The sequence below is a fragment of the Aeromonas sp. 55A genome (assembly GCF_051919665.1).
Classification (GTDB): Bacteria; Pseudomonadota; Gammaproteobacteria; order Enterobacterales; family Aeromonadaceae; genus Aeromonas; species Aeromonas veronii.
Map to the genome: position 1 here is coordinate 230686 of NZ_JBQBEH010000008.1, position 56226 is coordinate 286911.

Genomic DNA, 56226 nt, shown 5'->3' on the forward strand with positions numbered 1-56226 from the left:
ACATAGATGACCGAAGGGCCGTAGACCAGCGTCTCGGGGTCGAGGGTCGCGCCGTAACGGTGGGCAAACCAGTGGCTCACCGCCCCCTTGAAGTCGTCGTGATTCCAGCGGCTGTAGCCAAATACCCCGTGCTCAAGGCGGGCTGCCAGGGCTGCGCGAATGCAGGGGGCAGTCTCGAAATCCATGTCGGATATGGTAAAGGGGAGCAGATCGGCATGGCCAAAACGGTCGGCCACATAGTCCCACTGGGTGCAGTAGGTGCCGTGGCGGTCGACCACGCGGTCGAAGTCATAAATATCGTGCATGAAGTTTCTCCCTCCATAAACAGGAGACATATTGGGAGAGGCAAACAAGGGGGGCTTGCGCCCCCCGTTCGGATCTTATTGGCCGGTTCAGGCCCCCATCAGGCTCTGCAGCTGGTTTTTCACCAGATGCACCTGCGGGCCGATCACCACCTGCAGGTTGTGCTCGTCGAGCTTGATCACCCCGATGGCGCCGTTTGCTTTCAATACCTTGTCATCAACCCGGCTCATGTCCTGCACCGACATCCGCAGGCGGGTGATGCAGTTATCGAGCGCCAGAATGTTATCGGCCCCGCCCAGGGCGTTAAGGATGATTTCACCGTTGTAACCGCTGTTGCCGGCCTTCTTGCCTGCGGGCTGGGCAGTCTCGCTGGTCTCGATTTCACGGCCGGGGGTCTTCAAGTTAAAGCGCACGATGGCGAAACGGAACACGCTGTAGTAGATGGCAAACCAGATCGCGGCCGCGACCGGCACCAGATACCACTTGGTGGCGGTGCCTTGCAGCACGCCGAACACCAGAAAATCGATGAGGTTGCCGTCCGTGTTGCCGATGGTGACGCCGAGCAGCCCCATGGTCATAAAGCCCAGACCGGTCAGGATGGCGTGAATGACGTAGAGCATCGGTGCCACGAACAGGAACAGGAACTCGAGCGGCTCGGTGATGCCACCGATGACGCAGGCCACCACGCCGGAGACCAGCAGCGCCTTGATCTTGCCGCGATTTTCCGGGCGAGCGCAGTGATACATGGCGAGCGCCGCACCCGGCAGGCCGCCGAGGAAGGCAGGCATCTTGCCCTGAGAGAGGAAGGAGGTAGCAGAGACCGAGAAGCCGGAAGTGTCGGCGCAGGAGAGCTCGGCGTAGAAGATATTGAGGGCGCCGCTCACCTCGTGACCGCACACCAGCTGAGTGCCGCCCGCTTCGGTAAAGCGGATCAGCGCCACCAGAATGTGGTGCAGGCCGAGCGGCAGCAGCAGACGCTCACCGGTACCGAACAGGAAGGGGCCGAAGGGGCCAGCGTGGGAGATGAGCGCCCCGATGCCGTTGATGCCGGCGGCAAACCAGGGCCAGACGAACGGCACGACCAGACCGACCACACCCAGCACCAGCGCGGTGATGATGGGCACGAAGCGGGCACCGCCAAAGAAGGCGAGCGCATCGGGCATCTTGTAGGTGTAGAAACGGGCGTGCAACTTGGCGACAATCACCCCGACGATGATGGCCCCCAGAATCCCGGTGTCGATGGAGCTGATACCGAGGATCGATTTCACCCCGTAGGCCTTCTCCGCCGCCGCGTCACCGATGACGTTGGCCACGGTGAGGTAGAAGTTGATGGAGAGGTTGAGCGCCGCATAGCCGACGAAACCGGCAAAGGCCGCGACCCCCTTCTCTTCCCGCGCCAGCCCGAGCGGAATGGCCACCGCAAACATCACCGGCAGGTAGATAAAGGCCACCAGCCCTACCTTGGTCATCCAGAGGAACAGCAGTTGCAGCACGGTATTGTCGAGGAAGGGCATGCTCTGCTTGACCGCGTCGCTGGTGAGCGAGCTGCCGACACCGAGCAAAATGCCCGAGAAGGCCAGCAGGGCGACCGGCAACATAAAGGTCTTGCCGAGGCTCTGCAGGAACTCCCAGATGGTGGATTTGGCTTGAGGCTTGGCCATGAAACGGCTCCTTGTGAATAGACAGCAATATCTGCGGCTTTCCCCGTGGCTGCTCGTAGCAATCTCGACGCAGAGGCGCGGGTCAGCATCAGGTTTTGCTGGATGATAAAACGTTTTATCAATTTGCAAGTGCCGACAGGATCACAGAATAGGGGGGCTGGCTGGCAGCAGGATCCAAATTTGTGAGCCGGATCGGCCAGATGGTGATGTAACGTTTCACTTGGCAACCCAAGCAGGTATGCTGGGGCCTCGCTTTCAACTGTCCGTCGTCCATTCGCCCTATGTCGCCCAAATCCCTCTCTGCCAAAGCCACCAAGATCACTGATGTCGCCCAGCGGGCGGGAGTGTCGGTCACCACCGTCTCCATGGTGCTCAACGGCAAGGGGCGCATCTCGCCGGCCACCGCCGAGCGGGTGCAACAGGCGATAAAAGAGCTCGACTATGTGCCCAACAGCGCCGCCGCCAACCTGCGCAGCCAGCAGTCCAATCTGGTGGGGCTGATCCTGCGCGACATCACCGACCCCTTCTATACCGAGGTGACCGCCGGGGTGAGCGAGGTGCTGGAGCAGCAGGGTTATCTGCTGTTTCTGACCCAGTGCGGCCACAGCCCGGAGCGACTGCAGCAGAGCATCCACTCCCTGTCACGCCAAGGGGTGGCGGGCATCATCTTCAATCCGGTGCGCGGCGCGGCGGCCAAAACCCTGGAGACCCTGCTCGATTCCGAACTGCCGGTGGTGTGCGCCGCCCGCTCCTACTATCGCGATGACGTGGACTTTATCGGCCCCGACAACACCCACGCCGCCAAGCAGGCCACCACCTATCTTATCGAGCAGGGGCACCGCCATATCGCCTACGTCGGCGGTCGGGCCGACTCCCTCACCCGCGCCGAGCGCATCGGCGGTTACTGCGCCAGCCTGCTGCAATATGGCCTGCCCTTCAAACCGGAGTGGGTACTGGAGTGCGAGCGCACCCAGCGCAGCGCCGCCGATACCATCGCCCAGCTGCTGCACCAGCACCCCAAGGTGACCGCAGTGCTCTGCCACTACCCCGAGGTGGCGCTCGGCGCCATCTATGGCGTCGAGGCGAGCGGCCGCACCGTGGGCAAGGACAACTACATCGGCCAGCAGGTGGCCCTGCTCGGTTTTGACGATGTGGCGGAGGCAGAACTCACCTCCCCCGCCCTCACCTTTGTCAGCTCACCGGCCCGCGAAATCGGCCGTCAGGCGGCGAGACGACTGCTGACCCGGATGCAGCAACCCGAGCTCGCTCCCAACCGCCATATCATCACCCCCAATCTGCAGAAACGGGAGTCGGCCTGAGCTGGCTGGACAAGCCCGAGCTCGCCCCACCCGCCATATCATCACCGCTCACCAGCACACCGCAGAAGCGGGCATCGGCCTAAGCTGGCTGGACAAGCCCGAGCTCACCCCACCCGCCATATCATCACCGCTCACCAGCAAACCGCAGAAGCGGGCATCAGCCTGAACTGGCTGGGCAAGCCTACAGCAGCGCAAAATGTGAGGTTGCTCACTGCGCCGGCAAGGAGAGATTGAGAGCCAAGTGGAGAGGAATATGATGGGCGTCCACTCTCTTCACGAGCCCATTTATGAGCAACCCGCACGACCAGAATCCGCCAACTGAAATCCATCGCTGTGACAAATGCAGGGAGCGTACCCGCCATATCGTGGTGCTGGTCGCCCGCGATCACAGCCAGGACATCATGCCCAAGGATCCGCGTAAAGCCTTCTGGCAAGCCTTTACTTCCAGCAGCATCACCAACTGGGCGTTTGGTGAAACACTGGCCTACCAGACCCCCCATGTAAAACATCTAATTTGCGAACGCTGCGGGGAGAAGTTTCTGGAGTATTGATGGCTCCAGTCTGTCATCTGTCATCCGTCACACAACCAACCGAATCAAGTCCCGCCATCCAGCAAGTAGTTTGTTGATCCTTGGCAGGTTTTTACCTGCTGCCGGTTTTGCATCGCCCCCACCTTGATTACCATGGCTCACTTGGCAACCTGGATTGGGAAGGGCATTGCCGAGATCGCTCTGGCCACCATAGCGCCATCACCTCCCGCCACATCATCGGTTAACAGCAGCAGAGTGGAGGCTGTCGTCCAAAGGCGGTAGCGTGCCAGCAAGAAATGGGATGGAGCGATAATTTCCTCGTGACCGTCCAATTACGCTTCGACAATCCGACCGACAAAACTGAACAATCAAAGCGGTAAAAAACATGATCGATCACAAGCGATTCCAGAGATTGGTACAACAGCTCTACTCGACAGTAGAGGAACTTGAAGAAATGTTTCCGGGAAGACACTTTACGCCCGATGGCCATATGGTCGGCAGTATTGGCGAATGTCTGGTTGCAGATGCTTACGGGTTAGAATTGATGAATGCATCAAACAAGGGATATGACGCTTTATCTCCATCCGGGCTGCAAGTTGAAATCAAAGCCACGCAGGCAAAATCAGTCGCCTTCCGCAGCCAGCCAGAACACACCATCGCCATCAAAATTCTTCCCAACGGCACATTCGAAGAGATTTTTAATGGCCCGGGAAACTTGGTATGGCAGCAGTTTGACGGGAAACCCCTGCCCTCAAATGGTCAATACCAAATCTCTCTTAACAAGCTCAAAGAATTAAACAAGCAGGTTGATAAATCTCAGCGGATCTTAAGAGTCACTCAATAGAACCCGTTCACAGGATGAGGTGCCCCTCTCCGGCAACAGAAAAGGAGCCCGCCGTTATGTTTGAGTACGTCGAAAAACTGCAAGCGCGCATTGCAACCATGGTCAGCCAGAACGAAGCCGGGATCCGGCAGGCGGCCCACTGGTTTAGCGAGTCCATCGTCCACAACAAGATGATCCATATGCTGGGCACCGGGCACTCTCATATGGTCGGGCTGGAGGGGTTTATCCGTGCCGGTGGCCTTGGCAATATCAACGCCGTGCTCGACTCCACCGTCACCACCGCCGATGGCGCCCTGCGCAGCTCGGCGCTGGAGAAGCTGCCGGGGCTTGCCGCCATCCTGTGGGAGGAGCAGCCGATTGCGCCGGGGGATCTGATGGTGGTCATCTCCAATTCGGGACGCAACGCCCTGCCCATCGAGTGGGCCCAGCTTGCCAGAGCACGCGGCCACAAGGTGATCCCTATTACCTCAGTGGCGCAATCGGCGCAAAACCCGAGTCGTCACCCTTCTGGCCAAAAACTGATGGAGCTGGCCGATCTGGTACTGGATAACTGCGTGCCGCCGGGCGATGGCCTGTGCGAAGTCAATGATCGGGTCACCGGCGCCTTCTCCTCCATCTCCGGCATGGTTCTGATCAATACGCTGGTAGTCGAAGCGCAGAAACTGGCGCTGGCACAAGGCGTCACCCCGCTTATTTTCTCCAGCCAGAATGTGGATGGCTTTAATAACGATGATGTTTACCGCCATTTCCAAGGGCGATTGAAGTCGATGTAAGCAATTAAGATATTGTCGCGGTAAACGTTGGGCTTCACTTCGTTCAGCTCCAACCTACGATGTTTGGCCCAACATACGAGATGTTCCAGAAAAGAGTGCTCATAGATGAAACGCATTCTGATTATTGGTAACTCGGGATCGGGCAAGAGCTGGTTGGCAGCTCGATTGGCTGAGGGGTTAACTATCCGCGAGGTCAATCTGGACACCATTGTCTGGCAGCCGGGCGGCTTTAACCAAAAACGGCCCCAGCATGAGATTGATCATGCCATTCAGACACTTGCTCAAGAGCCATCATGGGTGGTCGAAGGGGTATTTGGTGCCCTGGCCGAGCAACTACTTGATGCCGCTGATACCCTGCTATTTCTGGATCTCGACTGGTCGGTATGCCGTGATTCACTGCTATCTCGCGGATCACAAAGTGCCAGGCAACGGGATGCAGTGGCAGCCGAAGAGAGCTTTCAACAACTGCTGGTGTGGGCATCGGAATATGGGCAGCGAGCCGGCAAAAGCTCCCGCCAATTCCATCACGAGCTGTTTGATCGATTCCCAAACGACAAGCACCGTTTCACGACTCGGGCAGAGGTAAATAGCTATCTCACGCACCTGACCACTCATAGCTAACGGGGTAGAGGATGACGCAACAGGAGCTGGCGAAAATGGGGGGCGCTTCGGTCAATATCCAGCTGCTGGATGGCAAGCCCTGTATCAGAAAAAGCGGCGCATCACCGGTCGAGCGCCATTTCTACCAACGTGCAGCCCCGCATTTGAGCGGGCTCAACACACCTGCCCTGCTCAGGGCCGAAGGAGAGATCCTGTTCCTTGAGCAGATCCCTCATCCGGTCACGCTCACGCAGCTGCACCACAACGAACAGACCTTTGCTCAGCTGTCCAGCCTGCATAACGCCAACTATCAGCCCGACTTTGCGGTTAAAACTCACGGCTGGTCGCTCGCCGACACCAACGAGGCGCTCTCTGTACTCTGCCTGCCGGAAGCGGTAAACGAGAAGATCCGCCATATCCAGCAACTTGGTCACGAACTATTCGAGGAGTCATGCCTGATTTCGGGAGATAGCAATGAGGGCAACTGGGGCACCCGCAACAATGGTGAGCTGGTGTTGTTTGACTGGGAGCGATTTGGTTATGGCAGTCCGGCCATCGATCTGGCCCCGCTGGTGCCGCGGATGGGTTCGCTGGCTGAGTATGAAACCATCATTGAACGCTATCTGCGCCACAGTTCGCTGCTCTCTGGCGACCGGTTGCTCCGCCATCTCGTCATGGCCAAGTGCTGGCTGATTATTGAGGTCACCAATCTGCTGACCAGAAGAGAGAAGCCGCAGGCACAGCAATATCTGGAGTGGTATCGGCAACAAGTTCCCAACTGGCTGGGGTCGGTGGCGCATATTGTGTAATCCGCAGGTTCGAATAGCGCAGCGTATTCGAACGTTCGCGTTATCACCTCTATCTTTTCAGCCATCCCTCTCTTGCCACCACACTTTCTTCCCAAACAACACCCCTCTGCGCTCGCCCAGCCAATGCGATTGGCCTCCGCCATCAGGCGCATAAAAATCCTAATCCGCCCGACGAAATGGCGACTTTTTGTGAGAAGGGTCACATCTGATAACGCCTTAAAACCACATATAAATCCAGACCCTGCTGGTGATTAATTTATTGACATGACACATTACAAACCTGGCCACGAGACCAACCACAATCCATTTATTTGTTTTTAAAGACAAAATTAGCAATAACCTGAAAATGGTGAGTCCTGCCTGAAAACGGGATCTTCATCACATCGCGTTTTACTGCGCACAAAAATCCAGTGATTAGCACATTTGTCCGATAGGGAGGGGGCGGGCGAGCCGCGATAATGATAAGGTCATTTTTATCCAGTACGTCGATACGTACTCACGCATAGCTTCCGTCACCGGAAGCGGGGAGAGCGCCATGATCACCACCTTGATCAATGAACATCTGATCAACCTCGATTTGAAAGCGACGCGTAAGGAAGAGGTCTTCACCGAGATGGCCCGCCTGCTGGCGTCGCAAGGCAAGGTCAGCAACGAGCAGGCCTTTATCAAGGATCTGTGGGCCCGCGAAGAGCTGGGCAACACCGGCTTTGAAGAGGGCGTGGCCCTGCCCCACGCCAAGAGTGCAGCGGTATGCAACCCGGCGGTCGCCATCGGCATCAGCCGCAACGGCATCGAGTACGGCGCCGAAGATGGCAAGCCGTCCCATATTTTCTTTATGATCGCCTCCCCCGATGGCGGCGCCAACCACCATATCGAGGTGCTGGCCGAGCTCTCCGCCAAGCTGATCGAAGAGGGCTTTATCGCCAAGCTGCTGGCGGCGAAAACTCCGGCCGATGCGCTGGCGCTGCTGCTGGCCAAGAAAGAGGAGCAGAGCGCGGCCCCGACCACCAGCAAGGGCTTTATCATCGGTGTCACCGGCTGCCCGGCCGGTATCGCCCACACCTATCTGGCTGCCGAGTCGCTGGAGCGCGCCGCCAAGGAGCTGGGTTATGAGGTGAAGGTGGAGACCAACGGCTCCATCGGCGTCAAGAACAACCCGACCGCGGACGAGATCGCCCGCGCCACCGCCATCGTGGTGGCCTGTGACAAGCAGGTGGACATGGCCCGCTTCGCTGGCAAGCCCCTCATCAAGACCGGCGTAAAAGCCCCCATCAAGGATGGCAAGGGTCTGATCGAGCAGGCCCTGAAAGCCCCCGCCTATGTGGCTGGCAAAGAAGATAAAAAAGGTGAAGAGAAGAGCGCGGGCGGCAGTTCCGATCTCTATCGCTACCTGATGAACGGTGTCTCTCACATGATCCCGTTCGTGGTGACCGGCGGTCTGTTGATTGCGCTGGCACTTGCCATCGGCGGTAACCCGACCCCGAGCGGCATGCAGATCCCGGAAGGGAGCATGTGGAACCAGATCCTCAACGTGGGCGTGGCCGCCTTCACCCTGATGATCCCCATTCTCGCGGGCTATATCGCCTACGCCATCGGTGATCGTCCGGCGCTGGCACCGGGCTTTATTGGCGGCTGGATCGCCAACAACGGCAGCTTCTACGGCGCTGACGCCGGTACCGGCTTTATCGGTGCCATCATCGCGGGCCTGCTGGTCGGCTATCTGGTGCGCTGGATTGCCACTCGCCAGTACCACAAGATGGTGCAACCGCTGGTGCCGATCCTGATCGCCCCCATCGTCGGTTCCCTGTTTATCGCTGCGGTATTTATCTTCATTATCGGCGCCCCGATTGCCGACATGATGACCGGCCTCAACGCCATGCTGCTCTCCATGAGCGGCGGCAGTCTGGTGCTGCTGGGTATCGTGCTGGGTGGTATGGCCGGCTTTGATATGGGTGGCCCGGTCAACAAGGTGGCGTTCCTGTTCTCGGTGGGCATGATCGCCTCCGGTCAGACCCAGTTTATGGGTGCCATGGCCTGCGCCATCCCGGCCGCGCCCCTTGGCATGTCGCTGGCTACCGTACTCGGTCGCAAGCTCGGTATCTTCGATGCCTCTGAAATCGAAGCGGGCAAAGCCGCCGGCGCCATGGGTCTGGTGGGGATCTCCGAAGGGGCGATTCCGTTCGCCGCCCGTGATCCGCTGGCAGTGATCCCGGCCAACATTCTGGGCAGCATGACCGCCGCAGTGATGGCCTTCCTGTTTGGCATCACCAACAGCGTCGCCCACGGTGGCCCCATCGTGGCCCTGCTGGGTGCGGTCAACAAGCCCCTGCTGGCCCTGCTCTGCATGATCTGCGGTGCCATCGTCACCGGCGTGGTGGCGGTTGCCCTGAAAAAACTGCGGGTCAAGAAGAGTGACGAGGTGACCCTGGCCAAGGCGGCCTGAGTGCCCCCCTCGCCATCGCGGCTCGTAAAACATGACAAGAGGCCACCCCACGGGGTGGCCTCTTGTTTTTGGGGATGGCTGGCGAGCCGTATTTCCCAATATCGCCCCCTCGAGAAATAGTGGTCGATAAGCACTCTTCCCTCATCTCTCCCTTCACCTCTCTCCTTGCCTTTCCCTGGCTCCCTTCTGGCCAATCCATCCCACCTCCCCAGCCCAGACCAGCACTCGCACAGAACGCCAAACTGGCTGAAATGGCAGCAATCCGGCGTCAGCGGTGTGATGTTTCTCACGCTTTGTCCGCGAAAGCGCAAAAACTAGGAAAATTTCCTAGCCCCACTAGGGATGGCTCTCAAGCCATTTCTTGCCCCTCTTATTAGAGTCACCTCACCTGATGTCGTGACCCGCACCGCGACGGGCAATGCGCCCCGTCATCCCGTGCCGGGCCCGGGTTTATATGGATGGAGCGTCGAGCGCAGCAACGGCTGACAGCCCCGACGTTCCGTTCCCCCTTCCGTGGCGTGACCTCGAACAACCTATCTACAAATGAGGGGCGCGGCGGAAATACCGTCTATCTCGCAGAGGATGAACGAAGATGTTGAAATTGCTCCAACAGGTCCGGGTCCCCACCCTGGACCTGCCGGTCGAAGCCCGGCGCAAGCTCTGGTTCAAGCCGTTTATGCAATCTTATCTGGTTGTATTTATTGGCTATTTGACCATGTATCTGATCCGCAAGAACTTCAACATTGCGCAAAATGACATGATCCAGGAGTACGGTCTCTCCATGACCGAGCTTGGCATGATCGGCCTTGGCTTCTCCATCACCTACGGGGTGGGCAAGACCATCGTCTCCTACTACGCCGATGGCAAGAACACCAAGCAGTTCCTGCCGCTGATGCTGATCCTCTCCGCGCTGTGCATGCTGGGCTTCAGTGCCAGCATGGGCGGCACCGGTTTCAGCCTCTACTTCATGATCTTCTTCTATGCGCTGAGCGGTTTCTTCCAGAGCTGTGGCGGTTCGTGCAGCTACTCCACCATCACCAAGTGGACCCCTCGCAACAAGCGCGGCACCTATCTCGGTATGTGGAACCTCTCCCACAACGTGGGCGGTGCCGGTGCGGCCGGTGTGGCGCTGTTCGGTGCCAACTACCTGTTCGATGGCAACGTGCTCGGCATGTTTATCTTCCCCTCCATCATCGCGCTGATCGTCGGCTTTATCGGCCTGCGCTTTGGTAGCGATTCGCCGGAAGCCTACGGCCTTGGCAAGGTGGAAGAGCTGTTTGACGAAGTGGCGAGCGAAGAGGATATCGCCACCGAAGAGCAGCAGCTGACCAAGTGGCAGATCTTCGTGAAGTATGTGCTGCTCAACAAGGTGATCTGGCTGCTCTGCTTTGCCAACATCTTCCTCTACGTGGTGCGTATCGGTATCGACCAGTGGTCTACCGTCTATGCCCACCAGGAGCTGGGCTTCTCCAAAGACGTGGCCATTCAGGGCTTTACCTTCTTCGAAGTGGGCGCTCTGGTCGGCACCCTGATGTGGGGTTACCTCTCCGATCTGGCCAATGGCCGTCGTGGTCTGGTTGCCTGTGTGGCACTGGCGCTGATCATCGCGACTCTGGGTCTATACCAGCATGCGACTACCCAGTTCATGTTCCTGGGCTCCCTGTTCACCCTGGGCTTCCTGGTGTTTGGTCCACAGCTGCTGATCGGCGTCGCCGCCGTGGGCTTCGTCCCCAAGCAGGGCATCAGCGTAGCCGATGGCGTCAAGGGCACCTTTGCTTACCTGATTGGTGACAGCTTCGCCAAACTGGGTCTGGGCATGATCGCCGATGGCACCCCCATCTTCGGTCTGACCGGCTGGACCGGCACTTTCGCGGCGCTGGATATCGCAGCCGCCGCCTGTCTGGTACTGATGGGTTGTGTCGCGGTCGCCGAAGAGCGCAAGATCCGCCGCATCAAGCGCGAACTGAAAGCCGCCGAGCTGGCCGCCCAGACCGCCTGATAGCCATAACAACAGACGCAGATTGTTCAGGGTCACCCACAGGGGTGGCCCTTGTTTTTTGTGGAAACCCCACTCCCGGCTGGCCCATATCAGCCTGCACTGTCGTTCAAGGGACGGGCATATCCCCATCAAGATCCCACTTTTCATATGCGCTTTTGGTAAAAGCCCCCCGCTGGCGCTATCTTGTTGCTCCCCCTTGTCAGCATCACAGAGAGCAGATGAAGATCGTCGCCGTCACCGCTTGCCCGACCGGTATCGCCCATACCTATATGGCTGCCGATGCCCTGCAAAAAGCCGCCACTGGGCTGGGACTCAAGATCAAGGTCGAGACTCAGGGCGCCATGGGCATGGAAAACATGCTGACCGCCCGCGATATTGCCAGCGCCGACCTGGTGCTGATTGCCTCCGATATCGAGATTGAGCAGAAAGAGCGCTTCCTCGGCTGCACCATCCATCAGGTGAGACTGGAAACCGTGCTGCTGGATGCCAACGCCGTACTCAAGGCCCTGCCGATCCCGGCCTGATGCTGACCCGCGAAATCACCTTCTACTGCCAGCAGGGGTTGAGCATCACCCAGGCCAAGCAGTTGAACCGGCTGGCGGGGATGTTCAAATCCACCATCCGCTGCGCCAACCTCACCCGGCGTCAGACCGTTGCCGCCAGCAACCAGCTCTCCCTGTTGACCCTCGCCACCCAACCCGGCGATCTCTGCCAGTTGCAGATTGAAGGGTGCGATGCCGAGCTGGCCCACATGGCCTTCACCTGCTGGTGCGGGGAACTGGGTCAACCACTGGTGCGCCCGCGCACCGCCGCGCTGGCAGAGTTGCGACTGGCCAACGCCCTGCCCGACTACCATTTTGCCCTGCGCCAGCTGGCCCACAGCACCGAACCGGTGACCAAGGCCGAAGCGCTCGAGCATCTGATCGATCTGCTGCCCGCCGAGCTGGTCAGCAACAGAGCCGCGCTGGAGGAGGCGATCAGTCGGCGCGAGCAGGTCTCGGCCACCATCATCCGCCCCGGCCTTGCCATGCCTCATGTATTGAGCGAAGGGATCAGCCAGCCAGCGCTGACCCTGCTCAATTGCAAGGAGCCCATCGAGTGGGGCTCTCAAATCGGACCGGTGCAGACCATTATTCTGCTGGCGGTGCCGGTTGGTAGCGGACGGGAGACCCTGCGCCCCCTCACCCGACTGGCGCAGGCGATGATCGACGATGTGGTCAGCCACGCCCTGCTGTTGGCGGGCTCGGCCCCCGCCCGTCAGGCTATCGTGATCGAGAGCCTGCTGAGCTAGGCGAATTGGCTCTGGGCGCTGCTTGTTGAAACACCAGCCATTCATCCAGCCCTCAGCACCCTGTGGTACACTCGCTGCCATCGTCTGTCTGAAGTGTGTATCCGATGAAATCTCCCCGCTCCCGTCTCTCTGTCAGCCGCGCGCCGCGCGATAACGCCCCGCGCACGGCGGCCAAACCAGCCGCCCCCCACCATGCATCCCCTCGCAAGCCGGAGCTGGCCCCCGAGGATCGCAAGCTGCTCCTGCTGAACAAGCCCTACATGGTGCTCTGCCAGTTCACCGACGAGGCGGGCCGCGAGACTCTCAAGGATTACATCAAAGAGCCCGGCATCTATGCCGCAGGGCGGCTCGATCGCGACAGCGAGGGGCTGCTGCTGCTCACCAACGATGGCAAGCTGCAGGCGCGCCTCACCCAGCCGGGGGAGAAGACCCCCAAGACCTACTGGGTGCAGGTGGAAGGGATCCCGAGCGAGGAGAAACTGGCCGCCCTGCGCGCCGGTGTGGAGCTCAATGACGGCATGACCCTGCCCGCCGGGGCGCGCATCATGGATGAACCTGCGGTGTGGCCGCGCAATCCGCCGATCCGCGAGCGTAAGGAGATCCCCACCAGCTGGCTGGAGATCAAGATCATCGAGGGGCGCAACCGCCAGGTGCGGCGGATGACCGCCCATATCGGCCACCCCACCTTGCGCCTTATTCGCTACGCCATCGGTGACTGGACCCTCGATGGACTGGCACCCGGCGAGAGCCGCAGCCTACCCGCCCCCGAGCTGGCGCCAAGCTCCAGCAGCCGCCCGCGTCCCTCCTCATCCCGTTCAGGCGCTCATACCGCCAAACCGGCCAAACCGGCAGGAGATGCGCCACGGCGGGCTAGCCAGCCGAGACGGGACGAGCGTCCCCGCAGCACTCACCCAACCGAGCGCGCAGCCACGAACCCGACCGGCGGCAAACCCCGCAGCAGCGGGCGAGGAACGGCACGCAGACCCGCCCGTACGGGCAATCCCAATAGCAGCGACAAGGAGTCATGATGAGCAATCAGGCAGAGCAATCGGCCACCAGCCACGCCCGCATGGAGGCGCGCCTGACGGTCGCCGCCCTGGTGCAGTGGCAGGGCCGCTTTCTGGTGGTGGAAGAGGAGATAAAAGGCCAGCGCCGCTTCAACCAACCCGCCGGCCATGTGGAGCCGGGGGAAAACCTGCTTGAAGCGGCTTGCCGCGAGCTCAAAGAGGAGACGGGTCTGACCGCCGCGCCGACCGCCTGGCTTGGTACCTATCTGTTCAAACCGGCCGACAGCGAGGCCACCTATGTGCGCACCGCCATCATCTTCGACCTTGAAAAAGCGCCCGGTCAGCACCATCCAGAGGATCCTGACGGTGATGTGCTGGCTTGCCACTGGCTCACTCAGGAAGAAATAGCGGAATGCAAACCGGCCCTGCGCAGCCCCTTGGTGTGGCAGTGCATTCAGGATTATCTGGCGGGGACACGGCTGCCACTCTCGGCCCTCAAGGCCTTTATCTGAGGCCATTTGAAACTCTTTTTCGGTGACAAAGGCCAACAACAGAAAAACGATTTCCTGCTATCAGGCTCCTGATGGGAACTGCGGCATGGATATGTGACCGGGGGCGCAAAACTCTGGTAGAATACGCCCCGTTTAAACGAACTGGTAACTTCGACTAATGACAGACAACAGCCAAATCAAGGTGATCGTCGGCATGTCCGGCGGCGTGGATTCTTCCGTCTCGGCCTACCTGCTCCAGCAGCAGGGCTATCAGGTCGAAGGCTTGTTCATGAAGAACTGGGAAGAAGACGACACGGACGAGTACTGCTCTGCCGCCCAGGATTTGGCTGATGCCAAGGCCGTCTGCGACAAGCTGGGGATGAAACTCCACACCATCAACTTCGCGGCCGAGTACTGGGACAATGTGTTCGAGCACTTCCTCGAAGAGTACAAGGCTGGCCGCACGCCGAACCCCGATATCCTTTGCAACAAGGAGATCAAGTTTAAGGCGTTCCTCGAATTTGCCGCCGAAGAGCTGGGTGCCACCTACATCGCCACCGGGCACTATGTGCGCCGTGACGACAGCACCGGCCGCCCGCGCCTGCTGCGCGGTCTCGACAACAACAAGGATCAGAGCTACTTCCTCTATACCCTGAGCGAGAAGCAAGTGGGTCAGAGCCTGTTCCCGGTTGGCGATCTGGAGAAGCCGGAGGTGCGCCGCATCGCCGAGCAGCTGGATCTCATCACCGCCAAGAAGAAAGACTCCACCGGCATCTGCTTTATCGGTGAGCGCAAGTTCAAGGACTTCCTGGCCAAGTTCCTGCCCGCCCAGCCCGGTAAAATCGAGACCGTGGATGGCAAGGTGATCGGCGAGCATCAGGGTCTGATGTATCACACCCTGGGCCAGCGCAAGGGGCTCGGTATCGGTGGTCGCAAAGATGCCACCGAAGAGGCCTGGTACGTGGTCGACAAAGAGGTCGAGCGCAACGTGCTGGTGGTGGCGCAGGGCGAGCATCCCCGTCTCTACTCCGATGGCCTGATTGCAAGCCAGTTGCACTGGGTGGATCGCACTCCCATTCGCGAACCGCGTCGCTGCACCGTCAAGACCCGCTACCGTCAGCAGGATATCCCCTGCCTGATCCAGCCCATCGACGACGAGACCATCCGGGTCATCTTCGACGAGAAACAGGCTGCGGTGACCCCGGGCCAGTCCGCCGTCTTCTACGACGGGGAAGTGTGTCTGGGCGGCGGCATCATCGAACAACGTTTCAGCCATCCGGTTTGAATCCTTAACAGAAGGCAGCAGACGTGAGCGATAAATTCCAAGACAGAACCATGGCCTTTGCCGGCATCTGCCAGGCCGCGTATCTGGTGCAGAAGGTGGCCCGAGACGGCAGCTGTGACGAGGCCGCCCTGCGCGAGAGCCTCTCCAGCATTCTGGTGACCAACCCGAGCCAGCCGCTCGAGGTGTTCAACAACACCCATCTGGCCATACGCGACGGCTACCGTGCGCTGGTCGAGCAGCTGGGAGCCGACGGCAGCCAGAAAAATGCCGAGCTGACCCGCTACGTGGTAAGCCTGATTGCGCTGGAGCGCAAGCTGGCCAAGCGCAAGGACATTCTCAACATGCTGGGTGAGCGGATCAGCCAGATTGGCCGCCAGCAACAGCACTTCGATCTGCTCGACGAGCAGATTTTGGCCAACATGGCGAGCATCTACAGCGATCTTATCAGCCCCATCGGGCCACGCATCCAGGTGGCGGGTACCCCGCTGTTCCTGCAGCAACCGCTGGTGCAGCACAAGGTGCGCGCCCTGCTGCTGGCGGGCATTCGTGCCTGCGTGCTGTGGCGTCAGCTCGGTGGCAGCCGCACCCAGATCATCTTCGCTCGCAAGAAGATGGTGGAGCTGGCCAAACGTTACTAATCATCGGCTCGCGCGCGGGCAAGCGAGGTCAACATCAGGGTGAACAGCCGCACATCCGCCTTGATGACGACTCAGCCCCACGCGCGAGTGGATACGGATCCCCCACACAAATCATCAGGAGTTCACCCCATGGAGCTGTCCGCGCTGACTGCTGTTTCCCCGATTGACGGTCGTTATGGCGACAAGGCCGATGCCCTGCGCCCTATCTTCTCCGAATTCGGCCTGCTGCGTTTTCGCGTCGAAGTCGAGGTGCGCTGGTTGCAAAAACTGGCTAGCCACGCCGGGATCCCGGAAGTCCCTGCCCTGAGCGCGGCCGCCAACGCCCTGCTCGACGGCATCGTCAGCAACTTCAACGAGAGTGACGCCGCCCGTATCAAACAGATCGAGCGCACCACCAACCATGATGTGAAAGCGGTGGAGTACTTCCTCAAAGAGAAAGTCGAAGTGAACCCGGAGCTGGCGGCTGTCAGCGAGTTCATCCACTTCGCCTGCACCTCGGAAGACATCAACAACAACTCCCACGGTCTGATGCTGAAAACCGCTCGCGAAGAGGTCATCAAGCCTTATTGCGAAAAGCTGATCAGCGAGATCAAGCGTCTGGCCCACGAGTACCGTGACATGCCGCTGCTCTCCCGCACCCACGGTCAGCCTGCCACCCCGAGCACCATGGGCAAGGAGATGGCCAACGTCGCCTATCGTCTTGAGCGCCAGTTCAAGCAGATCATGGCGGTGGAGATCCTCGGCAAGATCAACGGTGCGGTCGGCAACTACAACGCCCACCTTAGCGCCTACCCGGATGTGGACTGGCACCAGTTCTCCGAGGAGTTTGTTACCTCCTTGGGCCTGACCTGGAACCCCTACACCACCCAGATCGAGCCGCACGACTACATCGCCGAGCTGTTCGACGCCATGGCCCGCTTCAACACCATCCTGATCGACTTCGACCGCGATGTGTGGGGTTACATCTCCCTGGGCCACTTCAAGCAGCGCACCATCGCGGGGGAAATCGGCTCCTCCACCATGCCGCACAAGGTCAACCCCATCGACTTCGAGAACTCCGAAGGCAATCTGGGTCTGGCCAACGCCGTGTTCCAGCATCTGGCGAGCAAGCTGCCCATCTCCCGCTGGCAGCGTGATCTGACCGACTCTACCGTGCTGCGCAACCTGGGTGTGGCGGTGGGTTACTCACTGATTGCCTATCAGGCGACCCTCAAGGGTATCTCCAAGCTGGAAGCAAACGACGCCGCCATGGCCGCCGATCTGGATGCCAACTGGGAAGTGCTGGCCGAGCCGATCCAGACCGTGATGCGCCGCTACGGTATCGAGAAGCCTTACGAGAAGCTCAAGGAGCTGACCCGTGGCCGCCGCGTCGATGCCGAAGGGATGCGTACCTTTATCGACACTCTGGAGTTGCCGGAAGCGGTCAAGGTCGAGCTGAAAAAGCTGACCCCGGCCAACTATATCGGCGACGCCCAGCGTCTGGTCGATCTGCTGAAGTAAGCCAACCGGCAGTGACGAAGGGGCCCTGTGCACGATATGCCACAGGGCCCCTGTTATTTTCCCTGCCACGGCAGGATCCCGAGTGGCTTTTCCCAAGCCTGCCTTGGGCAAAACCTCTTTGCGAGACACGAGAAACAGCATGTACGAACTCAATCTGGATATCGCTCACTTCCTCGAGCACTACTGGCAGAAGCGCCCGCTCCTTATCAAGGGTGGCTTCAAGGACTTTCAGGATCCCATCAGCCCGGATGAACTGGCGGGTCTGGCCATGGAAGAGGTGGTCGAGTCCCGCCTCGTCACCCGTTTCGACGGCAAGTGGGATGCCGCCCACGGCCCCTTCGAATCCTACGACCATCTGGGCGAAGAGAACTGGACCATTCTGGTACAGGCTTGCAACCACTGGGCTCCCGAGGTGAACGAGCTGGCGGTGCCGTTCCAGTTCATCCCGGGCTGGCGCTTTGACGATGTGATGGTGAGCTTCTCCACCCCCCATGCGGGTGTCGGCCCCCACATCGACAACTACGATGTGTTCATCACCCAGGGGCTGGGCAAACGCCACTGGCGGGTTGGCGATGCCAAGCCGCTCAACGAGTTTGCCGCCCACGCCGCCCTGCTGCACTGCGAGCCGTTCGAGGCGATCATCGACGTCATCATGGAGCCGGGTGACATCCTCTACATTCCGCCCGGATTCCCCCACGAAGGCTACGCCATCGAGCCCTCCATGAACTTCTCGGTGGGCTTCCGCGCGCCGGACGCCAAGGCGCTTATCTCCTCCTTTGCCGATCACCTGATCGACAACGAGGTGCGTACCGAGCGTTACGGCGATGCCGACCTCAAACCCCGTGCCCGTCACGGCGAGATCCAGCCCCACGAGCTGCACCGTCTGCGCGAGCTGATGCAACAGGCCCTCGATGACGAGACCCTGTTCAAGGAGTGGTTCGGCACCATGATCTCCGAGGCCAAGCACGATCTGGACGTCAATCCGGTCGAGCCGGACTATAGCGCCGAGGAGGTAGCTGACCTGCTGACCCAGGGCGAGCCAGCCATCAAGGTGCCGGGTCTGCGCACCGTCTGGTTCAGCGGCGAGAGCCAGCAATGCTTCATCGACGGCGAAGCCTGGACGCTGCAGAGCGAAGACGCGGCAGCCATTTCCCTCTTGTGTGACAAGGACATCATCACTCAGGCCGATATGGTGGAGCTGGCCGATCAGGCCGGTTTCCTGCAACTGCTGACCCGTCTGGTCAACCGTGGTTACTGGTTCTTCAACTGATCCGGCGGTAAGCGAAGGATAAAAAGGCGCCTTATGGCGCCTTTTTTGTCATTCAGAGGCGGTTCAATTAACAATCGATGCGTGAAGCTGAACCCACTCTTGATGAACCGACAAGTGGTGATTTATTGAGCTAACATGGATGGGTATCATGCGTCCGTCCCTGTTCACAAGAGAAGCGCCACCATGCAAATCACCTCCCGGCCCATGCCGCTGCCCGATTACGGCAAATACCCCTCCTCTCCCGCTGTCACACCCGAGCAGGTCAGTCAGGCCCGTAACGAAGCACTGACCAAGAAGGATGAATTGCAGGCACAGAGCGAAGAGAAAGCAACGGCTCGCAGAACCATGGCGGTCTCTTATACGGCTAACCAGCAAGATAAAGCCGTGGTGGAGCGCTACCTGGAGGCCAGCGGTCAGGAGAGCGACAGCAAGTCGGGCCCGAGCACGGCTGAACTCTATCAGGCGGCCAATCGCAACCAGCGCCAGCAGAATCTGAGCGACTACATGCAATTCCAGCAGAGCCCGCTCGCCCAGCAGATGGGTGACATGGTGGGCGAAGATAATCGCAAGGGCACCCAGCTCGACATCATTGCCTGAGCCAATTTGCTCGAATAAGTCCGGCAGGGACTGATATAAACTGAAAAAGCCCTCGATGAGGGCTTTTTCGCTATGGCTTGTCGCTGCGACTTCTCGCTATAAATAGGACTCTTCTGCCTGCGCGTCCGGCAGCTCGTCAGGGAGTTCATCAAACAGGGGGTGATAGAGCACCTCCCCCTGCACTCCCGCAAACCCCCCTTCCTGCAGCTCCATCGCCATAAAGCAGTCGGCAGGCACCTCATAGATGCAGTGGAGGCCAAACTCGCTGGCCGGGCGGAAACCGAAACGGCTGTAATAGGCCGGATCCCCGAGTACTACCACCCCTTTCCAGTCCATCTCGAGCGCCGTATCAAGCCCTTCACGGATAAGATCCGAGCCAATCCCCTGACCTTGCCAGTCAGGATGAACCGCGACCGGCGCCAGACCGAGCCAGGGCCCTTCCATGCCGTTAATGGTGATCGGGCTTAGCATCAGGTGCCCCATGAACTCGTACTCTTCCTCTTCGACCATGGTCACTACGGCGGCACCACATTCGCGCAGGCGGTTGACCAGTTCGGCCTCATCGGAACGACCGAAGGCGGCACTCAGCAGCTCATAGACCGGCAGCATGTCACCGGGGCGCTCGGTTCTCAACATCAGGTATTACTCCTCGTACAGCAGAGCGGGCATTATTCCACACAACGGCTGGTCATTCTGAGTACCTTTGTCCAAAAATGGGAGGGTGCACTCAGGAAAACGAGCGGCAAACTGCTGCTGCAAGGCTGTTAGCGTAGCCGGGGTGGCCCTGTTCATCGCCTCGCGGTAGGCCAGCCAGAGGGCGGGAGCCTCCCGCGCCAACCGCTCAAAGGTCAGTTCGGGCGTTTGATGCCAACAGCCATCCAGCTCGTCGACCAGCTCCGGCAGCTCCACCAGCAGCCGTAACTGCTGATAGCGTATCTGCGAAGAGTCACCGTTGCCGCCCAGCGCCTGCGCCATCAATTGGTTGAACCAGTGGAGCCGTGATACGCGCTCCTCGCGGCTAAGCAGCTCGGGCCCCTGACGCTGCAGCGCGACCAGTTGCAGCAGCCACGCCAGCCCCCGTTCATCCCTGTCTTTCAGCAAGACGCCGCCAAGATGGGACAACTGCTCCGGTTCGGCCTGCTCCAGCAGATCGACGGGGTAACAGTGCAGCGCCAGCAACCTCTCAAGATGCGGCGGGCAACGCAGAAAACAGGGCTTCTCCCCCTCGCCCCTCTCATCCACAAAGAGCGAGATGGCCAGCTTGCCGTTGGCACTCTGCCGATTGGTCGTGGCAGGATCCCACAGGATCACCACGGCGATCCGCTCATCTGCCAGCCAGCGGGCAATTTCCTCGGGCAAGGGGCTGGGCAAGGAGGGCGCGCGATCCAGCCGCCAGTAGCTCACCTCGCACGGCTGACGACCGCTGATATGGCGCCGCCCGCGATAGTGCATCCCCAGTTTTGCCATCACCCGGCCGGAGGCTAAATTGTCTGGCATATGGCGAGCCGTCAGCGCCGGCAGTTTAAGTTGGTCAAAGGCAAACTCCTTGACCAAGCTGGCGGCCCGAGTCGCCAGACCGCGATTTTGCCAAGGTACGCCCACCCACCAGGCGAGCTCGCCATTCCAGTGCAGGGAGATCACCCCAACCAGCGCCGCCCCTTGCTCCTCTGGCAAGGTGATGGCCCAGCTCCAGCCAAGGCCAAGCGCCGCCTTGCGCCAGCTAAGGGCCAGCCAGTCGCGGGCCCCCTCCGGCGGATAGGGGTGAGGAATATTGAGGGTATAGCGGGCCAGCGCCTCGTCGCTGCAGTAGCGCACTATCTCGCGCTCATCGGCGGCCTGCAGTGGTCGCAGCACGACGCCAGCGGCGTGCGAATCCTCGGCCAACGTCGGTATCATCACGCGGCGCGCCAGCAGGCGATTAAGCACGGCACCCAAATCGGCCTCGGGGGTGAGCGGCAGATCGGCCCCCACAGGGCCAAGGGTGAGCAGTCCCTGCTCCCTGGCGAGGGTCAATAGGGAGGTAGAGGCACTGATCAGAACCTGGCGGCTGGGATCAACATGAAAATCCGCCAGCAGATCCCCATCGAGCCAGGCAGCCAGCAGGGCTCCCGGGCAGAGCACCCCGTCTGGAGGGCTGCTCGCCCAGGGTGCATCGGTTTGATCGAGGGCAGCCGCCGCCTCTTTGCCCAGCAGCAGCTGCCAGCGATGACCCTGCTGCTGCCAGTGCGGCAACAGCGCAGCCCACTGCGGTTGCCACAGACTGGCCTCGATCAGCAGTTCCATCAGCTGGCCTGATAGGCCGCTGGCAGCGTCAGATGCCGGGGATGGGCTTCGATACGGGCGATCCAGCTACGGATAGCGGGCCACCCCTGCAGGGAGAAGATCCCCTCCTCTGCCACGTGGGTGTAGGCATAAAGGGCGATATCGGCGATGGTCGGCGCATCACCGCACAGGTAGGGGCTCTGTTTCAGCTGCTGCTCCATTACCGCCAGCGCCTTCTCGCCACCGGCTTTCAGCCCGTCGAGACGCGCCTCTTGGGACTCGGGGCGGCCGAGATAGTGAACAATAAAGCGCGCTACCGCGATATAGGGCTCATGGCTGTACTGCTCGAAGAACATCCATTTGAGCACCTCGGCCTGCAGGCGCGGATCGGTTGGCCACAAGGCGCTACCTTGCGCCAGATAGAAGAGGATGGCATTGGATTCCGCCAGCGTATCGCCCTGGCCAATCTCCAGCACCGGGATCTTGCCGTTGGGGTTCATGGCCAGAAATACGGGGGTACGGGTATCCCCCGCCTGAATATCCACCTCACCCCACTCAAGGGGCAGCTCCAGCCAGCGGGCCAGCAGCCACACCTTGTAACAGTTGCCGGAACGCAGATCACCATACAGACGCATACACACTCCTTGTGAAAACAGAATTGAACAGCGCGCTCAGGGTGCCAAACGCTCGATATGCCAGCCATCCCCTTCGCGGGTGTAGTAGAAGCGGTCGTGCAGCCGGTGCTCGCCCCCCTGCCAGAACTCCACCGTCTCGATCACCACTCTGAATCCGCCCCAGAAGCTCGGCAGCGGCACTTCGCCATTGGCAAACTTCTGCTTGAGCTCGAGGAACTTGGCCTCCAGCACGCCACGGGCCGAGATGCGGGTCGACTGCTTGGAGACCCAGGCGGCAATCTGGCTATCCTTGGGACGGCTGTGGAAATACTTCATCACCTCGAAAGTGCTCATCTTCTCCACCCGACCGGTCACATGCACCTGACGGTCGAGCGTATGCCAGGGAAAGAGCAGGCTGATACGGGGATTGCCTTCCAGCTGCTGCGCCTTGCGGCTGCCCATGTTGGTGTAAAAAACCATCCCCTGGGCGTCGTAGTGCTTGAGCAGCACGGTGCGCTGCCAGGGCTGACCCTCGGCATCCACCGTCGCCACCACCATGGCGGTGGGATCGGTCAGTTTGGCCTCACAGGCCTGCGCCAACCACTTCTCGAACAGCGCCAGCGGCTCGGCCGGCAGATCGGCCCGGTGCAGCCCGCCACGGGTATACTCACGGCGCAGATCAGCAACATCCATCATCTTGATTTTCCTTCAAATAAATAATGGTTCCACGACCATCAAGAGAGTGACGCAGGCATTGTGCGCTCGATAAACCGACCTTGTAAACCTGGTATCAGGGACAACATTCACCCTTCCTTGGCAACATGGCGCCTCTTTCGCCCATATTTCCGACTTATTTTCCATGGCTATACAGTTGGCAAGTCACACTGCCTTAAATTTCCCTGCAATCAGGAATCGCGGCTGGTCAGTTGCTGCTCATTTATATGGAGCAACCGAGCCAGATACTGCATGACTCGCCGAATATCCACCTTGCACCGCATCCCCCTTCCACCTATCATTGCGCCGTTTGTCTGTTTCAGAATCATCCCGCTACCGGGGTGATTCATCTTTATCTGGCCAAGGTTAATCTCATGCTCAAATCCCCACTGTTGCCCCGTTTCGGGGATCTGGTCGTTGCCATTATTGACGATGTGCTCGGTCAGGGTCTTACCCTCGACCGCGCTTATGCCCGTCACTTCTCCGGCATCGAACTCAAACCGCAAGAACAGGCAAGGATTGCCCTGGTCACCGGCGACCTGCTGCGCCGTCTCAGCCTCTATTGTTTCCTCACCGGTATTCAGGTGCGTCAGGCCGAAAAGAATGTCTGGCCGCTGCTGCACAGCTGGCATGCCTTCCACAAAATTGCCCAGCCCAACCACCCGACCCTGGATCGCTTCAATGAAGAGGCATTCCGCCGCCGTCTGACCGAGGCGAAGAAGAACCCGGTGCTGATGGATGGTTGCCCGAGCTGGCTGGAGAAACTGGGTAGCGAGCAGTTGGGTGAGGCTTGGCCTGCCGAGCGTGCCGCCCTGGCCTGGATGCCCAAACGCTACCTGCGGGTCAATACCCTCAAGTGCACCCGTGATGAGCTGCAAGCCATGCTGGCCAAAGAGCATGTCACCACCATTCCGGTTGAAGGTGTGGAGACAGCCCTGCAGGTCACCTCCGACGCAGCCCTGTTCCGTACCAAGGCCTTTGCCGATGGTTGCTTCGAACAGCAGGACGCAGGCTCCCAGCTCGTCGCCGCCGCGCTAGAAGTTGCCCCGGGCATGCGCGTTATCGACGCCTGCGCCGGTGCCGGTGGCAAGACCCTGCATATCGCCGCCATGATGCAGGGCAAAGGCCGTCTGCTGGCAATGGATGTGGAAGAGTGGAAGCTGGAGAACCTCAAGCAGCGCGCCCGTCGCGCCGGAGCCCACAACGTGGAGACCCGGGTCATCACCAGCAGCAAGACCGTCAAGCGCCTCAAAGAGAGCGCCGACCGCGTACTGCTGGACGTGCCCTGCTCCGGTCTGGGCGTACTCAAGCGCAATCCGGATGCCAAGTGGCGTGATACCGCCGAGCGTCTGCCGGTGCTGGTCGCGCTGCAAGAAGAGATCCTGCAGCGTTACAGCCAGATGGTGAAAGTCGGCGGCCTGCTGGTCTATGCAACCTGCTCCATCCTGCCCGAGGAGAACCGCCAGCAGGTGGACAAGTTCCTCGCCGCCAACGAAAACTTCCGTCTGCGTGACGATCACACCGTGAGCCCGTCCGAGACCGGCTTCGACGGCTTCTACATGGCTCGTATCGAACGGATCGCCTGATCCAGAATGACCTGCTCCTTGCGCCCTTATCGCGCACGGCGGGTTCGATGAAAAAAGAGCGGCAGCCCTCGAGCTGCCGCTCTTTTTATTGATAAGGATCGCCGCGTCAGGACTCCAGCGCAGCAATCGCCTCTATCTCGATCTTCACATCCTTTGGTAACCGAGCCACTTCTACGCAGGATCGCGCCGGATACATGGCATCGTGCTCGGTGAAGAAGTCGTTGTAGACCCGGTTTACCGCAGCAAAGACGTTCAGATCCGAGACAAACACCGTGGTCTTGAAGATGTTTCGCACCTCGCCGCCTGCCGCCTCGACAATCGCCTGTACGTTTTGCAGGGAGCGCAGGGTCTGCGCTTCGATCCCCTCCGCAACGTCGCCGCTCACCGGGTCCAGCGGGATCTGACCGGAGGTGTAGAGGATGTCGCCAATCCGGGTGGCCTGCACATAGGGGCCGATGGCGCCCGGCGCCGCTTTGGTAGTGATAACCTGTCGCATCTGTTACTTCCTCGTGCTGACAAACAAAAAGTAGGCCCGGAGCAAGCCTGCTCACCCCGGGCATGAGAGTTACATCATGTTGGTGAAAGTTCTGGAGATGACGTCCTGCTGCTGCTCGCGGGTCAGGGCGTTGAAGCGCACCGCATAGCCGGAGACCCGGATGGTCAGGCTGGGGTACTTGTCCGGATTGTCGATGGCATCCAGCAGCATCTCGCGGTTCATCACGTTGACGTTGAGGTGCTGCCCCCCTTCCACATCCCGCTCGTGATGGAAGTAGCCATCCATCAGCCCCACCAGATTGTTCTCGCGATTGGCGGGTTCCTTGCCGAGCGCCCCCGGCACGATGGAGAAGGTGTAGGAGATCCCGTCCTTGGCGTATTTGAACGGCAGCTTGGCCACCGAGGCGAGCGAAGCAACCGCCCCCTTGCGATCCCGACCGTGCATCGGGTTGGCCCCCGGGGCAAACGGGGCACCGGCGCGGCGGCCATCCGGGGTGTTGCCGGTCTTCTGGCCATAGACCACGTTGGAGGTGATGGTCAGGATCGACTGGGTCGGCACCGCATTGCGGTAGGTCGGCAGCGCCTGGATCTTCTTCATGAAGCGCTCGACCAGATCGCAGGCGATGGAGTCGGCCCGCTCGTCGTTGTTGCCGTACTGGGGATACTCCCCCTCAATCACGAAATCGACCGCCAGCCCGTCGGCATCGCGCACCGGCTTGACCCTGGCGTACTTGATGGCCGCCAGCGAATCGACCGCCACCGACAGACCGGCGATACCGCAGGCCATGGTGCGATAGACGTCGCGATCGTGCAGCGCCATCAGTGAGGCCTCGTAGCTGTACTTGTCGTGCATGTAGTGAATAAGGTTGAGCGCACTGATGTACTGCACCGCCAGCCAATCCATAAAGCTGTCGAGGCTGGCCATGACAGTGTCGTAATCCAGCACCTCGTCCATGATGGGCGCGACTTTCGGGCCAACCTGGATCTTAAGCTTCTCGTCCACCCCACCGTTGATGCAGTAGAGCAGGGTCTTGGCGAGGTTGGCGCGAGCACCGAAGAACTGCATCTGCTTTCCGATCACCATGGGGCTCACACAGCAGGCGATGGCATAGTCATCGCTCTCGAAGTCGGTGCGCATCAGGTCATCGTTCTCATACTGCAGGGATGAGGTATCGATGGAGACGCGGGCAGCATAGATCTTGAAGGCCCGCGGCAGCCCTTCCGCCCAGAGGATGGTGAGGTTGGGCTCAGGCGCTGGCCCCATGGTCTTGAGGGTGTGGAGGTAGCGGAAGGAGTTCTTGGTCACCAGGGTGCGACCATCCAGCCCCATGCCGCCGATCACCTCTGTCGCCCAGATGGGATCGCCGGAGAAGAGGGAGTCAAACTCGGGGGTACGCAGGAAACGTACCATGCGGACCTTCATGATGAAGTGATCGACCAGCTCCTGGGCATCCTGCTCGCTGATAAGCCCCGCCTTAAGATCCCGCTCGATATAGATGTCGAGGAAGGTGGCGGTACGACCGAGGGACATGGCCCCGCCATTTTGCGACTTCACCGCCGCCAGATAGGCAAAGTAGAGCCACTGCACCGCCTGCTGCGCCGTGCGTGCCGGCCCGGAGATATCAAAGCCGTAGTTGGTCGCCATCTGCTTGATCTGCACCAGTGCCCGCTTGTGCTCGGCCAGCTCCTCGCGCTGGCGGATCACCTGCTCCAACTGTTCTCCCCGCTCAAGAGCCGGTTGCAGATCGGCAAACTGCAGCTCCCGCTCACGGATTAGATAATCTATGCCATAGAGCGCGACCCGACGATAATCTCCGATAATGCGACCACGACCGTAACCATCCGGCAAACCGGTCAAAATCCCTGATTTTCGGCAGCGCAACATCTCGGGAGAGTAGACGTCGAACACTCCCTGATTATGGGTTTTTCGCAATTCGCTAAAGGTATATTCAAATTCGGGATCCATCTCCCGGCCATACGCTTCAAAAGGTAATGACTCCAATCAGTTGAAATGGTGTCTTTCTATAAAGGCACCAATCACTTTCTCGTGGAGCTCAACGGAACGAGAGAAGCAGATGGTCTTGCGAGCCAATCGCTTGATGCGCATTCTGAGCGTCAGGTTGTTACGCTCGATACGCTGGGTGAATATCTTCCCGGTCAGATGCATCTCGCTCGGCACCTCTCTGGCATAGCTTCCCCAATCATCACTGGTGATAAAGCCTATCTGGAACGGAGAAAGCAGGCTCAGCAACCGACGGCATGTCTCATCGTTGCGTGGGCCAAAGGTATATGCCACGACTCGTTTTCTCTTGGTATCAAAAGCATACCAAAGCCAATGTCGATGCTGTTTGTTGCCAACATAGGCCCATTGCTCATCAAGTTCACAGATAAGTGCCACGTCATCGAGCACCACCTTTTCGGAGGTTACTTGCCTTGGGGTGAGTTTTTTAGGGTGCGTATGACTGTGTTGATGCCAATCTTGAGGACGCGAGCAGTATCACGAACACCTGAGCCGTTGAACGCCATATCAACAATCTTGTCTTTGACGCCAGGCTTGCGGGCTTCATAGGTGTAGGTGAGCTGAAACACGTGCGGACAGACGGGGCAACGATAGCGAACATGGCCGGCAGGGGTCTTCCCATGGCGATATACGTGGTCAGAGTTGCAGCGAGGGCAGTGAACGGTGATGGATGCCATGAAGCTGTCGGTCTCAAAAGAGTTCATCATATCAACTCAACCGATCGGATGCATCACCCACAGGGCGAAGCGATACTAGGTTCTATCACTTGCAATTAATGTGAGCATAAACACAAAAAATCTACAAAGAGACTGCGTTACGGTGAAATTATCAAAAAATGTGATAGCAGCAACACTTGAATCCAAATGGATTAAAAAAAGTAATCAGATATTTGCAAAGAATATAATTAACAACTCCAAAACAAAGCCGTAAAGATTAGATTTTTCAGGGCAATTGCGTTGCTTTTTGCAACCGGCAATCAGTTGCTTGCCTGCCAGAACCGGGACAATAAAAAAGGGAGCCTATAAGGCTCCCTCTCGACAACACAGAACCGATTATTCGGCTGCAGCATCATCTTTCTTGTACTTGGCAGCAGTCTCTTTGATCAGAGCCTGCAACTCGCCAGCCTGGAACATCTCGATCATGATGTCACAGCCACCGATCAGCTCACCTTCAACCCACAGTTGGGGGAAGGTCGGCCAGTTGGCGAATTTTGGCAATTCGGCGCGGATATCCGGATTTTGCAGGATATCAACGTATGCAAACGGCTCGCCGCAGGACATCAGAGCCTGGGAGGCCTGGGCAGAGAAGCCACAGCTGGGTAGCTTGGGGGAGCCCTTCATGTAGATGATGATGGGGTTGTCAGCCAGCTGCTGCTTAATCTTTTCAATAGTTTCCATAGGTGCCTCACTAGAGCGATTTCGGCGGCCATTCTACTGCAATCTTGCCCGAGCACAAACTGACAAAGGGGTGACCCGGCTCGAATTGCGCAAAGAACCCACACAGGATTGATCGCGATCATGGCGCCAATCAAGAGTTGTTAGGCCATCTTTGATACTGCTACAATCCCTTGGCTTTGGGCTACCCAGCCCCATCATTTTAAAAACAACTCTTTTCACATATAGAAAAGAGTACGCAATGTCTTGCAACCGTCGCCTTCGCACGGTCCAGCCAATGGAGAGTAGAAAATGGCATTCGAACTTCCCGCTCTGCCCTATGCAATCAACGCTCTGGAACCGCACATCTCCCAGGAAACTCTGGAATATCACCACGGCAAGCACCACAACACCTACGTGGTCAACCTGAACAATCTGGTGCCGGGTACCGAGTTTGAAGGCAAGTCTCTGGAAGAGATCATCAAGACCTCCAACGGCGGCATCTTTAACAACGCCGCCCAGATCTGGAACCACACCTTCTACTGGCACTGCCTCTCCCCGAATGGCGGTGGCGAGCCGACTGGCGCCCTGGCTGAGGCCATCAACAAGGCATTCGGCTCCTTCGCCGAGTTCAAAGATGCCTTCACCAAATCTGCCATCGGCAACTTCGGTTCCAGCTGGACTTGGCTGGTGAAGAAAGCTGACGGCTCTCTGGCTATCGTCAACACCTCCAACGCTGGCTGCCCGCTGACTGAAGCCGGTACCACCCCGCTGCTGACCGTTGACCTGTGGGAGCACGCCTACTACATCGACTTCCGCAACCTGCGTCCGAAGTACATGGAAACCTTCTGGGCTCTGGTTAACTGGGAATTCGTGGCCAAGAATCTGGCTGCCTAATCAGCCTCGCTTGCCAAAACGCCCCGCACTGCGGGGCGTTTTTTTATCTCGATATGGCTGCGAAAATGAATAAGGCGCCCGCAGGCGCCTTTTACATATCGAGATGACCCGCTTACTGGTCCAGCTCGTCCATGTATTCATCCAGATTGGCATCGTCGGCCTGCTCTTGCTGAGACGCTTTCAGCTCGTCCTGCTTGCCCGTCACCTTGCCCTGGTTATATTGCAGGTAGAAGTCCTTGGTCAGCGCATAAGGATCGAGGGAGTTGTCGATGATCCGCTCCTGATCGATCAGCTTGGCACGTGTGCCCAAGCCATCCAGCGCCCAGTGTGCGACCTTCATCGGGAAGGTCAACAGGGCATAGGGGAAGTAGAAGCTGTCAATCGCATCGCCAACCAGCTCCCGGGTGGTAGTCGGGCCGTAGACAGGCACCATGATGTAGGCACCATTACCGATATCGGCCCTGCCCAGCACTGTGTCCATCTCCAGCTTGTTGCGCTCGAGGCCGGCATGTTTGGCCACATCAAAGATACCCAGCAGACCGACCGTGGTGTTGAGGGTAAAGCGCCCCAGGTTGGTGCCTGCCCCTTTCAAATCACCGGTGATCAGATGGTTCACCATGCTGCTTGGCTCATCAAAGTTGGCAACAAAGTTGGCAATGCCATCCTTCACCCCTACCGGAATGTAGCGGGCATAGGCATGTACCACAGGACGTGCCACATAGGGCTCCAGCACATCATAGTTGACCGCCCACATGGCCCGGTTGGCCCCCTGGAAGGGATCGCGCGGATCGGCCGCCGTACTGGTGGCACCCGGATTATTCATGCCGGGATTGAGATCCAGACTCTCTGGGCCAGGCTTGGGTGGGCCACCGGCACAGCCAGCCAGCAAGAGGGCTGCCAGTATGGCCCCTGAACGAAGATACATATGATTGTCCTGACGTTTTATTTTGATTTATCAGAAGTATAGATAACCCGGCCCCTATCCAGGGGCCGGGTTATCCAAAGGCATATTAGAGGGCGTGATCGATGCGGATGTCAATCGGAGCAGCAGGGATCTCGGCCGTCTTGACCGGCACGGATACCCCTTCGAAGGCTCCTTCCTTGTTCATCACATTGCCACCGCGCGAGAGACGCGCCTTGAACTGCAGCTCCGGATAGGCCTCCAGTTTGCTACCTTCCATCATGGCATCGCCATCCCCGAGTGACAGGGTAACTGGCAGGGTTGGCCCTGCGATACGCTTCACGGCGATAGGCATGGGCGGCCCGTTGGGCACCACGGCAAAGACGAAGAGATGGGCATCTTCCGGCATCTGAATGCCCGCCGCCAACGTGACGTGGATGGGGAATTCCCCCTCCTTCACCGCCAGCGGTTGTCCCTCAACTGCGCCCGCTTTGGCTGCGCCTGAATTCGTCACCTCGATGCCGCGCTGCTTGAGCTGCGCGCGGGCGTACTCCATGGAGCGCTCGACCATCACGTAACGGGGGGTACCTTTCTCCATCAGTGGCAACATCGCCTGCCAGCGAGCCAGCGCGGTCTGGAAGTCCTCTTTTTGCAGCGCCATAAAGGCATAGACGGAACGCGCCTCGATATTGTCCGGATCCTGCGCGATAGCAGCCTGCAACAGGGCATCCGCTTGCGCCTCATCCCCCGTCATCATCAGCGCCTGCGCATAGGGCACCGCCACCAGCGACTTCTGGGGAGCCAGCGTGTAGGCCCGCTCCAGCGCCTCGCTGGCCATCTCGGGATCATTGCCATCCAGCGCCAAGCGTCCCAGCAGCAGCCAGCCGCGGTAGTCGTTCGGTTCATCCTTGAGGCGGGTACGCAGTGCCAGCGTGAAATCCAGCAGATCCTGCTCGGTCACCTGGGCATCGCGTTCCACCAAAATGCGGTTGCTCAGCTCGCCAAGACGGCTGCTGGCATCTTGCCAGCGACTCACCTCTTGCCAGGAGCCCAACTTGTAGTAGAGCCCCAGACTCACCACCAACAGCACCAGTACACCCGGGATCCAGATCAGACTCTTGCCACTGCGGGCGGTCTGCTCCACATCGGGAATATCATCCAAGAGGCTTCGTTGCAGCTCGACCAGCGAGTCGGACTCCTCAGCCAGGACACCCTGCTCGCGCTCTTCGCCAATCTCCAGCAGCCGCTGGCGATAGAGCTGTTTGTTGAGCGCCGAGCGACTGATGCTCTGTTTGCCTTCACCACGCCACAGCGGCACGACGAGCGCCAGACTCACCAGCACCAGCAAGCCCGCAATCACTATCCAAAAAGCGGTCATTGTTTCTCTTCCTCTTTGAGCAGCTCGGCCAGTCGGCGCTGCTCCTCCTCGCTCAAGGCGTTATCCAGTTGTTTTTTCACCGCTGGGGGCCGGCGGCTGCGCATCACGACCACGGCACCACCGATCAGGATCACCAGCAACGGGCCGAGCCAGAGGATCAGGGTGGAGGCCATCAGGGGCGGGTTATAGAGGATAAAGTTGCCGTAGCGGGCCACCATGTAATCCACGATCTCCTCTTTATCCTTACCCTCGCGCACCATCTGGTAGGTCTTGTCGCGCAAGTCCTTGGCCAGCCCAGCATTGGAGTCGGCGATATCCTGGTTCTGACACTTGGGGCAACGCAGCTCCTTGGTCAGTTCGCGAAAGACCTGCTCCTGATTGTCGTTGTCGAAGGTGTAGACATCGATAGCGGCCATGGCCGGCGCTTGCACCACCCATCCCAGCAACAGCAGCAGGGAAGCAATAAATACTCTCATCAGGACTCCCCTCACTTCATGGCATCAAAGATGGGTTTGAGGGTCGACGCCCAGTTCTCGGGGTTGATATCCCCCACGTGGCGATACCGGATGATCCCCTTGCTGTCGATAAAGAAGGTCTCCGGCGCGCCATATACCCCGAGATCCAGCCCCAGCATGCCGTCCGGATCATAGAGGTTGACCTGATAGGGGTTGCCCAGCTCCGCCAGCCATTTGATCGCCTTGTCGCGCTCATCCTTGTAGTTCATGCCGATGATGGGAATGCCCTGCCCCGCCAGCTGTTTGAGGTAGGTGTGCTCGCCGTAGCAGGTCGGGCACCAGGTAGCCCAGACGTTGAGCAGCATGGGGCGACCGGTCAGGATACTGCGATCGTGCTGCTTGTTCAGATCGTAAATGTCCTGCAGGGTGAACACCGGCACCTCTTTACCCACCATCACGGACTCAAGCTTGGTGGGATCGGAGTAGAGCCCTTTGAACAGGAACACCGCCCCCAGCAAAAAGACGATAAAGGGGATTAAAAACAACCAGGTCTTTTTGTTCATGCCTTGGCCTCCTCCTCACGACGGCCGAAACGGTAACGCTTGTCCAGCATCGCCAGCACGCCACCAATGGCCATAAAGACGCCGCCGAACCAGATCCAGCGCACGAACGGCTTGTAGTAGATCCGCACCGCCCAAGCACCGTTGTCGAGCTGTTCCCCCAGCGCCGCATAGAGATCGCGGGTGATACCGGCATCGATGGCCGCTTCGGTCATCGGCATCCGGGTCACCTTGTACATCCGCTTCTCGGGCTTGAGCAGGGCGACCTGCTTGCCATTGCGGTGCACTTCCAGCACGCCCTTGAAGCCATCGTAGTTGGGGCCGTTCTTCTCCTTGATCCCGGCAAAGACGAACTCGTAATCGGCAAAGTGCACCCGATCACCTGCCTGCATCCGCAGATCCTTCTCGATGCTGTAGTTCTGGGTGCAGGCGATACCTATGATGCTGACTGCCAGCCCCACATGGCCGAGGATCATGGCCCAGTGGCTGTTGCCAAGCTTGCGCACACCGACTGCAAAGCTGTGCTTGTGGGTGGCCCGCGCCCAAGTCTCCTGCACGCTGGTGACGATGATCCAGGCCCCCAGACCAATCCCTACCGCCGCCCACGGCTTGAAGGTTTCGGCAAAGAGCAGCGGCAACAGCAAGGCTGCGGCCAGACTCAGCACCAGTGCCACGAGCACCTTGCTTTTGAGTTCCCCCAGCTCCTGACGACGCCAGCGAAACAGCGGGCCAACCCCCAGCAGCAGGGCAAACGGGATGATCAGCCAGCTGTAGATGTGGTTGAAGAAGGGAGTACCGATGGAAATGCTGCCCAACCCCAGCTCCTTGTGCACCAGCGGCAGCAAGGTACCGAGCAGCACGGTCAGCAGACCCGCCACCAGCATGATGTTGTTGCAAAGCAGCAGGGTCTCGCGGCTCCACAGCTCGTGTTTGCCGTGGCTCTTCACTTGCGAGCCTTTGAAGGCAAACAGCAGCAAGGATGAGCCGATCACCGCCAGCAGGAAGCCGAGAATAAACAGGCCGCGGGTCGGATCGGAGGCAAACGCATGAACCGACACCAACACGCCGGAGCGTACCAGGAAGGTACCCAGCAGGCTCAGTGAGAAGGCAGAGAGGGCCAGCAGCACGGTCCACGCCTTGAAGGTGGCTCGCTTCTCGCTCACCGCCAGCGAATGCAGCAGAGCAGTACCCGCCAGCCAAGGCATAAACGAGGCGTTTTCTACCGGATCCCAGAACCACCAGCCGCCCCAACCGAGCTCGTAGTAGGCCCACCAGGAGCCAAGCACTATGCCAAGGGTCAGGAATACCCAGGCCGCCATGGTCCAGGGGCGCGACCAGCGAGCCCAGGTCGCATCGAGACGGCCGGTCATCAGCGAAGCAATGGCAAAGGCAAACGCCACCGAGAAGCCCACATAACCCATGTAGAGCATCGGCGGATGGAAGATAAGACCCGGATCCTGCAGCAGCGGATTGAGGTCACGACCATCTACCGGGAAATAGGGCAAGGTGCGGGTGAAGGGATCGGAGGTGAACAGCACGAAAGCAGTGAAGCCGACCGAGATCAGCCCCAACACGCCGAGTACCCGAGCCACCGCATCGAGCGGCAGACGGCGGCTGAACATGGCCACCGCCGCAGTCCAGCCACCCAGGGTCAGAACCCACAGCAGCAGGGAACCTTCGTGGGCGCCCCACACCGCCGAGATGCGATAGGCGAGCGGCAGCAGGCTGTTGGAGTTAGTGGCCACATACTGCACGGTGAAGTCGTTATCGATAAAGGCCCAGGTCAGGCAGAGAAACGACAGCAGCAGCAGCAAAAACTGGGCATAGGCGAGCGGACGGGCCGCCGACATCATGCCAAGACGCCCCCAACTGGCGCCTAGCAGCGGGTAGCTGCCCAGCAGCAGGGCGGTGGCAAAGGCCAGGATCAGCGCAAACTGACCTAATTCCGGGATCATGAAGGCATTCCTTTCAATTGAACGGTGACAACAGCCGCACTACGCACGGCAGGCAAAGCGGAAAAGGCAAACACCACAGGGATCACTGCTTGGCTCCCTTCAACTGCGCCTCGGTATACTCCGGCTTGAAGTGCATGCCGTTGGTGGCATCGGCCACTTCCGGCGGCATGTAGTTCTCATCGTGCTTGGCCAGCACCTCGAACGCCTCTACGGTCGTGGCATCCTTGAGGGTGCCCTGGGCAACAATCCCCTGCCCTTCACGGAAGAGATCCGGCAGGATGCCGTCAAACTCGACCGTCACCAGATGACCGCCGTTATCCACCAGCTTGAAGGCAACCTTGAGGCTCTGGGGATCCCGCTGTACCGATCCCGGCACGACCAATCCACCGATGCGCAGGCGCTGCCCCTCTTCCGGCTTGATCTTGTCCGGCCCCTTCCCCTCCACCAGCTCGCTCGGGGTGTAGAAGAGGTCGATATTCTGACTGAGGGCGTAAAGCACCAGGCCGCTAACGGTGGCGAGGCCCAGGGTGATGGCAAGAATGATGGTGAGGCGTTTTTTGCGTCTCGGGTTCATAGGGTGTGCTCCATCTGCTGGGCCGCCTTGCGACGGGCCTCACGCGCCTGTTTGCTGCGCAACTCGGCGAGCAGGCTGCGGGTTTTCATGCGGGTAGAAATGATGATGCCGACCAAACACACCAGCGTCAGGCCAAAAGAGAGCCAGACATAGAAGGCGTAACCGCCCATCGCCATAAAATCACTGAAAGAGGCAAAGTGCATGCTTACTTCTCCTGCTCTGCAATCTCTTTGACCCAGGGGCGATGCCACTCCCGCATCAGGAGTTCATTGCGAAAACGCATCAGGGTCAGGGCACCGAGAAACGCGGCAAACGCCAGGATCATGATCAGCAGCGGCCAGAGCATCTCGGGTGAAATGGAGGGTTTGTCAAATTTGGTGATGGTGGCCCCCTGATGCAAGGTGTTCCACCACTCCACCGAGTAGTGGATGATCGGCAGGTTGATCACCCCAACCAGTGCCAGAATACCGGCAGCACGGCCAGCGACCACCTTGTCGCTGAAGGCGTTGTAGAGAGCAATCACGCCGAGGTAGAGAAACAGCAGGATCAGTTCAGAGGTGAGCCGTGCATCCCACACCCACCAGGTTCCCCACATGGGTTTGCCCCAGGCGGCACCGGTAAAGAGGGCAATAAAGGTAAATACGGCGCCGACCGGCGCAATGGCTGCAACCGTCATGTCCGCCATCCGCAGTTGCCACACCAGGCCGATAAAGGCGGCCACCGCCATGGTGGAGTAGGCCCCCATGGAGAGAATGGCGGAAGGCACGTGGATATAGATGATCCGGAACGAATCTCCCTGCTGGTAATCCGCTGGCGCAAACGCGAGGCCCCAGACAGTACCGATCACAAACGAGAGCAGACTAATCACCGCAAACCAAGGCAACAGCGTGCCTGCCAGCTGATAGGCCCGCTCCGGTTTGGCATAAGGGTGCAACCATTTCCACATAGCTCACAAAACCTTTTTGTTATTAATCGTTTGGCGAGGCCTACCATACCGACCACGGGGCAGCATCAAATACCCCGAAAGCAATAAGCGGCACTCTCCTTGATCCATCGCAACATTATTTTTTGCAAAAAGACCCCATTCGGAGCCAAATTCAGCTCAGCTCACGGCCATCAGTTGAGGCTGACCCGCAACGCCGCCGACACTGCCAGCGGTGTCAGTGTCAAAGCCCCCACCAGCATGGCGGCCAGAATGGCAAGCTGTCCGCCATAGGGCAAGCTCATCCCCGCGGCATCGATGGCTGAGGTGGCAAAAATCAGTACCGGAATATAGAGCGGCAGGATCAGCAGACTGAGCAGAACCCCGCCTTTGCGCAATCCTACCGTCAACGCAACCCCGACCGCGCCGAGCAGGCTCAATACCGGAGTGCCAAGTGCCAGCGTCGCTACGACAGCCAGATAGGTGTTCATATCCAGCGACAGCAAAATCGCCAACAAGGGAGAGATCAGTAGTAGCGGCAAGCCGGTCAGCAGCCAGTGAGCGACCACTTTCGCCAGCGCCAGCAAGCCCAGCGGGTGCGGCATCAGCATCATCTGCTCCAGCGCGCCATCGGCAAAGTCGTCGCGAAACAGCCGCTCCAACGACAACATGGCCGCCAATAGCGCCGCCACCCAGATAATCCCCGGGGCAATACGGGCCAGCAGTTTGGGCTCCGGGCCAATCCCTAACGGAAACAGGGTGATGACGATGAGGAAAAACCAGAGCGGATTGAGAATATCGGAACGCTGGCGCAGAGCCATCAGCAGTTCACGGTGAATAAGGTGCATAACAGCGCGCAACATGGCGTTACTCCTGCAATGTCGAGGCGAAGGGGGTCAACGAGATAGTCTTCAGGCGTCCCTGCATCAGGGTCAGATCCTGATGAGTGGTGAGGATCACCATGCCGCCCCGCTCGGCGTGGGCCAGAAAGAGCTGCTCGAGCACCTTGACCCCTTGCTTGTCGATGGCGGTAAAGGGCTCATCGAGGATCCAGAGTGCCGGTTTCTGTGACAGCCAGAGTCTGGCCAGGGCCACCCGGCGTTGCTGACCGGCAGAGAGTTGCCCGGTCGGGTTCTCTTCAAATCCGGCCAGCCCAACCCGGGCCAATATCTGCCACAAGTCAGTCTCTGTTTGCTGCGGGTGATGTAACTGCTGGTAGAATTTCAGGTTTTCAAAAGGGGTCAGCGCCGCTTTGACACCGGGCTGATGGCCGAGATAGAGCAGATTGGCATGATACTCATCGCGACAGTGACGAATATTCTCCCCATTCCAGCACACCTCACCGGCAAACGGCTGCGACAGCCCGGTCAACAACCGCAACAGGCTTGTCTTGCCAACCCCGTTGGGCCCTTCAATTTGCACCAGATCGCCAGGCGCAACAGAGAAAGAGAGGTGTTCAAACAGAGTGCGATCTTCGCGCACGCAGCTCAGATTGTTAACTTGAAGCAGCATGGGGATTTTTTCAGAGAAAATGAAGCGGTCTGCATCTTAACACAGTATTGGAATACGTCTTTTCAAAGATGCAACAATTGAACTGACTGGCGACCGGGATCACAAAGAAAATACGGTAGAAACCGCCTGCTCAACGCAGCCGAGGGACAAGCGGCTGCACGCCATAAAATTCAGGAAGGCAATTGCCTTCCTGAATCATCAAGAGCGACCTTTTCGCAACGATATCAAGAGCTCAGCCTCTGCCTTTGGCAACTCGCACTCACTCATGACTTCATCAAGATCGGCACCCAGTTCGACCATCTTTGCCGCTCGGCTGTAGAGCCTGCGTTCGGGATCCTGCATGGTCAGCTCTTGCTGGCGCTCATTGACCTGCTGCATCGCCCCTTCCACCGACTGCAGACGCTGCCCCATGCCAATGGCGCCGGTATGGAGTTCCATCATCTGCTTGCGCAAGCTTTCCAACTGACCTTGCAGGCTTGCCACACTGGCCTCGGACTCCTGCTTGCTGCGCTTGCTCTTGAACCAGATATAAGAGGCAAACGCCAAGGCAATCAGGGACATCCCCAAGGCAACCATCTCGATTATCAAAACATCACCTTACTTATCAGAGGGAACCGATATCTTCCCACTCTTCATCGGAGAGCAGCTTGTTCAAGTCAACCAGGATCAGCAGTTGCCCATCGCGGTTGCTCACCCCCTGAATAAACTTGGCGCTCTCTTCAGTACCGACCGCAGGTGCCGCATCGATCTCGGAAGAGCGCAGATAAACCACTTCAGCCACGCTGTCGACCATGATGCCGATCACCTGCTTCTCGGCCTCAATGATCACAATCCGGGAGTTTTCACTCACATCACCGGAAGGTAGACCGAAACGGGAACGGGTATCGATGACAGTCACCACATTGCCACGCAGGTTGATGATCCCCAGTACGTACTCAGGCGCACCCGGCACCGGTGCAATTTCGGTGTAGCGCAACACCTCCTGAACCTGCATCACATTGATGCCGTAGGTTTCGTTTTCCAGTTGGAAGGTTACCCATTGCAGCACTTCATCTTCGGCCAGATTCTGTGCAATATTGCGCTTTTCTGTCATGTTTTTATTCCTTTTATGAAAACGTCTACTGCTAAAACTAGCAATAAAACAGCTCGATTGCAGAAGTTATCAGCGACCTTCTATGTTAACCCCACGCTCCAGCAACAGGAGCAATTCGCGGACGTGTAACAGGGCACACATTTTTTCTTTGACCATGCCAGCCAACCAGGGGCGCTTACCCTCCTGATGGCGCCATTTCACCTGGTCACGGTGTAACAATTCAGTCCCTTTGAGATGATGGCAGGCTAATCCCCACGGCGATTCACCAAGCATAATCAGATACTTGTAATCATCCATCTCGAGATGCTGACCCGGCATGACCCACTGGGCAGTATCGACCACATTCATCTTCTGCTCGCGAGAGGTCATGATCCCCTTGTACCAGCTAGGCTGGCCAAACAGGGAGGTGATCTCGCCCAGCTGATGAATCCCCCCCAGCTCGGTCAACGGCACCGCAAACGTCACACCCGCGACTTCAAAGAAAAGGGCCTGAAACTCCTTACCGGTATCGATATTTTCCCAGGTAACAGGTTCACTGGCCTCTACCGGAGCAACCTCCAGCGCCGTTTCGGTCAGGATAGTAGTATGGGGCTCCGCAACCTCGGGGAGCTGCACCTCCGCAGGCCACTCAGGCTCCACCGGCAGCAGTGATTCCTCCGCCACAATCTCCAGCGGTGCGGTGAGTGTTATCTCCTGGGTGAAGGCGTCATTCTCAAACTGGACTTGTCCCACCTGAGCCAATAGCTCACCAAGTTGGGCAAGCCGTGGATCGCTTTCGAGGTAAGGTGCGGCGACTACCTCAGGGACGCTTTGGGGCTGACGTTGCAACTGTAAAACAGGGGCGGATTGAGCCTCTTCCACCTCATCCGGCACCAGTGGCTCATCGAGCAGCAGGGAGTGGAAATAGTCATCCATCGCCCGAACTTGAATGGTATCTCTCATGCCGTCACCTCATGAACCCGTTGCCGCTCAAGGGCATCAAGATGATTGAGCAGCGTTTCATATGCATAGGTTCCACGACTCCCGGGAGAATAGATAGACGGGGGGATATGCAGCAAGCTGGCATCCCGAAACTTGGTATCAATAGGGATCACCGCATTCCATACTGAATCCCCATATTGATCCTTGATCGACTTCAAGGTCATCAGAGAGGCTCGGGTACGCTTGTCGAACATAGTCGGGATCACGGTATAACGGAACTTGTCACGCTTGGAACGCTGCATGATCTCGAATGTTTTCATCATCCGCTCCAACCCCTTGAGGGCCAGAAATTCGGTCTGGACAGGCACCAGAATGCGATCGCAGGCAGCCAGCGCGTTGACCATCATCACTCCCAGCACTGGCGGGCAATCGATCAGCACGTAATCATATTGATCCTGAATGCGCAGCAGTGCCCGCTTCAGTACCAGTCCCATCCCCTCACGATTGCCCATCACCCGATCAAGGGTCGCCAAGGTAATAGATGCTGGCAGTAAGTTGATATTTTCGAACTTGGTCTTGAGCGTCAGTTTATTGACAAGCTCGGCTGTCGGTTTGACAGCTTGAAACAACTCATAGAGGGTTCCATCCAGGCGATCTGAATCAAAATCAAGATATGCAGTCAGCGAAGCATGGGGATCGGTATCAATCAACAGCACCCGCTGGCCACGCTGGGCCAGGATCCCCGCAAGCGAGACCACTGTGGTGGTTTTACCCACACCACCTTTCTGGTTGGCAACCGTCCAAACAATCACTGTATCAATCCTGCCTTGTTGTTATGCGTATGCCACCACCGGGCAAGGTGATCACCTTTATCTCTCCTGCATCCACCGCCTGTTGTACAGCAGGAACCGGTTCGGCAACTACCGTAGGCGTTGCAACCACAGGTGCCGGCGGCACCCAGGCAAATTTGGAGATAGCAACCACAACCTTGCGATTCTGCCGTCTGCCCTGCTCGCTGCCGTTGTCAGCAAAGGGGGAAAACTCGCCATATGCCTCGAACGCCAGACGCTGGGGGGCGATCCCATCGGCAATCAAACCATTGAGTACCGCTTCGGCCCGAGCAGCAGAAAGCGCCCAGTTAGAACGATAAATTTCATTATTTATCTGTTGGTTATCGGTATAACCCCGAACCCTTACATAGTTATCGACCGGTTTGAGAATACTTGAAAGAGTATTAATGACCGGTGCTGCGTTTGGTCCCAAAAAGGCACTGCCGCTACCAAACAACAAGCCGGAACTGAGTTCAACCGTCAGCCAGTTCTCATCTTGCGTCAGTTTGACGATACCGGCATCTACCAGCGAGCCCATGCTCTGTTGCAACTGCATATCGAGTTTTGCAAGTGTCGCGCCATCTTGCAGCACTGGCACACCAGAAATAGGAGCAAGTGAAGGAGAGGGGGATGCTGGGCTTTCCAGCAATGATGGAGAGGCAGATACCGGGTTATCCAGCAGGGAATTACCCTGCCCTTCAAGCAAGCCATTGCCGCCAGACTGCATGACACTGAACGCCTGGCTCATACCATCAATCACCGCGCGATACTTGTCCTTGTTCACCAGTGCAACAGAGTAGAGCACCACGAACAAGGCAAAGATCAGCGTCATATAATCGGCATAGGAGACCAGCCAGCGGTCAAGATGCTCGCGACCCTGCAAGTGCAACCGATAGCGCTTGCGCATGGCTACTCTCCTTTCAAATAGGCCCTGAGCCGGCGTTCAACCTGCAAGCCGTTTTCACCATGGGCGATAGCCAGCAGCCCTTCCAGGGTCATCTCCTGAAAGAGTGCATAGTGATAGTGAAATGCGCGTAGCCTGTTGGCGATAGGCAGGTAGATGAGGTTGGCAAACCCCACTCCATAGATGGTTGCCACAAATGCCACTGCGATCCCAGCTCCCAGTGCTGATGGGTCTTCGAGATGAAACATGGCCTGGATCAGGCCCAGCACGGCACCGATGATCCCGATGGTCGGACTGTACCCCCCCATTGCTTCAAATACCCTGGCGGCATGTTCATTACGCTCCTGCTCGATATCGATATCGGCTTCGAGCAACATGCGAATATCCTCCGTGGAGACCCCATCGACAATCATGCCAAGCCCTTGGCGAGTAAAGTTGTCTTCCTCCTGCTCGGCCTGATTTTCAAGGGCCAGCAGCCCTTGCTGGCGCGCAAAGACGGCCCATGACTGCAACCGTTCGGCCTGCGCCGCGAGATCTTGGTGGGGAGGGGTAAAAATCCATAACAGCTGGCGCAACGCCAGCAGAATGTACTTGGCTGGAGTCTGCAACGTGACGGCACCAACGGTACCACCCAGCACGATCAAAAAAGCGGGGCCGTCCACCAACGTCAACAGGGAGCCGCCATGCCACAGTTGGGCAATGGCAATAGCCCCCAATGCCAGGAGCAGACCGAGCAAGCCCATGATTAGCGCCCCAACTCAACCAGAATACGCTGGGCCACCTTGTCCAGAGGGAGTGATTCGCTGGCAATCCCCGCTTTAGCTACTGCTTGGGGCATACCATATACCACGCAGGAAGCCTCATCCTGAGCCCAGATGGTTGATCCCTGCTCTTTCAGCAGTCTGGCGCCATCACGGCCATCAGCCCCCATACCGGTCAGCACAATCGCCAGCACCTTGTCGGCATAAGTTTTGGCCGCAGAGGCAAAGGTGATGTCCACACAAGGCTTGTAATTTACCTTGTCGTTGCCATCCACGATGCGAATGCGAGCCCCTGCACCACGACCTTCTAGCAGCATCTGTTTGCCACCAGGAGCAAGGTAGGCATGCCCGGGTTTAAGCACATCGCCATCTTCCGCTTCCTTGACGCCAATCTGGCATAACCCGTTGAGACGGGCAGCAAACGCGGCGGTAAAAGTGGCTGGCATATGCTGGATAAGCAGGATTGGATGGGGAAAATCCCCCGGCAACTTGGTCAGCACATTTTGCAAAGCAACAGGTCCGCCGGTAGAAGTACCAATCGCCACCAACTGATAACTCTTGCCACTGCGCTTGAATGAAGCACTTGGCACAGTGCGTTGCAGGTCAGGCTGACGATCAGGAGTTCTGGGTGCAGTGCTGCCCAGGGGAGCACGAGCAACCGGTTCAGGTGCTTTGGGGCGAGCAGCGGATGTCATCAGGAAGCGCTTGCGGGAGATCTCCTTCACCCGCTGTTGCAACAGTCTGACCGCTTCATCTTTGTCTCTGGCAATGTCCTCAAACTTCTTGGGCAAGAAGTCGAGGGCACCGGCGTCCAGCGCATCAAGCGTAGCCTTGGCCCCTTCATGGGTCAGGGAGGAGAACATCAGAATGGGGATTGGGCACTTGGCCATGATCTCCCGCACCGCACTGATGCCATCCATCACGGGCATTTCGATGTCCATGGTGATCACATCAGGGCGCAGCGACATCGCCTTGTCCACCGCCTCACGTCCATTCTGGGCCGTATCAATCACCGTCAGCATGGGATCCTGATTGATGATCTCGCTCACCCGACGGCGAAAGAAGCTCGAATCGTCGACAACTAATACCTTGACTGCCATTGTTGTTTTTCTAACTCCTTGGGCCTGAGCTATTAATGTCTACGCGCATATGCTTTGAGCAGACTCGGCACATCCAAAATAAGAGCAATTCCGCCATCACTGGTAATCGTCGCCCCGGCCATGCCAGGGGTGCCTTGCAGCAGGTTATCAAGTGGCTTGATCACTACCTCTTCCTGACCAATCAGGCTATCTACCACAAACCCGATTTGCTGAGTGCCAATCTGCACGATAACCACATGTCCGGTATCCTGGCGTGAACGCTTGTTGGCGCCACGAATCAACCATTTGTGCAGATAGAAGAGCGGTATCGCCTTCTCGCGCACAATGATGGTGAGCTGGCCATCAACCATGTTGGCCTTTTTCAGATCCAGATGAAAAATCTCGTTCACACAACCGAGGGGAAGTGCGAAGGTCTGCTCACCCACCTCAACCATCAGAGTCGGCAGAATGGCTAGCGTCAACGGAACCTTGATTTCGAGACGGGTACCTTTCCCCCAGGTGGAATCGATGTGCACCGATCCATTGAGGCTGACAATGCTGGTTTTAACCACATCCATTCCGACACCACGGCCAGAGATATCGGAGATCTCGGCCTTGGTTGAAAAGCCCGGGGCAAAGATCAGGTTATAGGCATCGTTGTCGCTCATGCGAGCGGCAGTATCTGCATCCAGAACACCGCGACTGATTGCGATGGACTTGAGTTTCTCAGGATCCATACCAGCCCCATCATCCTCGATGCAAAGCAGAATATGGTCACCTTGCTGGGAGGCGCTAAGGGTGATCGTCCCTTGCCGCGGTTTGCCCGCTTTCTCCCGCACATCCGGCATTTCGACCCCGTGATCGCATGAGTTGCGAACAAGGTGAACCAGAGGATCGGCGAGCGCCTCTACCAGGTTTTTATCAAGATCGGTCTCTTCCCCCACCATCACCAGCTCAATCTCTTTCTTGAGGGTTCTTGCCAGATCACGTACCACGCGCGGGAAACGACCAAAGACCTTCTTGATTGGCTGCATGCGGGTTTTCATCACCGCACCTTGCAGGTCAGCCGTTACCACATCCAGATTGGCAACCGCCTTTGACATCTCTTCATCATTGCTGGCAATACCCAGGCTCACCAGACGGTTACGGACCAGTACCAACTCACCTACCATGTTCATGATGACATCGAGGGTCTTGGTATCCACCCGCACCGTCGTATCGCTTTGTACGGCACTGTTTTCTGCTGGCGCAGGTGCCGCCTTGGCGGCAGGCGCTGGTGTCTTGGCTGCTTCGGCAGGTTTTGCGGGGGCAGCCGGTGCTGGTTTGGCAACAGGAGTGGCCGGTTTGGGCGGAGTCACCGCAGCAGGTGCGGCAGGTGCGGCAGGTGCGGCAGGTGCGGCAGGTGCGGCAGGTGCGGCAGGTGCGGCAGGTGCGGCAGGTGCGGCAGGTGCCATAGTACTCTGAGGCCCTTGACCACGACCATGCAATTCATCAAGCAGGCGTTCAAACTCATCATCATCGATAAGCTCGTCCACCTCTTTTTGCACCGATTTCAGAGGATTCACCTCTGGCGCCCCCATGTGCTGTCCCTGACCATGGAGTTGATCCAGCAAGGCCTCAAACTCATCATCGGTGATATCGCCAGAGCCACCAGCGATAGGCGCTGCTGCAACCGTCTTGGTCGGTGCCCCACCCACGCCGTGGAGCTCGTCCAGCAGGCGTTCAAATTCGTCTGCAGAAATTTCATCTATCGAGCCGCCGCCATTGACAGGAGCAGGCTCGCTGCTGGTGGCTGCGGGTTCAACAACTTCTGGAGCAACTTCTTCAACAACTACCGGTGCTGCAGGTTCAGATTCTACAGCCGCAGCCGCACTGGTAGCAGTGCGCAGTTGCTCTTCCCCTTCTGGCTTGCACAACTCATGGAGGTCATGAAGCAAATCATCTGACGCAGGGCTGGGGGCTTCGCGATTTTGAACCTGGGCGAACATGACATTGATGGCGTCCAGCGCTTGCAGGATCACATCCATCAGCTCCGCAGTAACGGTTCGCTTGCCATTACGCAAGATATCGAACACGTTTTCCGCACCGTGGCATACATCAACCAGTTCACCGAGCGACAGAAAACCTGCCCCCCCTTTCACGGTATGGAAACCGCGAAAGATAGCATTCAACAGGTTCTTGTCATCGGGCCGCTTTTCCAAGTCGACCAGTTGTTCAGACAACTGTTCCAATATTTCGGATGCTTCGACCAGAAAGTCTTGCAGTATGTCTTCATCAACTTCGAAGGCCATGCGTCACTCCATTAGAATCCCAAGCTAGACAGCAGATCGTCCACATCATCCTGACCATTGACCACATCGGCACGAGCCTCGGGGTTCATGATAGGGCCCTCTGCTTCAATCCCGTTAACAGGAATACTACGAGTTGAATGCTCAGCAGAAGCCTCACCAAACATGGTCAGCATTTCTATTAATTTTGTTTCAACTTCCTGAACAAGCTTGATGACCTTGCGGATCATCTGACCTGTCAAATCCTGAAAATCTTGTGCCATCAGGATTTCTGTCAGCAGTTGCCGTAATTTATCGGCATCAGACTCTGAAGCCTTAATAAAATCATCAAGTTGGTGACATAAGGATTTGAACTGCCCCACGCTCATGTCACGAGACATCAGGGCATTCCAGTTCGGCATCACCAGCTGGATATTGTCATTCAGGCGATCCGCTATCGGCAAACTGGCTTCCACCGCATCCATTGTGCGATTGGCCGCTTTGTCGGTCATATCGATAACGTAGCTCAAACGCTCCCGAGCATCGGGAATGTCATGGGTAGCCAAATCGGGAATACGGGGATCGAGGCGAAATTCTTGAAGTGAATCATGCAGTTGTCGGGTCAGCTGACCTACTTTTTCAAACAGATCGGCTGCGTTGGGGGCACATACTTCGGCAAGCAGTTCATCGGCCAGCTCAAATTCGCCTTGCTCCAGATGAACAACAAGCATCCTTGCCTGGTCGAGCGAAATCATTGCTCTCGTTTTGGCCATCATCCCTGCAGCTCCTTAGCCAATTCGTTCGAAAATTTTGTCGAGTTTTTCTTTGAGCGTTGCTGCGGTGAAGGGCTTGACGATGTAACCGTTGACGCCAGCTTGGGCGGCTTCAATGATCTGCTCACGTTTGGCTTCAGCAGTTACCATCAGTACCGGCAGATGCTTGAGCTTCTCATCGACACGGATGGCTTTAAGCAGGTCAATACCTTGCATGCCAGGCATGTTCCAGTCGGTAACTACAAACTGAAAATCACCATTTTTCAGCATCGGCAGCGCTGTATTGCCGTCATCCGCCTCATGGGTATTGTTGAATCCCAAGTCGCGCAGCAAGTTCTTGATAATCCGGCGCATCGTTGAAAAATCGTCAACAATGAGGATTTTCATGTTCTTGTCCAAAATTCCCTCCTAAATAGCCACCAGAGTGGCTCACTTACATGATGCTAAAAACGGGTTGTGTCGTGCGGATTATGCCTTAGAGTTTCATCTCAGTGTAGCCAGTACAAACACTTATAGATGCCAATCTCTCAAACGAGCACGCAATCTGTGCATTGCCTGACTGTGGATCTGGCTCACACGCGACTCGCTGACATTCAAAACCTCGCCAATTTCACGCAAATTCAGCTCTTCATCGTAGTAAAGAGAGAGAACCAAAGCTTCTCTCTCTGGTAGACGACCAATTTGCTCGGATAATTGAATCTGAAATCGCTCGGCAGCCAATTCATCGAATCCCGAGCCTGAAGGAGCATCATCGGGGTTGCCGATCACATCCTCGCTGACCCCCAGATCCTCGATACCGATAATTTTGCCGCAGGAGACATCTTGCAGCATCGCATGGTAATCAGCGATGGAGACCCCCATCTCGGCAGCAACCTCGGTATCTCGCGCGTCACGCCCGTGAGTCTGCTCGACATTCTCGATCGCTTCTGCAATAGCCCGGCTGTTGCGATGCACAGAGCGGGGTACCCAGTCACCACGCCGGATCTCATCCAGCATGGCGCCTCGGATGCGGATCCCGGCATACGTCTCGAAGCTGGCCCCCTTGCTACCGTCAAAGTTGCGGGAGGCTTCAAGCAGCCCAATCATACCTGCCTGGATCAGGTCATCCAGCAAGACACTGCTGGGCAGGCGAGCCAACAAATGCTGGGCAATTCGCTTGACCAGGGGAGCATGACGCTCCACCAGCACGTAGGAATCCTGATGACGCAAGTACGCTTGGGCTTTATTCACGGGAACCTTCCTGTGTTGTGGCCGGTTTCTGCAACAAATTTTCCAGGAAAAACTCCAGATGGCCGCCCGGCTGGTTGGGCACCGGCCAGCTCGCAGCCTTGTTGGCAAGGGCCCGGAACGCCAGTGCGGCCGGCGACTTGGGAAACGCCTCGACAATCAGCTTCTGCTTGCGCACGGCGGCACGCAGATTGGTGTCATAAGGTACACAGGCAACCAGTTCCAGCGAGGTGTCGAGGAAACGATCCGTGACCCGGGTCAGTTTGGCAAAGAGCTCCTGCCCTTCGCGCAGACTGCGCACCATATTGGCCACCACCTTGAAACGAAACACACCGTGATCCTTGGAGAGGATCTTGATGAGGGCGTAGGCATCGGTGATGGAGGTCGGTTCATCGCAGACCACCACCATGATGTCTTGCGCTGCGCGGGTGAAGCTCAGCACCATGTCGGAGATCCCCGCAGCCGTATCCACCAGCAGGATGTCGACCTGGGTCTTCATTTCGCTGAAGGCACGGATAAGTTCGGCATGCTGCACCGGAGAAAGCTCGACCATGGACTGGGTGCCCGAGGTCGCAGGCACGATCATCATGCCGTATGGACCTTCGACGATGATATCGTCGATGGTGCATTCACCCGCCAGCACGTGAGAGAGGTTGCGATGAACCCGCAGCCCCAGCATGACGTCGACGTTGGCCAGACCCAGGTCGGCATCCAGCACCATCACCCGCTTGCCTTGGGCAGCCATGGCTCCGGCCACGTTCAGGGTCACGTTGGTCTTGCCCACGCCCCCTTTACCACCGGAAACGGCGATTACTTTTACTCGATTGTTTTGACGCATTTTGCGCAGACCACTCGCCTGATCCATATACATGTTACTCATAAAACTCCGAATCTTCGGCCTCGCCAAAGCCTGCGCCCCAGAAATAGGGCTCCTCTGTTTCTCGCTCCAGCGAGCCCATGGCAGCCCCGACGAGCTGCGCCGCATTGGCAACCTGAATATCTTCCGGAACCCTTTGTCCGTCAGTGATATAGCTGATGGGCAATGAATTCTGGATACACACGTTAATCACTTCGCCCAGATTCAGACTTTCATCCAATTTGGTAAGTATGCAGCCGCTTAATGGAATACGCCGGAAATGGTCAACCGCCTCCTGCATCACCCGACGCTGGGAAGTTGCCGACATCACCAGATAACTGCGGATCCGCACCTTGGCATTCTTGACCAGGGTATCGAGCTGCTCGGTCAGCCGGATATCCCGTTGGCCAACTCCAGCCGTATCGATAAGTACCAGCCGACGGTGGCGGAACTGATAAAGGGCATTGGCCAGCTCTTCTGCATCACGCACCTGCCGCACCGGACACCCCATGATGCGACCATAGGTCTGCAGCTGTTCATGGGCACCAATCCGGTAGTTGTCGGTGGTGATCAGCGCCACCTGCTCGGCGCCATACTTCATGGCGAAACGGGCCGCCAGCTTGGCAATAGTGGTGGTTTTGCCCACCCCGGTCGGGCCAAGCAGCGCCACCGCGCCGCCCTGACGCATGATCTCGTCCTCACTGATCTTGAGCTGGGCCGTCAGCACCTCGGCCAACTGGGCCATCGCCTGATGGATGGACATATCTTCGGGGATCAGTCCCGCCAGTTGATCGGCAAACGCATCATCAAAGCCCAGTTTCTTGAGCTCCTTGATCAACAGGGCCCGCATCGGTTCGCGGCGCTCCACCTCTTGCCACATCAGCCCGGAGATCTGGTGCTCCAGCAATTTACGGATGCTGGCCATCTCCTTGCGCATCCCTTCCATCTCCTGATCCCGCTGGGCAGGTTGAGGGGGGCGCTGGCCGGACGCAACCCGGGCTTTGGGCTTGGCAGGTTCGGGAGCTGCGCCCCACTGCCCCTGCTCGGCCAATGTTCTGGGCGCTGCATTGGCAGCGGCCAGCCCGGCCGATTGGGTATTGCCCATTGGCGCCCCGTTGCCCGGCTTGAGCTTCTGCTGGCGCGCCAGCAAGGCGGCCAGGGTATCGGCATAATGTTCGTTCTGCTCCTTCGCCGGCGACGGCTCGGGGCGGATCATCTGCCGTGCAGCAGACGAAATATTGACGCTCTCATCGTTCAGCTGACGGCGAACCGGCGCATCTTTGGGCCCCGGGACCTGGGATTGATAATCGACTGCGGCGACTATCTCTACCCCTCCGGTGACCTTCTTGTTGGACATGATGACGGCGTCAGGCCCGAGAGTCTCCTTGACCTCGGCCAGAGCCGTTCGCATATCCTTGGCAAAAAACCGCTTAATCTTCACCCGTCGTCTCCGCTAACTAGTTCTGCCCTACCGCACTGACGATGCGGATCTGCTTGTCGTCGGGCACTTCCTGATAAGACAGAACGCGCAATCCAGGAATGGCATTCTTGACAAATTTCGCCAGGGTATTGCGCAAGATCCCCGATGTCAGAAGCACGGCCGGTTGGCCTTCCAATTCTTGTCGTTGAGTGGCTTCCACCAGCGAACGCTGCATCCGCTCTGCCAGACCCGGTTCAATACCGGCACCATCACCGCCACCAGCCTGCAGAGATTGATGCAATATACGTTCCAATTCCGGCGCCAAGGTAATCACCGGCAGCTCGGGATCGGGGCCTGCAATCTCCTGCACAATCAGGCGACGCAGGGCAATCCGGCAAGCGGCCGTTAGCACTTCCGGATCCGGACTGCGCGGTGCGTATTCAACCAGGGTCTGCAGGATAGTGCGCATATCGCGGATTGGCACGCCTTCATTGAGCAAATTCTGCAATACCTTCACAAGGTTACCCATGCTGATCACTTCCGGCACCAGCCCTTCGACCAGCTTGCTCTGATGTTTGCCAATCATGTCGAGCAGCTGTTGTACCTCGTCATGACCCAGCAACAGAGCCGCATGGTTGGTCAGGATCTGGCTCAGATGGGTAGCCACCACGGTCGCGGTATCTACCACCGTATACCCCAGCGTCTGTGCCTGAGAGACCATCTCCTTGGCAACCCAGACCGCTTCCAGCCCGAAGGCGGGATCCCGGGTCGCTATCCCCTGGATCTGGCCGAACACCTGCCCCGGATTGATGGCCATCTCCTTATCATGGTAGACATTGGCCTCGCCGGTACTGACCCCCATCAAGGTGATGCGGTATTGGTTTGGCGCCAGATCCAGGTTGTCGCGAATATGGACGGCCGGGACCAGAAAGCCCAGCTCTTGCGAGAGTTTCTTGCGCACCCCTTTGATCCGGTTGAGTAGTTCGCCACCCTGATTGCGATCCACCAGCGGGATCAGCTGATAACCCACTTCAAGCCCGATGATGTCCACCGGCATCACATCGTCCCAGCTCAGCTCTTTCTGCTCATGAGGTTGTTCGGCAGTGGCAGGCAGCAGCTCGCCCTTGGCTGCTTTGGCGGCCGCCAGTTTCTCGCGGCGCAGCAACCACCAGGCGCCAGCGGCGGCAAGAGCCCCCAGACTCAGGAAGGCGAAATGCGGCATCCCCGGCACCAGCCCCATCATCAGCAGAATCCCGGCCGAGATGATCAGCGCCTTGGGATTGTCAAACAGCTGGCCTAGTACTGCGGTACCCATGTCCTGATCGGTATTCTGACGGGTCACTATGATGGCGGCGGCGATGGAGAGCAGCAGGGAGGGGATCTGCGCCACCAGACCGTCACCGATGGCCAACAAGGTATAGATCTCGGCCGATTCGCTGAAGGTCAGCTGGTGCTGCATCATCCCGATGATGAAGCCGCCGATGATGTTGATAAAGAGGATCATGATGCCCGCAATGGCATCCCCTTTGACAAACTTGGAGGCACCATCCATGGAGCCGTAGAAGTCAGCTTCCTGGGTCACATCCTGGCGACGCTTCTTCGCCTCTTCCTGATTGATGAGGCCGGCGTTCAAATCGGCATCGATGGCCATCTGTTTGCCCGGCATCGCATCAAGGGTAAAACGGGCACTCACTTCCGCGATCCGCCCAGCACCCTTGGTAATCACCACAAAGTTGATGATCATCAGGATGGTGAAAACGATGATGCCGACCGCATAGTTGCCGCCGATCACCACGTTACCGAACGCCTCGATCACATGGCCGGCCGCCGCACTGCCATTATGACCTTCCAGTAACACCACCCGGGTCGAGGCAACGTTCAACGCCAACCGCAGCAAGGTAGCGAGCAGCAGTACGGTCGGGAAGGCAGCAAATTCGAGGGGGCGGCGGGTATAAACGGATACCAGCAGCACCACGATGGAGAGGGCAATGTTGAAGGAGAAGAGCACATCCAGCATCAGCGGCGGGATGGGTAACACCACCATGCCGAGCGCGGCCAATACCAGCAGAGGGGTGCCAAGGCCTTTGCCCAATACTCCCCGGTACTCTTTGAACTGGCCCAATACTGCCTTGAATTCCATCGCGCTTCTCAATTTCAACCTGCTGGTGCCAGATTAAAGCAAACATCAAGCCAATAATACAAGGCATTGAAATACAATGGGTTTATTTTGACTACGTCAGAACTTTGTCATTTTCGATATTCGGTCGGAATGGGGAGATCTTTAGCCAGCGGCTGGGGACGGCGACCCTGACCACGGCGGAATTTCTTGAGCTGGAAGACATAGGCGAGCACCTGGGCAACCGCCGCAAACAGCCCTTCCGGGATCTCGTGGCCCAGCTCGGTTGAGTGGTAAATAGCCCGGGTCAAAGCCGGTGACGGCATGATCGGGATCTCGTACTCTCTGGCGATCTCCCTGATCTTCATTGCAATTTCATCTGTGCCCTTGGCCACGACCTTGGGCGCGGCACCGGGTTTGCCCGCATCATACTTGAGCGCTACCGAGTAGTGGGTCGGGTTGGTGATCACCACATCGGCCTTGGGCACATCCCCCATCATCCGGCGCATCGCCATCTGCATCTGCAGCTGACGGATCTTGCCCTTTACCTCTGGCTTGCCTTCGCTGTCCTTGAACTCGTCCTTGACCTCCTGTTTGGTCATCTTGAGCTGACGCATGTGGTTCCACTGCTGGAACGGCACGTCGATGGCAACGATGGGAAGCAGGGCGCAGCAGAGGATGATCAACATCCAGAGAAACAGCTCCAGCGCATCAATAATGCCGCCGGGGAAACCCTCCATTGAGAGGTTGAGCAGGTGATTGAACTGGCTGGATAACATCCACCAGGCAAACAGGGTGATGAACACCACCTTGGCGATGGATTTGACCAGCTCGATCAGCGACTGCACCCCGAACATGCGCTTGAGGCCGCTGAGTGGACTCAGCTTGCTCATCTTGGGCATCATGGCTTCGGTGGAGAAGTTCATCCCCCCCATCAGGGTGTTGCCGATAAAAGCGGCAATCGCCACCAGTGCAAACAAGAGTCCCAGCGGAAGCACCAGTTCCCCCAGCAGCGCCGGCACCATGGCGATCATGGCATTGGGATCGAAAGCCTGCTCCCTGTCCAGAGTAAAGCCCATGGTGACAACCTTGATCATGGCAGTCGCCAGCGAGCCCTTGAGCATCAACAGGCCAAAGACCGCCGAGAGCAGAACGCTGGCGGTCCCCAACTCTTTTGAACGTGCAATCTGCCCTTTTTCACGGGCCTGTTGCAGTCGTTTGCCCGTGGGTTGTTCGGTACGTTCCTGGTCGGTATCAGCCATGAGCGCCTCCGAAGCACTGGGTGTTGATCAGCTCGCAGCTGACCTCCTGCACCCGCTCCCACATGATGTCGTAGTGACCGAGGAACCCGCCGATAGTGAGCCAGAGGATCAGCAGACCCGACATCATGCTGACCGCAAAACCGATACTGAAAATGTTGAGTTGCGGCGCCGCCCGGGTCATGACACCAAAGGCAAAGTTGATTAAGAGCAAGGCGACGATGGCTGAGAGCGACATCACCAAAGCAGCCTGATACATCACACCCAGAAACGCACTCAGGGTTTTCATGGATGAAACCGAGAGGCCGTGCTCGGAGACAGGCAGTGTCTCGAAACTAAGAATGACCAGCCGCAGCATCACCAGATGACCATCCAGCGCCAAAAACACCAGGGTCGCCAGCATCAGATAAAACTGACCCACTACGGGGGCCGACTGGCCATTCATCGGGTCCACCAGGGTGGCAAAACCCAGACTGGTCTGCATGGCGATGACCTGACCGGCCATCACGAAGCTCTCCATCAGAAACTGGGTCATCAGACCAAGGGCAATACCGATCAGCAATTGCTGGCCCAATACCAGAAAGCTGCCGGCAGAGAAGAGTTCAATGGGGGGCATTTTCGGAAGCAGCGGGGCAATCAGAAAGGTGATGGCCAAAGCCAGCCCCATCCGTACCCGCGCAGGAGCGAGGCGGCTGCCGAACACCGCCATCACCATCAGCAGACTGCTCACCCGCGCCAGCGGCCAGAGGATGGAAGACAACCACTCCATGATCAGAGCGGTTGTGTAGGTCATCCCACCACCTCGGGGATTTGATTGACCATCAGTATGAAGAAGTCCATCAGACTCTGCATTCCCCAGTGAGCACCAATTCCCAGGGCCAGCAGGGTCACGATAAGACGGGGCAGAAAGCTCAGGGTCTGTTCGTTGATGGAAGTGGCCGCCTGAAAGATGGCTACCACCAGCCCGATAGCGAGGCTGGGCAGGATCACGGCGCTGACCATGATATTGACCAACCAGAGCGCCTCGCGAAAGACGTCGACAAAGGTTTCAGGACTCATGTTCGGGCTCCTTGCGCTCGACCGGCTAACCGGCACCCAGTCCGAAACTGTTGGCCAGTGACCCCAAAATGAGGTTCCAGCCATCCACCATCACAAACAGCATCAGCTTGAAAGGCAGCGAGACGATCATCGGCGAGAGCATCATCATCCCCATCGCCATCAGAATACTGGCGACCACCAGATCGATGACCAGGAACGGTAAGAACAGCATAAAACCAATCTGGAAGGCGGTTTTCAGCTCGCTGGTGACAAACGCAGGGATCAGCACCCGTAGCGGCACATCGGCAGGTTTCTCCACCTGCACGTTGGCGATCTCCATAAAGGTGTTGAGATCCTTGATCCGGGTCTGGGCCAGCATGAACTGATGGATGGGCAACTCGGCCCGCTCCAGCGCCTCCTTTGTCTGAATGGTCTCGGCCAGGTAGGGCTGCAATGCCTCATCATTGATACGATCCAGTACCGGCGACATGATGAAAAACGACATAAACAGGGCGATGCCAATCAACACCTGGTTGGAGGGACTCTGTTGCAGACCGATCGCCTGGCGCAAGATACCCAACACCACAATGATGCGGGTAAACGAGGTCATCATGATCACCATGGCCGGCAAGAAGGAGAGCGCGGTCATCAGCGCCAGTACTTGCAGGGTCAGGCTGTACTCCTGAGAGCCATCCCCCATGGTCTTGACGGTCACCGCCGACATGGCGTCCTGTGCCAGCGCAGGCCAGGAGCAAAACAGTGGTATCAGCAGGCTGACCAGCAGCCCCGTTTTCAGCCATAAGCCGTTAGCTTTTTTCATGCTTGCCCATCAATTTGCCAAGCTGCTGGGAAAACGCCTGCGGCTGGTTTTCGTCCAGCGGCTCCTCCAGCCGGTAGAGAAAGTTGACCTGCTGCGGTGTTACGCCGACCAGCAGTTGCTGTTCGCCCACCTTGACCACCAGCAGCTTCTCTTTGTAACCCACCGGCAACGAGGCGATGACCCGCATCTGGCCGCCCCCCATGGCGGTTGCCAGCTTGCTCTTCTTGAGCAGAAAGCCCAGCACCAGAATGAGACCAATCACCATCAGACTGGAGAGCAACCAGGAGCTCAGACTAGGCACGTTGGCAGATGCCGCTGTCTCGGCAAAGGCCGGAACAGGCAGCAATAACAACAGGAGGCGCATCATTTGAGCTTCTTGATCCGTTCAATCTGGCTGATGACATCGGTCAGGCGGATACCGAACTTGTCGTTCACCACAACCACCTCGCCGTGAGCGATCAGGGTACCGTTGACCAATACATCCAGCGGCTCGCCTGCAACCCGATCCAGCTCCACCACCGAGCCCTGGTTCAGCTGCAACAGGTTGCGAATGCTGATCTGGCTGCGGCCCACCTCCATGGCGATAGTGACCGGAATATCGAGAATGGTGTCGAGCTTGCGACGCTCCTCGGCACTGATGGGGGCATCATCTTTCAACTCTTCCAGCGGGGCTGGCTTGGCCTCCGCCGTCACCTGCTCCTCCAGAGCCGCAGCCCAGGCATCAGCCATCAGATCCTCTTCCTCAGTTCCGCTCATCTTGTTTCCTTATGCTACTTCGTGACCGTTTACCGTAATAAACCGTCAATTATCGCTGTTGATCTTCGATACTGCGCTCGAGCTCTTCCAGCTCGGCCTCGCCATCAATTCGTACCCCGCCCCGGGTCACCAGATGCATCTCCGTCTTGACCCCTTCCGGACGTTTGAGCTTGTCGGTGATCTTGAGCGCCACATTATCCTTGGTGCGGCCCATCTTGGCGTGGAAAGTGGGCAAGTCCTCGACAAAAACCAGCAGATTTTCCGGCATATCGACCGGAATGATATCGCCGGGTCGCAGCTCCATCAGTTCACGCAGGGTGAGTTCGGTCTCCAGCAGCTTGGCCCGCAGCTCCACCTTGACGTCCATGATCTCGTCACGCAGCGCCTTGCTCCAGCGTACGTCGGTATCCCCCTTGTCACTCTGCACACCGGCATCCAGCAGCTCGCGGATCGGTTCCAGCATGGAATAAGGCATCGCCACGTGGAAGTCGCCGCCGCCACCATCGAGCTCGATGTGGAACGAGCTGA

At 58.1% G+C, this 56226-nt stretch carries 59 protein-coding genes and 1 pseudogene (2 of these 60 cut by a window edge); 19 read left to right on the forward strand and 41 right to left on the reverse strand.

What is annotated here, in order from left to right:
* Together ACTG2G_RS04785 and malX are read right to left on the reverse strand one after the other, a co-directional pair.
* Positions 1-305, reverse strand: the 5' portion of a protein-coding gene (locus tag ACTG2G_RS04785) for a MalY/PatB family protein (protein ID WP_439985232.1). Its footprint begins 886 nt before the window's first position; the window shows 305 of its 1191 coding nt (coding positions 1-305); the start codon lies at positions 303-305; its stop codon lies off the left edge, out of view.
* 87 nt (positions 306-392) lie between these two features.
* Entirely contained in the window at positions 393-1964 is a 1572-nt protein-coding gene (malX, locus tag ACTG2G_RS04790) for a maltose/glucose-specific PTS transporter subunit IIBC (protein ID WP_439985233.1), read from the reverse strand.
* A 281-nt stretch (positions 1965-2245) separates the two neighbouring features.
* Between malX and ACTG2G_RS04795 the strand changes: the two genes are divergently transcribed.
* The 17 genes from ACTG2G_RS04795 to ACTG2G_RS04875 all read left to right on the forward strand — a co-directional run bounded on the left by ACTG2G_RS04795 (position 2246) and on the right by ACTG2G_RS04875 (position 19360).
* Positions 2246-3283, forward strand: a complete 1038-nt coding sequence (locus tag ACTG2G_RS04795; RefSeq protein ID WP_005344074.1) for a Mal regulon transcriptional regulator MalI — start codon at positions 2246-2248, stop codon at positions 3281-3283.
* A gap of 287 nt (positions 3284-3570) precedes the next feature.
* Entirely contained in the window at positions 3571-3834 is a 264-nt protein-coding gene (locus ACTG2G_RS04800; protein WP_323914866.1) for a hypothetical protein, read from the forward strand.
* A 364-nt stretch (positions 3835-4198) separates the two neighbouring features.
* On the forward strand, positions 4199-4657 hold the full coding sequence (locus tag ACTG2G_RS04805; RefSeq protein WP_042082438.1) for a DUF6998 domain-containing protein: 459 nt from the start codon (positions 4199-4201) through the stop codon (positions 4655-4657).
* Between the two features lie 56 nt (positions 4658-4713).
* Complete coding sequence (locus ACTG2G_RS04810; protein WP_439985234.1) at positions 4714-5430, forward strand: sugar isomerase domain-containing protein; 717 nt, start codon at positions 4714-4716, stop codon at positions 5428-5430.
* A gap of 105 nt (positions 5431-5535) precedes the next feature.
* Complete coding sequence (locus ACTG2G_RS04815) at positions 5536-6051, forward strand: AAA family ATPase (protein WP_323914868.1); 516 nt, start codon at positions 5536-5538, stop codon at positions 6049-6051.
* Positions 6052-6062: 11 nt separating this feature from the next.
* Complete coding sequence (locus tag ACTG2G_RS04820; protein WP_421244123.1) at positions 6063-6839, forward strand: phosphotransferase family protein; 777 nt, start codon at positions 6063-6065, stop codon at positions 6837-6839.
* Between the two features lie 535 nt (positions 6840-7374).
* The gene (locus ACTG2G_RS04825) at positions 7375-9282 is read left to right on the forward strand and encodes a PTS fructose transporter subunit IIABC (RefSeq protein WP_439985235.1); all 1908 of its coding nucleotides are present in this window, start codon (positions 7375-7377) and stop codon (positions 9280-9282) included.
* A gap of 592 nt (positions 9283-9874) precedes the next feature.
* Positions 9875-11281 (forward strand): hexose-6-phosphate:phosphate antiporter, encoded by a 1407-nt coding sequence (gene uhpT / locus ACTG2G_RS04830; RefSeq protein WP_005353611.1) that lies wholly within the window; start codon positions 9875-9877, stop codon positions 11279-11281.
* Between the two features lie 218 nt (positions 11282-11499).
* On the forward strand, positions 11500-11805 hold the full coding sequence (locus tag ACTG2G_RS04835) for a PTS fructose transporter subunit IIB (protein ID WP_005334611.1): 306 nt from the start codon (positions 11500-11502) through the stop codon (positions 11803-11805).
* The gene (locus tag ACTG2G_RS04840; protein WP_421387985.1) at positions 11805-12572 is read left to right on the forward strand and encodes a PTS sugar transporter subunit IIA; all 768 of its coding nucleotides are present in this window, start codon (positions 11805-11807) and stop codon (positions 12570-12572) included. Before ACTG2G_RS04835 ends, ACTG2G_RS04840 begins: the two co-directional genes overlap by 1 nt.
* Before the next feature lie 104 nt (positions 12573-12676).
* Positions 12677-13600 carry a 23S rRNA pseudouridine(2457) synthase RluE gene (gene rluE, locus ACTG2G_RS04845; protein WP_416014051.1) on the forward strand — a complete coding sequence of 308 codons (924 nt, stop codon included), beginning with the start codon at positions 12677-12679 and terminating at the stop codon, positions 13598-13600.
* Positions 13600-14091, forward strand: coding sequence for an NUDIX hydrolase (locus ACTG2G_RS04850; protein WP_439985888.1), 492 nt, complete (start codon positions 13600-13602; stop codon positions 14089-14091). The genes rluE and ACTG2G_RS04850 overlap by 1 nt, the downstream gene beginning before the upstream one ends.
* A 157-nt stretch (positions 14092-14248) precedes the next feature.
* Entirely contained in the window at positions 14249-15355 is a 1107-nt protein-coding gene (gene mnmA / locus ACTG2G_RS04855; RefSeq protein ID WP_058052872.1) for a tRNA 2-thiouridine(34) synthase MnmA, read from the forward strand.
* 23 nt (positions 15356-15378) lie between these two features.
* A complete protein-coding gene (hflD, locus tag ACTG2G_RS04860) occupies positions 15379-15993 on the forward strand; it encodes a high frequency lysogenization protein HflD (protein WP_005334622.1) in 615 nt (204 codons plus the stop codon).
* Positions 15994-16122: 129 nt separating this feature from the next.
* Complete coding sequence (gene purB / locus ACTG2G_RS04865; protein ID WP_088868772.1) at positions 16123-17493, forward strand: adenylosuccinate lyase; 1371 nt, start codon at positions 16123-16125, stop codon at positions 17491-17493.
* Between the two features lie 139 nt (positions 17494-17632).
* Positions 17633-18763 (forward strand): ribosomal protein uL16 3-hydroxylase, encoded by a 1131-nt coding sequence (locus ACTG2G_RS04870; protein ID WP_005353621.1) that lies wholly within the window; start codon positions 17633-17635, stop codon positions 18761-18763.
* Between the two features lie 183 nt (positions 18764-18946).
* A complete protein-coding gene (locus ACTG2G_RS04875; RefSeq protein WP_005361994.1) occupies positions 18947-19360 on the forward strand; it encodes a hypothetical protein in 414 nt (137 codons plus the stop codon).
* A gap of 96 nt (positions 19361-19456) precedes the next feature.
* Here the strand turns inward: ACTG2G_RS04875 and ACTG2G_RS04880 are convergent, their stop codons facing one another.
* The 4 genes from ACTG2G_RS04880 to pdxH are packed head-to-tail and all read right to left on the reverse strand — an operon-like array spanning position 19457 to position 22932.
* Entirely contained in the window at positions 19457-19996 is a 540-nt protein-coding gene (locus ACTG2G_RS04880; protein ID WP_216979243.1) for a GNAT family N-acetyltransferase, read from the reverse strand.
* Between the two features lie 6 nt (positions 19997-20002).
* Positions 20003-21643: a GNAT family N-acetyltransferase gene (locus tag ACTG2G_RS04885; protein ID WP_439985236.1), complete on the reverse strand. Its 1641-nt coding sequence runs from the start codon at positions 21641-21643 to the stop codon at positions 20003-20005.
* The gene (locus tag ACTG2G_RS04890; RefSeq protein WP_439985237.1) at positions 21643-22257 is read right to left on the reverse strand and encodes a glutathione S-transferase family protein; all 615 of its coding nucleotides are present in this window, start codon (positions 22255-22257) and stop codon (positions 21643-21645) included. Before ACTG2G_RS04890 ends, ACTG2G_RS04885 begins: the two co-directional genes overlap by 1 nt.
* Positions 22258-22293: 36 nt before the next feature.
* Positions 22294-22932: a pyridoxamine 5'-phosphate oxidase gene (gene pdxH, locus ACTG2G_RS04895; RefSeq protein WP_323968708.1), complete on the reverse strand. Its 639-nt coding sequence runs from the start codon at positions 22930-22932 to the stop codon at positions 22294-22296.
* Positions 22933-23324: 392 nt separating this feature from the next.
* Here pdxH and ACTG2G_RS04900 point away from each other — a divergent pair, with 392 nt between their 5' ends.
* Positions 23325-24536: an RsmB/NOP family class I SAM-dependent RNA methyltransferase gene (locus ACTG2G_RS04900; protein WP_439985238.1), complete on the forward strand. Its 1212-nt coding sequence runs from the start codon at positions 23325-23327 to the stop codon at positions 24534-24536.
* 106 nt (positions 24537-24642) lie between these two features.
* On the opposite strand, the gene ACTG2G_RS04905 is transcribed toward ACTG2G_RS04900, so the two are convergent.
* From ACTG2G_RS04905 to ACTG2G_RS04920, 4 genes and pseudogenes are all read right to left on the reverse strand, one after another.
* Positions 24643-25032: a RidA family protein gene (locus tag ACTG2G_RS04905; protein WP_421387971.1), complete on the reverse strand. Its 390-nt coding sequence runs from the start codon at positions 25030-25032 to the stop codon at positions 24643-24645.
* A gap of 69 nt (positions 25033-25101) precedes the next feature.
* A pseudogene (gene pflB / locus ACTG2G_RS04910) lies at positions 25102-27018 on the reverse strand (formate C-acetyltransferase); the annotation flags it as partial.
* Positions 27019-27033: 15 nt separating this feature from the next.
* Positions 27034-27728, reverse strand: a protein-coding gene (locus tag ACTG2G_RS04915) for an IS1 family transposase (protein WP_270657729.1) whose coding sequence is annotated in 2 segments (ribosomal slippage) — positions 27034-27482 and positions 27482-27728 — 696 coding nt in all. Because the reading frame shifts where the segments join, the coding sequence is not laid out codon by codon here.
* A gap of 375 nt (positions 27729-28103) precedes the next feature.
* Complete coding sequence (locus ACTG2G_RS04920; protein WP_005353650.1) at positions 28104-28448, reverse strand: Grx4 family monothiol glutaredoxin; 345 nt, start codon at positions 28446-28448, stop codon at positions 28104-28106.
* 288 nt (positions 28449-28736) lie between these two features.
* Here ACTG2G_RS04920 and sodB point away from each other — a divergent pair, with 288 nt between their 5' ends.
* Positions 28737-29321: a superoxide dismutase [Fe] gene (sodB, locus tag ACTG2G_RS04925; RefSeq protein WP_019444736.1), complete on the forward strand. Its 585-nt coding sequence runs from the start codon at positions 28737-28739 to the stop codon at positions 29319-29321.
* A 112-nt stretch (positions 29322-29433) separates the two neighbouring features.
* Here the strand turns inward: sodB and ACTG2G_RS04930 are convergent, their stop codons facing one another.
* From ACTG2G_RS04930 to fliM, 31 genes are all read right to left on the reverse strand, one after another.
* Entirely contained in the window at positions 29434-30246 is an 813-nt protein-coding gene (locus ACTG2G_RS04930; protein WP_439985239.1) for an MlaA family lipoprotein, read from the reverse strand.
* 85 nt (positions 30247-30331) lie between these two features.
* Positions 30332-31600 carry a c-type cytochrome biogenesis protein CcmI gene (gene ccmI / locus ACTG2G_RS04935; protein ID WP_439985240.1) on the reverse strand — a complete coding sequence of 423 codons (1269 nt, stop codon included), beginning with the start codon at positions 31598-31600 and terminating at the stop codon, positions 30332-30334.
* A complete protein-coding gene (locus ACTG2G_RS04940) occupies positions 31597-32076 on the reverse strand; it encodes a cytochrome c-type biogenesis protein (RefSeq protein ID WP_017788562.1) in 480 nt (159 codons plus the stop codon). Before ACTG2G_RS04940 ends, ccmI begins: the two co-directional genes overlap by 4 nt.
* Positions 32077-32087: 11 nt before the next feature.
* A complete protein-coding gene (locus ACTG2G_RS04945; protein WP_005353655.1) occupies positions 32088-32618 on the reverse strand; it encodes a DsbE family thiol:disulfide interchange protein in 531 nt (176 codons plus the stop codon).
* Positions 32615-34570, reverse strand: coding sequence for a heme lyase CcmF/NrfE family subunit (locus ACTG2G_RS04950; protein ID WP_042082477.1), 1956 nt, complete (start codon positions 34568-34570; stop codon positions 32615-32617). The genes ACTG2G_RS04945 and ACTG2G_RS04950 overlap by 4 nt, the downstream gene beginning before the upstream one ends.
* An 82-nt stretch (positions 34571-34652) precedes the next feature.
* On the reverse strand, positions 34653-35144 hold the full coding sequence (ccmE, locus tag ACTG2G_RS04955) for a cytochrome c maturation protein CcmE (protein WP_103251229.1): 492 nt from the start codon (positions 35142-35144) through the stop codon (positions 34653-34655).
* A complete protein-coding gene (gene ccmD / locus ACTG2G_RS04960; protein WP_429204601.1) occupies positions 35141-35347 on the reverse strand; it encodes a heme exporter protein CcmD in 207 nt (68 codons plus the stop codon). Before ccmD ends, ccmE begins: the two co-directional genes overlap by 4 nt.
* 2 nt (positions 35348-35349) lie before the next feature.
* Positions 35350-36090, reverse strand: a complete 741-nt coding sequence (locus ACTG2G_RS04965; RefSeq protein WP_005334687.1) for a heme ABC transporter permease — start codon at positions 36088-36090, stop codon at positions 35350-35352.
* 170 nt (positions 36091-36260) lie between these two features.
* Positions 36261-36929: a heme exporter protein CcmB gene (gene ccmB, locus ACTG2G_RS04970; protein ID WP_005353658.1), complete on the reverse strand. Its 669-nt coding sequence runs from the start codon at positions 36927-36929 to the stop codon at positions 36261-36263.
* A 4-nt stretch (positions 36930-36933) separates the two neighbouring features.
* Complete coding sequence (gene ccmA / locus ACTG2G_RS04975; RefSeq protein WP_005353659.1) at positions 36934-37578, reverse strand: cytochrome c biogenesis heme-transporting ATPase CcmA; 645 nt, start codon at positions 37576-37578, stop codon at positions 36934-36936.
* Between the two features lie 198 nt (positions 37579-37776).
* A complete protein-coding gene (locus tag ACTG2G_RS04980; protein WP_439985889.1) occupies positions 37777-38154 on the reverse strand; it encodes a DUF2802 domain-containing protein in 378 nt (125 codons plus the stop codon).
* A gap of 28 nt (positions 38155-38182) precedes the next feature.
* Positions 38183-38671: a chemotaxis protein CheW gene (locus ACTG2G_RS04985; protein WP_005298836.1), complete on the reverse strand. Its 489-nt coding sequence runs from the start codon at positions 38669-38671 to the stop codon at positions 38183-38185.
* A 69-nt stretch (positions 38672-38740) separates the two neighbouring features.
* Complete coding sequence (locus ACTG2G_RS04990) at positions 38741-39613, reverse strand: chemotaxis protein CheW (RefSeq protein ID WP_274161147.1); 873 nt, start codon at positions 39611-39613, stop codon at positions 38741-38743.
* The gene (locus ACTG2G_RS04995) at positions 39610-40404 is read right to left on the reverse strand and encodes a ParA family protein (RefSeq protein ID WP_005334696.1); all 795 of its coding nucleotides are present in this window, start codon (positions 40402-40404) and stop codon (positions 39610-39612) included. Before ACTG2G_RS04995 ends, ACTG2G_RS04990 begins: the two co-directional genes overlap by 4 nt.
* A 4-nt stretch (positions 40405-40408) precedes the next feature.
* A complete protein-coding gene (locus ACTG2G_RS05000; RefSeq protein WP_439985241.1) occupies positions 40409-41329 on the reverse strand; it encodes a flagellar motor protein MotB in 921 nt (306 codons plus the stop codon).
* Between the two features lie 2 nt (positions 41330-41331).
* The gene (locus ACTG2G_RS05005) at positions 41332-42069 is read right to left on the reverse strand and encodes a flagellar motor protein (RefSeq protein ID WP_019444726.1); all 738 of its coding nucleotides are present in this window, start codon (positions 42067-42069) and stop codon (positions 41332-41334) included.
* Between the two features lie 2 nt (positions 42070-42071).
* Positions 42072-43187 (reverse strand): protein-glutamate methylesterase/protein-glutamine glutaminase, encoded by a 1116-nt coding sequence (locus ACTG2G_RS05010; RefSeq protein WP_267511607.1) that lies wholly within the window; start codon positions 43185-43187, stop codon positions 42072-42074.
* Between the two features lie 32 nt (positions 43188-43219).
* Positions 43220-45457, reverse strand: a complete 2238-nt coding sequence (locus ACTG2G_RS05015) for a chemotaxis protein CheA (RefSeq protein ID WP_439985242.1) — start codon at positions 45455-45457, stop codon at positions 43220-43222.
* Between the two features lie 11 nt (positions 45458-45468).
* Positions 45469-46209 (reverse strand): protein phosphatase CheZ, encoded by a 741-nt coding sequence (locus ACTG2G_RS05020; protein ID WP_100653282.1) that lies wholly within the window; start codon positions 46207-46209, stop codon positions 45469-45471.
* Positions 46210-46221: 12 nt separating this feature from the next.
* Entirely contained in the window at positions 46222-46593 is a 372-nt protein-coding gene (gene cheY / locus ACTG2G_RS05025; RefSeq protein WP_005334709.1) for a chemotaxis response regulator CheY, read from the reverse strand.
* Between the two features lie 123 nt (positions 46594-46716).
* On the reverse strand, positions 46717-47436 hold the full coding sequence (locus ACTG2G_RS05030; protein WP_019444723.1) for an RNA polymerase sigma factor FliA: 720 nt from the start codon (positions 47434-47436) through the stop codon (positions 46717-46719).
* The gene (locus ACTG2G_RS05035) at positions 47429-48304 is read right to left on the reverse strand and encodes a MinD/ParA family protein (protein WP_013723550.1); all 876 of its coding nucleotides are present in this window, start codon (positions 48302-48304) and stop codon (positions 47429-47431) included. Before ACTG2G_RS05035 ends, ACTG2G_RS05030 begins: the two co-directional genes overlap by 8 nt.
* A gap of 1 nt (position 48305) precedes the next feature.
* A complete protein-coding gene (gene flhF, locus ACTG2G_RS05040) occupies positions 48306-49730 on the reverse strand; it encodes a flagellar biosynthesis protein FlhF (RefSeq protein WP_021229881.1) in 1425 nt (474 codons plus the stop codon).
* 16 nt (positions 49731-49746) lie between these two features.
* On the reverse strand, positions 49747-51849 hold the full coding sequence (gene flhA, locus ACTG2G_RS05045) for a flagellar biosynthesis protein FlhA (protein WP_005353675.1): 2103 nt from the start codon (positions 51847-51849) through the stop codon (positions 49747-49749).
* Positions 51850-51956: 107 nt separating this feature from the next.
* Positions 51957-53087, reverse strand: a complete 1131-nt coding sequence (flhB, locus tag ACTG2G_RS05050) for a flagellar biosynthesis protein FlhB (RefSeq protein WP_005334720.1) — start codon at positions 53085-53087, stop codon at positions 51957-51959.
* On the reverse strand, positions 53080-53877 hold the full coding sequence (gene fliR, locus ACTG2G_RS05055; RefSeq protein ID WP_429221030.1) for a flagellar biosynthetic protein FliR: 798 nt from the start codon (positions 53875-53877) through the stop codon (positions 53080-53082). Before fliR ends, flhB begins: the two co-directional genes overlap by 8 nt.
* Entirely contained in the window at positions 53874-54143 is a 270-nt protein-coding gene (gene fliQ / locus ACTG2G_RS05060; RefSeq protein WP_005334727.1) for a flagellar biosynthesis protein FliQ, read from the reverse strand. Before fliQ ends, fliR begins: the two co-directional genes overlap by 4 nt.
* A gap of 25 nt (positions 54144-54168) precedes the next feature.
* Positions 54169-54942, reverse strand: coding sequence for a flagellar type III secretion system pore protein FliP (gene fliP / locus ACTG2G_RS05065; protein WP_376888374.1), 774 nt, complete (start codon positions 54940-54942; stop codon positions 54169-54171).
* A complete protein-coding gene (gene fliO, locus ACTG2G_RS05070; protein ID WP_005362049.1) occupies positions 54929-55309 on the reverse strand; it encodes a flagellar biosynthetic protein FliO in 381 nt (126 codons plus the stop codon). Before fliO ends, fliP begins: the two co-directional genes overlap by 14 nt.
* The gene (gene fliN / locus ACTG2G_RS05075) at positions 55306-55698 is read right to left on the reverse strand and encodes a flagellar motor switch protein FliN (protein WP_005298791.1); all 393 of its coding nucleotides are present in this window, start codon (positions 55696-55698) and stop codon (positions 55306-55308) included. The genes fliO and fliN overlap by 4 nt, the downstream gene beginning before the upstream one ends.
* Positions 55699-55747: 49 nt before the next feature.
* A protein-coding gene (gene fliM / locus ACTG2G_RS05080; RefSeq protein WP_005334736.1) for a flagellar motor switch protein FliM crosses the window boundary here: on the reverse strand, positions 55748-56226 show its final stretch. Its footprint extends 592 nt past the window's final position; only the last 479 of its 1071 coding nucleotides appear in the window; the start codon falls outside the window, past its right edge; it ends in the stop codon at positions 55748-55750.

Bases quoted from the DNA above. Each gene is read 5' to 3' on its own strand.
- malX (WP_439985233.1), bottom strand. From the start codon at position 1,964: ATGGCCAAGCCTCAAGCCAAATCCACCATCTGGGAGTTCCTGCAGAGC.
- ACTG2G_RS04795 (WP_005344074.1), top strand. From the start codon at position 2,246: ATGTCGCCCAAATCCCTCTCTGCCAAAGCCACCAAGATCACTGATGTC.
- ACTG2G_RS04800 (WP_323914866.1), top strand. From the start codon at position 3,571: ATGAGCAACCCGCACGACCAGAATCCGCCAACTGAAATCCATCGCTGT.
- ACTG2G_RS04805 (WP_042082438.1), top strand. From the start codon at position 4,199: ATGATCGATCACAAGCGATTCCAGAGATTGGTACAACAGCTCTACTCG.
- ACTG2G_RS04810 (WP_439985234.1), top strand. From the start codon at position 4,714: ATGTTTGAGTACGTCGAAAAACTGCAAGCGCGCATTGCAACCATGGTC.
- ACTG2G_RS04815 (WP_323914868.1), top strand. From the start codon at position 5,536: ATGAAACGCATTCTGATTATTGGTAACTCGGGATCGGGCAAGAGCTGG.
- ACTG2G_RS04820 (WP_421244123.1), top strand. From the start codon at position 6,063: ATGACGCAACAGGAGCTGGCGAAAATGGGGGGCGCTTCGGTCAATATC.
- ACTG2G_RS04825 (WP_439985235.1), top strand. From the start codon at position 7,375: ATGATCACCACCTTGATCAATGAACATCTGATCAACCTCGATTTGAAA.
- uhpT (WP_005353611.1), top strand. From the start codon at position 9,875: ATGTTGAAATTGCTCCAACAGGTCCGGGTCCCCACCCTGGACCTGCCG.
- ACTG2G_RS04835 (WP_005334611.1), top strand. From the start codon at position 11,500: ATGAAGATCGTCGCCGTCACCGCTTGCCCGACCGGTATCGCCCATACC.
- ACTG2G_RS04840 (WP_421387985.1), top strand. From the start codon at position 11,805: ATGCTGACCCGCGAAATCACCTTCTACTGCCAGCAGGGGTTGAGCATC.
- rluE (WP_416014051.1), top strand. From the start codon at position 12,677: ATGAAATCTCCCCGCTCCCGTCTCTCTGTCAGCCGCGCGCCGCGCGAT.
- ACTG2G_RS04850 (WP_439985888.1), top strand. From the start codon at position 13,600: ATGAGCAATCAGGCAGAGCAATCGGCCACCAGCCACGCCCGCATGGAG.
- mnmA (WP_058052872.1), top strand. From the start codon at position 14,249: ATGACAGACAACAGCCAAATCAAGGTGATCGTCGGCATGTCCGGCGGC.
- purB (WP_088868772.1), top strand. From the start codon at position 16,123: ATGGAGCTGTCCGCGCTGACTGCTGTTTCCCCGATTGACGGTCGTTAT.
- ACTG2G_RS04870 (WP_005353621.1), top strand. From the start codon at position 17,633: ATGTACGAACTCAATCTGGATATCGCTCACTTCCTCGAGCACTACTGG.
- ACTG2G_RS04875 (WP_005361994.1), top strand. From the start codon at position 18,947: ATGCAAATCACCTCCCGGCCCATGCCGCTGCCCGATTACGGCAAATAC.
- ACTG2G_RS04880 (WP_216979243.1), bottom strand. From the start codon at position 19,996: ATGTTGAGAACCGAGCGCCCCGGTGACATGCTGCCGGTCTATGAGCTG.
- ACTG2G_RS04885 (WP_439985236.1), bottom strand. From the start codon at position 21,643: ATGGAACTGCTGATCGAGGCCAGTCTGTGGCAACCGCAGTGGGCTGCG.
- ACTG2G_RS04890 (WP_439985237.1), bottom strand. From the start codon at position 22,257: ATGCGTCTGTATGGTGATCTGCGTTCCGGCAACTGTTACAAGGTGTGG.
- pdxH (WP_323968708.1), bottom strand. From the start codon at position 22,932: ATGATGGATGTTGCTGATCTGCGCCGTGAGTATACCCGTGGCGGGCTG.
- ACTG2G_RS04900 (WP_439985238.1), top strand. From the start codon at position 23,325: ATGCTCAAATCCCCACTGTTGCCCCGTTTCGGGGATCTGGTCGTTGCC.
- ACTG2G_RS04905 (WP_421387971.1), bottom strand. From the start codon at position 25,032: ATGCGACAGGTTATCACTACCAAAGCGGCGCCGGGCGCCATCGGCCCC.
- ACTG2G_RS04920 (WP_005353650.1), bottom strand. From the start codon at position 28,448: ATGGAAACTATTGAAAAGATTAAGCAGCAGCTGGCTGACAACCCCATC.
- sodB (WP_019444736.1), top strand. From the start codon at position 28,737: ATGGCATTCGAACTTCCCGCTCTGCCCTATGCAATCAACGCTCTGGAA.
- ACTG2G_RS04930 (WP_439985239.1), bottom strand. From the start codon at position 30,246: ATGTATCTTCGTTCAGGGGCCATACTGGCAGCCCTCTTGCTGGCTGGC.
- ccmI (WP_439985240.1), bottom strand. From the start codon at position 31,600: ATGACCGCTTTTTGGATAGTGATTGCGGGCTTGCTGGTGCTGGTGAGT.
- ACTG2G_RS04940 (WP_017788562.1), bottom strand. From the start codon at position 32,076: ATGAGAGTATTTATTGCTTCCCTGCTGCTGTTGCTGGGATGGGTGGTG.
- ACTG2G_RS04945 (WP_005353655.1), bottom strand. From the start codon at position 32,618: ATGAACAAAAAGACCTGGTTGTTTTTAATCCCCTTTATCGTCTTTTTG.
- ACTG2G_RS04950 (WP_042082477.1), bottom strand. From the start codon at position 34,570: ATGATCCCGGAATTAGGTCAGTTTGCGCTGATCCTGGCCTTTGCCACC.
- ccmE (WP_103251229.1), bottom strand. From the start codon at position 35,144: ATGAACCCGAGACGCAAAAAACGCCTCACCATCATTCTTGCCATCACC.
- ccmD (WP_429204601.1), bottom strand. From the start codon at position 35,347: ATGCACTTTGCCTCTTTCAGTGATTTTATGGCGATGGGCGGTTACGCC.
- ACTG2G_RS04965 (WP_005334687.1), bottom strand. From the start codon at position 36,090: ATGTGGAAATGGTTGCACCCTTATGCCAAACCGGAGCGGGCCTATCAG.
- ccmB (WP_005353658.1), bottom strand. From the start codon at position 36,929: ATGTTGCGCGCTGTTATGCACCTTATTCACCGTGAACTGCTGATGGCT.
- ccmA (WP_005353659.1), bottom strand. From the start codon at position 37,578: ATGCTGCTTCAAGTTAACAATCTGAGCTGCGTGCGCGAAGATCGCACT.
- ACTG2G_RS04980 (WP_439985889.1), bottom strand. From the start codon at position 38,154: ATGGTTGCCTTGGGGATGTCCCTGATTGCCTTGGCGTTTGCCTCTTAT.
- ACTG2G_RS04985 (WP_005298836.1), bottom strand. From the start codon at position 38,671: ATGACAGAAAAGCGCAATATTGCACAGAATCTGGCCGAAGATGAAGTG.
- ACTG2G_RS04990 (WP_274161147.1), bottom strand. From the start codon at position 39,613: ATGAGAGATACCATTCAAGTTCGGGCGATGGATGACTATTTCCACTCC.
- ACTG2G_RS05000 (WP_439985241.1), bottom strand. From the start codon at position 41,329: ATGCGCAAGCGCTATCGGTTGCACTTGCAGGGTCGCGAGCATCTTGAC.
- ACTG2G_RS05005 (WP_019444726.1), bottom strand. From the start codon at position 42,069: ATGGGCTTGCTCGGTCTGCTCCTGGCATTGGGGGCTATTGCCATTGCC.
- ACTG2G_RS05010 (WP_267511607.1), bottom strand. From the start codon at position 43,187: ATGGCAGTCAAGGTATTAGTTGTCGACGATTCGAGCTTCTTTCGCCGT.
- ACTG2G_RS05015 (WP_439985242.1), bottom strand. From the start codon at position 45,457: ATGGCCTTCGAAGTTGATGAAGACATACTGCAAGACTTTCTGGTCGAA.
- ACTG2G_RS05020 (WP_100653282.1), bottom strand. From the start codon at position 46,209: ATGATGGCCAAAACGAGAGCAATGATTTCGCTCGACCAGGCAAGGATG.
- cheY (WP_005334709.1), bottom strand. From the start codon at position 46,593: ATGAAAATCCTCATTGTTGACGATTTTTCAACGATGCGCCGGATTATC.
- ACTG2G_RS05035 (WP_013723550.1), bottom strand. From the start codon at position 48,304: ATGTATATGGATCAGGCGAGTGGTCTGCGCAAAATGCGTCAAAACAAT.
- flhA (WP_005353675.1), bottom strand. From the start codon at position 51,849: ATGGAATTCAAGGCAGTATTGGGCCAGTTCAAAGAGTACCGGGGAGTA.
- flhB (WP_005334720.1), bottom strand. From the start codon at position 53,087: ATGGCTGATACCGACCAGGAACGTACCGAACAACCCACGGGCAAACGA.
- fliR (WP_429221030.1), bottom strand. From the start codon at position 53,877: ATGACCTACACAACCGCTCTGATCATGGAGTGGTTGTCTTCCATCCTC.
- fliQ (WP_005334727.1), bottom strand. From the start codon at position 54,143: ATGAGTCCTGAAACCTTTGTCGACGTCTTTCGCGAGGCGCTCTGGTTG.
- fliP (WP_376888374.1), bottom strand. From the start codon at position 54,942: ATGAAAAAAGCTAACGGCTTATGGCTGAAAACGGGGCTGCTGGTCAGC.
- fliO (WP_005362049.1), bottom strand. From the start codon at position 55,309: ATGATGCGCCTCCTGTTGTTATTGCTGCCTGTTCCGGCCTTTGCCGAG.
- fliN (WP_005298791.1), bottom strand. From the start codon at position 55,698: ATGAGCGGAACTGAGGAAGAGGATCTGATGGCTGATGCCTGGGCTGCG.